The sequence below is a fragment of the Streptomyces odontomachi genome (genome assembly GCF_024435355.1).
Taxonomy (GTDB): Bacteria; Actinomycetota; Actinomycetes; order Streptomycetales; family Streptomycetaceae; genus Streptomyces; species Streptomyces odontomachi.
Genome location: NZ_JAMJWG010000024.1, coordinates 56,689 through 113,713, shown reverse-complemented (window position 1 = coordinate 113,713; position 57,025 = coordinate 56,689). Strand labels below are relative to the sequence as shown.

General features: G+C 71.0%; 50 protein-coding genes, 4 tRNA genes and 2 pseudogenes (2 of these 56 running past the window's edge). 34 read left to right on the top strand and 22 right to left on the bottom strand.

Features of this window, described 5'->3' with window-relative positions; translation table 11 throughout:
* On the top strand, nt 1–3,145 hold the 3' portion of the coding sequence (cobN, locus tag NQO67_RS35955; protein ID WP_255954646.1) for a cobaltochelatase subunit CobN. The gene continues 650 nt to the left of window position 1, outside the view; only the last 3,145 of its 3,795 coding nucleotides appear in the window; its start codon lies beyond the left edge, outside the window; the stop codon is at nt 3,143–3,145.
* 127 nt (nt 3,146–3,272) lie between these two features.
* The gene (locus NQO67_RS35950; RefSeq protein WP_255954645.1) at nt 3,273–3,794 is read left to right on the top strand and encodes a GNAT family N-acetyltransferase; all 522 of its coding nucleotides are present in this window, start codon (nt 3,273–3,275) and stop codon (nt 3,792–3,794) included.
* On the opposite strand, the gene NQO67_RS35945 is transcribed toward NQO67_RS35950, so the two are convergent.
* Both NQO67_RS35945 and NQO67_RS35940 read right to left on the bottom strand, forming a co-directional pair.
* Complete coding sequence (locus tag NQO67_RS35945; RefSeq protein WP_255954644.1) at nt 3,791–5,125, bottom strand: MFS transporter; 1,335 nt, start codon at nt 5,123–5,125, stop codon at nt 3,791–3,793. The two genes, NQO67_RS35950 and NQO67_RS35945, sit on opposite strands and share 4 nt — an antisense overlap.
* Nucleotides 5,126–5,317: 192 nt before the next feature.
* Nucleotides 5,318–6,022, bottom strand: a complete 705-nt coding sequence (locus NQO67_RS35940; RefSeq protein WP_255954643.1) for a 4a-hydroxytetrahydrobiopterin dehydratase family protein — start codon at nt 6,020–6,022, stop codon at nt 5,318–5,320.
* Between the two features lie 112 nt (nt 6,023–6,134).
* Here NQO67_RS35940 and NQO67_RS35935 point away from each other — a divergent pair, with 112 nt between their 5' ends.
* From NQO67_RS35935 to NQO67_RS35920, 4 genes are all read left to right on the top strand, one after another.
* Nucleotides 6,135–7,331: a helix-turn-helix domain-containing protein gene (locus NQO67_RS35935; RefSeq protein ID WP_255954642.1), complete on the top strand. Its 1,197-nt coding sequence runs from the start codon at nt 6,135–6,137 to the stop codon at nt 7,329–7,331.
* Between the two features lie 80 nt (nt 7,332–7,411).
* Nucleotides 7,412–7,753, top strand: a complete 342-nt coding sequence (locus NQO67_RS35930) for a DUF6415 family natural product biosynthesis protein (RefSeq protein WP_255954641.1) — start codon at nt 7,412–7,414, stop codon at nt 7,751–7,753.
* A gap of 31 nt (nt 7,754–7,784) precedes the next feature.
* Entirely contained in the window at nt 7,785–7,916 is a 132-nt protein-coding gene (locus tag NQO67_RS35925; protein ID WP_255954640.1) for a hypothetical protein, read from the top strand.
* Between the two features lie 387 nt (nt 7,917–8,303).
* Entirely contained in the window at nt 8,304–9,269 is a 966-nt protein-coding gene (locus NQO67_RS35920) for a substrate-binding periplasmic protein (RefSeq protein WP_255954639.1), read from the top strand.
* Between the two features lie 24 nt (nt 9,270–9,293).
* Here the strand turns inward: NQO67_RS35920 and NQO67_RS35915 are convergent, their stop codons facing one another.
* Nucleotides 9,294–9,731, bottom strand: a complete 438-nt coding sequence (locus NQO67_RS35915) for a hypothetical protein (RefSeq protein WP_255954638.1) — start codon at nt 9,729–9,731, stop codon at nt 9,294–9,296.
* 189 nt (nt 9,732–9,920) lie between these two features.
* On the opposite strand from NQO67_RS35915, the pseudogene NQO67_RS35910 reads away from it, so the two are divergent.
* From NQO67_RS35910 to NQO67_RS35810, 21 genes and pseudogenes are all read left to right on the top strand, one after another.
* Nucleotides 9,921–10,298: pseudogene (locus NQO67_RS35910) on the top strand (hypothetical protein); the annotation flags it as partial.
* The gene (locus tag NQO67_RS35905) at nt 10,296–10,907 is read left to right on the top strand and encodes an NUDIX domain-containing protein (RefSeq protein ID WP_308295729.1); all 612 of its coding nucleotides are present in this window, start codon (nt 10,296–10,298) and stop codon (nt 10,905–10,907) included. The pseudogene NQO67_RS35910 and the gene NQO67_RS35905, both read left to right, overlap by 3 nt.
* A 156-nt stretch (nt 10,908–11,063) precedes the next feature.
* The gene (locus tag NQO67_RS35900) at nt 11,064–12,092 is read left to right on the top strand and encodes a LuxR C-terminal-related transcriptional regulator (protein WP_255954637.1); all 1,029 of its coding nucleotides are present in this window, start codon (nt 11,064–11,066) and stop codon (nt 12,090–12,092) included.
* A 312-nt stretch (nt 12,093–12,404) separates the two neighbouring features.
* Complete coding sequence (locus NQO67_RS35895; protein ID WP_255954636.1) at nt 12,405–12,740, top strand: hypothetical protein; 336 nt, start codon at nt 12,405–12,407, stop codon at nt 12,738–12,740.
* A 398-nt stretch (nt 12,741–13,138) separates the two neighbouring features.
* Nucleotides 13,139–13,975 carry a MerR family transcriptional regulator gene (locus tag NQO67_RS35890; RefSeq protein WP_255954635.1) on the top strand — a complete coding sequence of 279 codons (837 nt, stop codon included), beginning with the start codon at nt 13,139–13,141 and terminating at the stop codon, nt 13,973–13,975.
* Between the two features lie 335 nt (nt 13,976–14,310).
* The gene (locus NQO67_RS35885; protein WP_255954634.1) at nt 14,311–15,555 is read left to right on the top strand and encodes an AMP-binding protein; all 1,245 of its coding nucleotides are present in this window, start codon (nt 14,311–14,313) and stop codon (nt 15,553–15,555) included.
* A 129-nt stretch (nt 15,556–15,684) separates the two neighbouring features.
* Complete coding sequence (locus NQO67_RS35880) at nt 15,685–16,707, top strand: pyridoxal phosphate-dependent aminotransferase (protein ID WP_255954633.1); 1,023 nt, start codon at nt 15,685–15,687, stop codon at nt 16,705–16,707.
* Nucleotides 16,704–18,686, top strand: a complete 1,983-nt coding sequence (locus tag NQO67_RS35875; protein WP_255954632.1) for an alpha/beta hydrolase family protein — start codon at nt 16,704–16,706, stop codon at nt 18,684–18,686. The genes NQO67_RS35880 and NQO67_RS35875 overlap by 4 nt, the downstream gene beginning before the upstream one ends.
* Nucleotides 18,661–19,923 (top strand): tetratricopeptide repeat protein, encoded by a 1,263-nt coding sequence (locus NQO67_RS35870; RefSeq protein WP_255954631.1) that lies wholly within the window; start codon nt 18,661–18,663, stop codon nt 19,921–19,923. The genes NQO67_RS35875 and NQO67_RS35870 overlap by 26 nt, the downstream gene beginning before the upstream one ends.
* A gap of 167 nt (nt 19,924–20,090) precedes the next feature.
* On the top strand, nt 20,091–20,966 hold the full coding sequence (locus NQO67_RS35865; RefSeq protein WP_255954630.1) for a TauD/TfdA family dioxygenase: 876 nt from the start codon (nt 20,091–20,093) through the stop codon (nt 20,964–20,966).
* A gap of 32 nt (nt 20,967–20,998) precedes the next feature.
* A complete protein-coding gene (locus NQO67_RS35860; RefSeq protein WP_255954629.1) occupies nt 20,999–21,247 on the top strand; it encodes a hypothetical protein in 249 nt (82 codons plus the stop codon).
* 129 nt (nt 21,248–21,376) lie between these two features.
* On the top strand, nt 21,377–22,432 hold the full coding sequence (pyrB, locus tag NQO67_RS35855; RefSeq protein ID WP_255954628.1) for an aspartate carbamoyltransferase: 1,056 nt from the start codon (nt 21,377–21,379) through the stop codon (nt 22,430–22,432).
* Nucleotides 22,433–22,576: 144 nt separating this feature from the next.
* Nucleotides 22,577–23,863, top strand: coding sequence for an MFS transporter (locus tag NQO67_RS35850; RefSeq protein WP_255954627.1), 1,287 nt, complete (start codon nt 22,577–22,579; stop codon nt 23,861–23,863).
* A complete protein-coding gene (locus tag NQO67_RS35845; RefSeq protein WP_255954626.1) occupies nt 23,829–25,091 on the top strand; it encodes an ATP-grasp domain-containing protein in 1,263 nt (420 codons plus the stop codon). The genes NQO67_RS35850 and NQO67_RS35845 overlap by 35 nt, the downstream gene beginning before the upstream one ends.
* A gap of 70 nt (nt 25,092–25,161) precedes the next feature.
* Nucleotides 25,162–26,508: a cation:proton antiporter gene (locus NQO67_RS35840; RefSeq protein ID WP_255954625.1), complete on the top strand. Its 1,347-nt coding sequence runs from the start codon at nt 25,162–25,164 to the stop codon at nt 26,506–26,508.
* A 208-nt stretch (nt 26,509–26,716) separates the two neighbouring features.
* Nucleotides 26,717–27,781 carry a P-loop NTPase family protein gene (locus tag NQO67_RS35835; protein WP_255954624.1) on the top strand — a complete coding sequence of 355 codons (1,065 nt, stop codon included), beginning with the start codon at nt 26,717–26,719 and terminating at the stop codon, nt 27,779–27,781.
* On the top strand, nt 27,778–29,100 hold the full coding sequence (locus tag NQO67_RS35830) for an ATP-grasp domain-containing protein (protein WP_255954623.1): 1,323 nt from the start codon (nt 27,778–27,780) through the stop codon (nt 29,098–29,100). Before NQO67_RS35835 ends, NQO67_RS35830 begins: the two co-directional genes overlap by 4 nt.
* Nucleotides 29,101–29,159: 59 nt before the next feature.
* Nucleotides 29,160–29,684, top strand: a complete 525-nt coding sequence (locus tag NQO67_RS35825) for a thiamine pyrophosphate-binding protein (RefSeq protein ID WP_255954622.1) — start codon at nt 29,160–29,162, stop codon at nt 29,682–29,684.
* Entirely contained in the window at nt 29,684–30,283 is a 600-nt protein-coding gene (locus NQO67_RS35820) for a thiamine pyrophosphate-dependent enzyme (RefSeq protein WP_255954621.1), read from the top strand. Before NQO67_RS35825 ends, NQO67_RS35820 begins: the two co-directional genes overlap by 1 nt.
* Nucleotides 30,284–30,443: 160 nt before the next feature.
* Complete coding sequence (locus tag NQO67_RS35815; RefSeq protein WP_255954620.1) at nt 30,444–31,337, top strand: isocitrate lyase/phosphoenolpyruvate mutase family protein; 894 nt, start codon at nt 30,444–30,446, stop codon at nt 31,335–31,337.
* A 47-nt stretch (nt 31,338–31,384) separates the two neighbouring features.
* Entirely contained in the window at nt 31,385–32,860 is a 1,476-nt protein-coding gene (locus NQO67_RS35810) for an aldehyde dehydrogenase family protein (RefSeq protein ID WP_255954619.1), read from the top strand.
* A 58-nt stretch (nt 32,861–32,918) separates the two neighbouring features.
* Here NQO67_RS35810 and NQO67_RS35805 read toward each other — a convergent pair whose 3' ends face one another.
* The 5 genes and pseudogenes from NQO67_RS35805 to NQO67_RS35785 all read right to left on the bottom strand — a co-directional run bounded on the left by NQO67_RS35805 (nt 32,919) and on the right by NQO67_RS35785 (nt 40,319).
* A complete protein-coding gene (locus tag NQO67_RS35805) occupies nt 32,919–33,563 on the bottom strand; it encodes a class I SAM-dependent methyltransferase (protein ID WP_255954618.1) in 645 nt (214 codons plus the stop codon).
* 72 nt (nt 33,564–33,635) lie between these two features.
* Nucleotides 33,636–33,708, bottom strand: a tRNA-Lys gene (locus NQO67_RS35800).
* A gap of 275 nt (nt 33,709–33,983) precedes the next feature.
* Nucleotides 33,984–35,537, bottom strand: a pseudogene (locus NQO67_RS35795) (amino acid permease); the annotation flags it as partial.
* A gap of 474 nt (nt 35,538–36,011) precedes the next feature.
* The gene (locus NQO67_RS35790) at nt 36,012–38,630 is read right to left on the bottom strand and encodes a DEAD/DEAH box helicase (RefSeq protein WP_255954616.1); all 2,619 of its coding nucleotides are present in this window, start codon (nt 38,628–38,630) and stop codon (nt 36,012–36,014) included.
* A gap of 1,338 nt (nt 38,631–39,968) precedes the next feature.
* Nucleotides 39,969–40,319 carry a metallopeptidase family protein gene (locus NQO67_RS35785; protein WP_255954615.1) on the bottom strand — a complete coding sequence of 117 codons (351 nt, stop codon included), beginning with the start codon at nt 40,317–40,319 and terminating at the stop codon, nt 39,969–39,971.
* Between the two features lie 182 nt (nt 40,320–40,501).
* Between NQO67_RS35785 and NQO67_RS35780 the strand changes: the two genes are divergently transcribed.
* The 4 genes from NQO67_RS35780 (at nt 40,502) to NQO67_RS35765 (ending at nt 42,934) form a co-directional block, all read left to right on the top strand.
* On the top strand, nt 40,502–42,301 hold the full coding sequence (locus NQO67_RS35780; protein ID WP_255954614.1) for a metallophosphoesterase family protein: 1,800 nt from the start codon (nt 40,502–40,504) through the stop codon (nt 42,299–42,301).
* Between the two features lie 337 nt (nt 42,302–42,638).
* Nucleotides 42,639–42,711, top strand: a tRNA-Glu gene (locus NQO67_RS35775).
* 48 nt (nt 42,712–42,759) lie between these two features.
* Nucleotides 42,760–42,834: transfer RNA gene (locus tag NQO67_RS35770), tRNA-Asp, on the top strand.
* Nucleotides 42,835–42,857: 23 nt separating this feature from the next.
* Nucleotides 42,858–42,934 (top strand) — tRNA-Phe (locus tag NQO67_RS35765).
* A gap of 105 nt (nt 42,935–43,039) precedes the next feature.
* On the opposite strand, the gene NQO67_RS35760 is transcribed toward NQO67_RS35765, so the two are convergent.
* The 13 genes from NQO67_RS35760 to NQO67_RS35700 form a co-directional block, all read right to left on the bottom strand.
* Entirely contained in the window at nt 43,040–44,242 is a 1,203-nt protein-coding gene (locus tag NQO67_RS35760) for a site-specific integrase (protein WP_508493694.1), read from the bottom strand.
* Nucleotides 44,242–44,427, bottom strand: a complete 186-nt coding sequence (locus NQO67_RS35755) for a helix-turn-helix domain-containing protein (RefSeq protein ID WP_255954681.1) — start codon at nt 44,425–44,427, stop codon at nt 44,242–44,244. The genes NQO67_RS35760 and NQO67_RS35755 overlap by 1 nt, the downstream gene beginning before the upstream one ends.
* Before the next feature lie 86 nt (nt 44,428–44,513).
* Complete coding sequence (locus NQO67_RS35750; protein ID WP_255954612.1) at nt 44,514–45,548, bottom strand: AAA family ATPase; 1,035 nt, start codon at nt 45,546–45,548, stop codon at nt 44,514–44,516.
* Entirely contained in the window at nt 45,545–45,874 is a 330-nt protein-coding gene (locus NQO67_RS35745) for a hypothetical protein (RefSeq protein ID WP_255954611.1), read from the bottom strand. The genes NQO67_RS35750 and NQO67_RS35745 overlap by 4 nt, the downstream gene beginning before the upstream one ends.
* Nucleotides 45,871–46,767 (bottom strand): bifunctional DNA primase/polymerase, encoded by an 897-nt coding sequence (locus NQO67_RS35740; protein ID WP_255954610.1) that lies wholly within the window; start codon nt 46,765–46,767, stop codon nt 45,871–45,873. Before NQO67_RS35740 ends, NQO67_RS35745 begins: the two co-directional genes overlap by 4 nt.
* 95 nt (nt 46,768–46,862) lie before the next feature.
* Complete coding sequence (locus NQO67_RS35735) at nt 46,863–47,543, bottom strand: hypothetical protein (protein WP_255954609.1); 681 nt, start codon at nt 47,541–47,543, stop codon at nt 46,863–46,865.
* Nucleotides 47,544–47,673: 130 nt separating this feature from the next.
* Nucleotides 47,674–47,928 carry a hypothetical protein gene (locus NQO67_RS35730; RefSeq protein WP_255954608.1) on the bottom strand — a complete coding sequence of 85 codons (255 nt, stop codon included), beginning with the start codon at nt 47,926–47,928 and terminating at the stop codon, nt 47,674–47,676.
* Nucleotides 47,929–47,979: 51 nt separating this feature from the next.
* Nucleotides 47,980–48,174, bottom strand: a complete 195-nt coding sequence (locus NQO67_RS35725) for a hypothetical protein (RefSeq protein WP_255954607.1) — start codon at nt 48,172–48,174, stop codon at nt 47,980–47,982.
* 30 nt (nt 48,175–48,204) lie between these two features.
* The gene (locus NQO67_RS35720) at nt 48,205–48,459 is read right to left on the bottom strand and encodes a hypothetical protein (protein ID WP_255954606.1); all 255 of its coding nucleotides are present in this window, start codon (nt 48,457–48,459) and stop codon (nt 48,205–48,207) included.
* A 152-nt stretch (nt 48,460–48,611) separates the two neighbouring features.
* Nucleotides 48,612–50,774, bottom strand: coding sequence for an ATP-binding protein (locus NQO67_RS35715; protein ID WP_305126682.1), 2,163 nt, complete (start codon nt 50,772–50,774; stop codon nt 48,612–48,614).
* A gap of 193 nt (nt 50,775–50,967) precedes the next feature.
* Nucleotides 50,968–52,254: a hypothetical protein gene (locus tag NQO67_RS35710; protein ID WP_255954604.1), complete on the bottom strand. Its 1,287-nt coding sequence runs from the start codon at nt 52,252–52,254 to the stop codon at nt 50,968–50,970.
* Nucleotides 52,254–52,580: a hypothetical protein gene (locus tag NQO67_RS35705; protein WP_255954603.1), complete on the bottom strand. Its 327-nt coding sequence runs from the start codon at nt 52,578–52,580 to the stop codon at nt 52,254–52,256. The genes NQO67_RS35710 and NQO67_RS35705 overlap by 1 nt, the downstream gene beginning before the upstream one ends.
* A gap of 146 nt (nt 52,581–52,726) precedes the next feature.
* Nucleotides 52,727–53,101, bottom strand: coding sequence for a hypothetical protein (locus tag NQO67_RS35700; RefSeq protein ID WP_255954602.1), 375 nt, complete (start codon nt 53,099–53,101; stop codon nt 52,727–52,729).
* A 530-nt stretch (nt 53,102–53,631) separates the two neighbouring features.
* Here NQO67_RS35700 and NQO67_RS35695 point away from each other — a divergent pair.
* From NQO67_RS35695 to NQO67_RS35685, 3 genes are all read left to right on the top strand, one after another.
* Nucleotides 53,632–54,420 (top strand): GntR family transcriptional regulator, encoded by a 789-nt coding sequence (locus NQO67_RS35695; RefSeq protein ID WP_255954601.1) that lies wholly within the window; start codon nt 53,632–53,634, stop codon nt 54,418–54,420.
* A gap of 5 nt (nt 54,421–54,425) precedes the next feature.
* Nucleotides 54,426–55,181 (top strand): glycosyltransferase family 2 protein, encoded by a 756-nt coding sequence (locus NQO67_RS35690; RefSeq protein WP_255954600.1) that lies wholly within the window; start codon nt 54,426–54,428, stop codon nt 55,179–55,181.
* Nucleotides 55,182–55,798: 617 nt separating this feature from the next.
* On the top strand, nt 55,799–56,809 hold the full coding sequence (locus NQO67_RS35685) for a DUF3800 domain-containing protein (RefSeq protein WP_255954599.1): 1,011 nt from the start codon (nt 55,799–55,801) through the stop codon (nt 56,807–56,809).
* A gap of 43 nt (nt 56,810–56,852) precedes the next feature.
* Here the strand turns inward: NQO67_RS35685 and NQO67_RS35680 are convergent, their stop codons facing one another.
* Nucleotides 56,853–57,025: the final stretch of a hypothetical protein gene (locus NQO67_RS35680; protein ID WP_255954598.1), read on the bottom strand. 187 nt of this gene lie beyond the right edge of the window; the window shows 173 of its 360 coding nt (coding positions 188–360); its start codon lies beyond the right edge, outside the window; its stop codon occupies nt 56,853–56,855.

Sequence of the window (57,025 nt, the reverse complement as noted above, 5' to 3'; positions counted from 1 at the left end):
GGAGGCCGAGCTGATCGACGCCCTGCGCCCGGCCGACGCCATCGTGACCACGGTGCTCGCCGCGGGCGGCAGCCGGCCCGCGGACGCGTCCGCCGGTGGGGAGGAGGACGCGTGGGACGCGGGTGCGCTCGCCGGGCTTGACGTGCCCATCCTCCAGGCGCTCTGCCTGACGAGCCCGCGCACCGCCTGGGAGGAGAACGACGAAGGGGTGTCCCCGCTGGACGCGGCGAGCCAGATAGCGGTGCCCGAGTTCGACGGGCGGCTGATCACGGTGCCGTTCTCGTTCAAGGAGATCGACGAGGACGGGCTGCCGAGTTACGTCGCCGACCCCGAGCGTGCCGCCCGGGTCGCCGGGATCGCCGTGCGGCACGCGCGGCTGCGGCACGTCCCGGCCGCGGACAAGCGCCTCGCGCTGGTCCTGTCCGCGTACCCGACCAAGCACTCCCGGATCGGCAACGCGGTCGGCCTGGACACCCCCGCCTCCGCCATCGCGCTGCTGCGCCGGCTGCACGCGGAGGGCTACGACCTGGGGCCCGCCGCCTCCGAAGCCGATCCCGCGGCCGATCCCGCGGCCGACGAATCGGCCGGGCTGCCGGCCGTGCCCGGCTTCGTCTCCGGCGACGGGGACGAGCTGATCCGCGCGCTCATCGACGCCGGCGGCCACGACCAGGACTGGCTGACCGAGGAGCAACTGGCGCGCAACCCGGTGCGCATCCCGGCGGGCACCTACCGGCGCTGGTACGCGACCCTGCCCGAGGAACTGCGGACCGCCGTGGAGGAGCACTGGGGTCCGCCGCCGGGTGAGATGTTCGTCGACCGCAGCCGTACTCCCGAGCGGGGCGGTGCGGCCGGCGGTCAGGACGAGGACGGCGACATCGTCCTGGCCGCCCTCCGGTTCGGCAACGTCCTGATCCTCATCCAGCCGCCACGCGGCTTCGGCGAGAACCCCATCGCCATCTACCACGACCCGGACCTGCCCCCGTCCCACCACTACCTGGCCGCGTACCGCTGGCTCGCCGCGGCCCAGGAGGACGGCGGTTACGGCGCCCACGCCATCGTCCACCTGGGCAAACACGGCAACCTGGAGTGGCTGCCCGGCAAGAACGCGGGGCTGTCGGCGGCCTGCGCCCCGGACGCCGCGCTGGGCGACGTGCCGCTGGTGTACCCGTTCCTGATCAACGACCCGGGCGAGGGCACCCAGGCCAAGCGGCGCGCGCACGCCACCCTCGTCGGCCACCTCGTACCGCCGATGGCACGCGCCGACTCCTACGGCGACATCGCGCGCCTGGAGCAACTCCTCGACGAGCACGCCCAGATCGCCGCCATGGACCCGGCGAAGCTGCCGGCGATCCGCGCCCAGATCTGGACGCTGCTCCAGGCCGCCCGGCTCGACCACGACCTCGGACTCACCGGCAGCGGGCAGCCGGAGGACGACAGGTTCGACGATCTGATCCTGCACGTCGACGGCTGGCTCTGCGAGATCAAGGACGCCCAGATCCGCGACGGCCTGCACGTCCTGGGCACCGCGCCGACCGGCCCCGAACGCGTCAACCTCGTCCTGGCGATGCTGCGTGCCCGGCAGATCTGGGGCGGCGCACAGGCGCTGCCCGGACTGCGCGAGGCCCTCGGCCTGGACGAGTCGGCGGCGACCCGCAGCACGGCGGACGCCGCGGAGGAGACCGCACGCGGCCTCGTCCAGGCGATGGAGGACGCCGGCTGGGACCCGGAAGCGGTCCCGGAGGTGACCGCGGGCCACCCGCAGCCGGTCGCGGACGTCCTCGCCTTCGCGGCCCGCGAGGTGGTCCCCCGTCTCGCCGGCACCACCGCCGAACTCGACCGCACCGTGCACGCCCTGAACGGCGGCTTCGTCCCCGCGGGCCCTTCCGGCTCCCCGCTGCGCGGCCTGGTCAACGTCCTGCCGACCGGCCGCAACTTCTACTCGGTCGACCCGAAGGCGATCCCGTCCCGGCTCGCGTGGGAGACCGGCCAGGCGCTCGCCGACTCCCTCCTGGAGCGCTACCGCGCCGACCACGACGGCACCTGGCCGACCTCCGTGGGCCTGTCCCTGTGGGGGACCAGCGCGATGCGCACCGCGGGCGACGACATCGCCGAGGCGCTGGCCCTGCTCGGCGTGCGCCCCGTCTGGGACGACGCGTCCCGGCGCGTCACCGGCCTCGAGCCGATCCTGCTCGCCGACCTCGGCCGCCCGCGTATCGACGTCACCCTGCGCATCTCCGGCTTCTTCCGCGACGCCTTCCCGCACACCGTCGGGCTCCTGGACGACGCCGTCCGTCTCGCCGCCGGCCTTGCGGAGCCGGCCGAGCAGAACTTCGTGCGCGCCCACACCCAGGCCGACCTCGCCGCAGGCGCCGACGAACGCACCGCCACCACCCGCATCTTCGGCTCCCGCCCCGGCACCTACGGCGCCGGCCTGCTCCAGCTCATCGACTCGCGCGACTGGCGCACCGACGCCGACCTCGCCGAGGTCTACACGGTCTGGGGCGGCTACGCGTACGGCCGCGGGCTCGACGGGCGCCCGGCGCGCGCCGAGATGGAGTCGGCCTACCGGCGCATCGCCGTCGCCGCCAAGAACACCGACACCCGCGAGCACGACATCGCCGACTCGGACGACTACTTCCAGTACCACGGCGGCATGGTCGCCGCGGTCCGCTCCCTCACCGGCACCGCGCCCGAGGCGTACATCGGCGACTCCACCCGCCCCGAGACCATCCGCACCCGCACCCTCACCGAGGAGACCTCCCGGGTCTTCCGCGCCCGCGTCGTCAACCCCAAGTGGATCGAGGCGATGCGCCGGCACGGCTACAAGGGCGCGTTCGAACTGGCCGCCACGGTCGACTACCTCTTCGGCTACGACGCGACGACCGGCGTGGTCGCCGACTGGATGTACGACAAGCTGACCGAGACGTACGTCCTGGACCCGGTCAACCGCGCCTTCCTCCAGGACGCCAACCCCTGGGCCCTGCACGGCATCACCGAACGCCTCCTGGAGGCCGAGTCCCGCGGCATGTGGGAGAAGCCGGACCCGCAGGTCCTCGCGGCCCTGCGGGAGGCGTTCCTGGAGGTGGAAGGGGCGATCGAGGGGGACGGGGACGAGTCGGACGGGGCAGACGGGTCGGACGGGTGAGCGGAAGGAGAGCCGCGCGACCAGGCGGTGCTTGCGGTGGGTGGCGCCTGTAGGCGGTGCCTGTCCGACCCCGCCGTCGGGGCGGTGTCCGTCCGCCCTTGGGGACACCGGTACCCTTCCCCCTACTATGGGCGATCTTGTGACAGAGCGGCTCGTGCTACATCCGTTGACCGTCGACGAGTCGGAGCGCGTGGCGGCGGGGGACTCGGGCGGTGGCAGCGGATGGGCGCGCGGATACCCCACGCCTGGCGACGTGTCCGCCGCCAGGCGTTTCCTGATGGTCTGCGCGAGCACGGATGATCCCCAGCCGTTCGGCAACTACGAGATCCGTCGCCGCGAGGACGGCCAGGCGATCGGCGGCATAGGCTTCCACGGGCCCGCGGACGAGAACGGCAGCGTCACGATCGGCTACGGCCTCGTCTGGTCGGCGCAGGGCAGGGGATACGCCTCCGAAGCCCTCCGCGGCCTGCTGTCGTTCGCGCGGGCCAGCGGCGTCACCTCCGTGAAAGGCGACGCCGACCACGGCAACCTCGCGTCCCACCACGTCATGCTGGCCGCCGGCATGCAGCCGGTCGGCGAGGACGAACGCGTCAGGTACTTCGAGATCGCCTGGACCGACACACCGGCGCATACGGACCCACGCGCCTAGGCGGGCTGCGCCCAGCGCACCACCCCCGGCACCACCAGTCCCACGACGAGGAACACCCCGCCCATCACGGACCAGCCGACCGTGCCCCCGTCGAGGCAGAGCCATGCCAGGACGGAGGGCGCGGCGACGCTCGACAGGCCGCTGCCGAAGCGGAAGACACCCGAGTACTGGCCCTGCGCGTGCGCCGGCGCAAGGAGGTAGCGCAGCTCGAACGAGCCGGCGGCATGCAGGAGCTCGCCGAAGGTGTGCACCCCCACGCCGGCCAGGATCAGCAGGACCGCACCCCAGGCGGGCAGCCCGGCGGCGAGCCCGATCAGCGACAACCCGGCCAGGAAGGCCCAGCCGGCGCGCCGCCAGGCCCGTGCGGCGGAGTCGGCGGAGTCGATGCCACGGCTCGCCCTGACCTGAAGGAAGACCACCATGAGGGTGTTGACCAGGACACTCGTACCGACGAACCAGCGGGGCGCGTGGGTGTGTCCGATGATCCACAGCGGCAGCGCGAAGACCAGGACGGCGCCGTGCATCGACATGACGCCGTCGAGCGCCGTGACCACCATGTACCGGTAGTCCTTCAACGCCGACCAGCGCCCGTCACCCGGCGGAGACGGAACGGGCGGCAGGGACGGAAGCCGGCTCACGACGGCGGCCGTGGCCAGGAAGCTCACCGCGTTGCCCAGCACGAGACACAGATACGCCGCATGCGTGTCCAGCTGGACGACCAGCGCGGCGACCAGGGCACCGATGCTGGTCGCCAGATTGACCGCGGCGCGCATATAGGCCCGGAACCGGGCGGGTCGCTCGCCCGCGAGCCCCCGCACGATGGGCCCGCGGGCCGCCTGGCTCGCCGAACCGGCCAGCTGGGTCAGGCAGATCACCGTTGTGAACAGCCAGAACGAGTGCACGAGAACCAGCATCGCCATCGCAACGGCCTGCGCGGTCAGGGTCAGCAGATACACCTCGCGCGGACCGCGCCGGTCGGCGATCCGGCCGACCGGGATCCCCGACAGCAGCCCGACCAGGGCGCCCCCGCCCATACCAAGGCCGACCTGCGCCACGGGCAGCCCGACGGAGCGGGTGAAGAAGACGGCGGCGCTGAGCGTGAACACCCCGCTGCCGAGCATGTTGATGAAACTGGCGGTCGCCAGGATGCGCCGCGGGCCGGGCTCGAGCAGGATGCCGTGCGCGACGAGCCAGGATTCCTTCGCCCCTTCCGGGCATTCGACAGCCGGTTGTTTTTCCGGCACATGATCGGACGCATGGTTGGACACGTGATCGGACACGGGATCGGAGTTCTGGTCGGGTACCTGACCGGGCACGTCTGACGTCACCATTCCCCCTGCATTGTGGTCACTGCGCTGCTGACCTGGGAGTATGAGGGTGGTGAGGGCTACCGAAAAGGCATTCGGGCAGCGGTAAAGGTCACACGGAAATCGGGAACGATTCGTGTGCGTAATAGCGTTGGAACAGACGTAAGAACGGTGGGCGGGACCCGAAAAGAGCCACCCAAGGAGTCACTCAGGGAGTCACTCAAAGTCCTCCCCGGGTGGCCCGGCCACGCCCACACACGCCTCGTTGCCCTCGGGATCCGCCAGCACCCAGTTCGACGGCGCGTCGGCGTCGTTCACCAACCGCCCCCCGGCCGCGAGCGCCGCGGCAATCCGCTCCTTGGCCTGGTCATACGGCACCCAGACGTCGACGTGGACCCGATTGCGCTGCGGGCGCGGCGCGGCCATCCGCTGGAAGTAGAACGGCGCCCCGCGACGCCGCGGATCGATCAGGTCCTCGTCACTGCCCGCCCGATTCTCATATCCCAGCAGCGCACGCCAGAACGGCACCACGTCGGCCCCGACGAGAGCGTCGACGGTGACCTGCACGGTCTGCACACGGGACGGATCGGCCACGACGCCCAGCAAGCGCGCCAGCGCGGAAATCTCCCGGGCCACCTCGACATGCCGCTCGGTCAGCCCGTAGTAGTCGCCCGTGACCGTGATCAACCGCACCGTCACGCCGTCGCGCCGCAGGTCGACGTCCGGCGGAGCGTCGTCCCCCGGGCCCGGCACGCCCGGCAACGCCCCGATCCCCTGCACGAGCCGGGCGCCGACCCCGAACGACGGCACCCGGAAGAACGCACACGCCCCCTCGCCCACCACACGCCAGTCCTCCAGACCGGCGGTCCCATGGAACTGCTGTGGCCGAATACGCTCGATCGTGCGTTCTGCTTCGCTCATGCGTTCAACGTAGCGGGCGGGTGCGACAACGATCCCTTGCGAGGGGGCGAGGGTACGGTGGACGGACCACCTTCTGGCGGGGGCAGCCGTGAACGCTTCGTTGGATTCGGGCATGGGCGACCGCATCGCCGCACTCAGGTACCGGCGCGGTCTCACCCAGGAACAACTCGCCGAGCGAGCCCAGGTCTCCGTGGACGTCGTGCGCAAGCTCGAGCAGGGCCGGCGGAAGACGGCACGCCTCGTCACCGTCAACGCGCTCGCCCACGCCCTCGACACCGAGCCCAGCCACCTGGTGGGGCAGCCCACCACCTTCGAGGTGCGCAACGCGAACACGGAGGAGTCGCCGTCGGTCCTCGCGCTGCGCGGCGCCATCTCGCCGGTGGGCGATCTGCTCGACGGCGAACCGGACCCCGAGGACCCGCCGGACATCCACCAGTTGCGGGAATCGCTGCGTTCGACGGAGACGATCCGCCGAGACGGCCGGATGGCCGAGGTGGGCGTCCTGCTGCCGCCCCTGATCCGTGACGCGCGTGCCGTCGTGCACGCCTCCACGGGCAGCGAACGTGCCGCCGCCAACTCCGTCCTCGCGGTGGCCTACCAGGTCGCTGCGGTCACGCTGACGGGGCTCGGCAAGGAAGACGCGGCGTTCACCGCCATGGAGCGCTCACTGTCCGCGGTCCGGGACGGCGACGACCCCGACCTCGAAGCCATGGCCGCCTCCACGCTCTCCTACGTCCTCGCCAAACAGGGGCGTCTCGCCGACGCCGAGCGCGTCGCCCTCGAACACGCCGAACGCGTCGAACCGGGCTTCCGCGGCACCTCGAAGGACCTGGGCCTGTGGGGCATCCTGCTGCTGCGCGCGGCCACCGCGGCCGTCCGGCGCCGCAAGCACGACCAGGTACTCAGCCTCCTCCGCCTGGCCAAGGGTGCGGCGGAGACGATGGACAAGGACCTGCTGCTGTACGCGACCCCCTTCGGGCCCACCAACGCCGCAGTGGCCCGAGTCAACTTCCTCGTGGAGATGGAGCACGCGGACGAGGCCGTGCGCGCGGCGCGCACCATCCCCGACCTCGGCTCCCTGCCGCCGACCTGGCGGGCCCGCCTCCACGTCGACCGGGCCCTGGCCCACAGCGACATGAACAAGGACCAGGCGGCCGTCAACGCCCTGCTGGTGGCCGAGCGGGACGCCCCGGAATGGATGCGCCACCACTCCACATCCCGACGTCTGGTGGACGAACTGCGGGGGCGTGCCCGCCGTCCGGACGCTCCGGTCCACGGCCTCGCGGACCGCTTGGGTCTGCTGGGGTAGGGCACGTTGTCCTACCCGGTTCGCAGACTGGGACGGCTCGTCACTGTGATGTAGTCACTCCGCTCCGTAGCGTGATCGACGTGACCATCACCACGCGGGACATCGCGCGCATGCGCATCGCCGCGAACGAGTTGCTGACCGCCGACGGGCCCCTCCCACGCTTCGACGACCTCGCCGAGGCGGCCAGTGGCCTGCGGACGCACCTCCACGACCTGATCCCCGCCCTGGAGGCCGCGGCTCGGGCGCAGCCCGACGCGTCCGCACTGGTCGCCGTCCAGAACGCCCGCGCATGTCTGGCCGCAGGGCCGGGCCCCGGTCTCGTCTCGGCCACCCGACACGCCCGGAGTCTCGCCCGCGAGCTGCGGGCGCTGTGCGGGCACTACGAGACGTTGACCGCCGCCCGCGTCCAGAAGCCGGTGTGACCCCTCCGCGGCACCGAACGGTGCCGGAATCGTGCTGCCGTCCCTCGCGGTGGACCCCCTCACCTACGCGGAATCCCACCCGCGTCCCCTGCTCGACCTGGGCCGCTGCAACCTCACGACGGCACGCAGGCTCACCGAGGCACTCGAGCCCGGGCGGGCGTGACGCTCGCTCCGGCGGCGCGCACCGCACCCACGAGTCGCACCGCGGCCGGCGTCTTTTCCCGAGGCGGAAACCTGCTGGCGTGCCGTGCGGACCCGTCTGCATGCTGCTCCGGTCCGTGCCGCCCTCGCCTGCGTGAGCACAGCGGGACGCGACACGCTTCCATCGAGTTCTGCCGGTCGTGTCTGGTTCCACGTGTACCTCGCCGGCTATGCAGCCGGCGTCCCCCGCCGCACCGTGGCCTGCGGTTTTTCGCGTGCGGGAAACCCGCTGGCGCCCGGTGGGGGCTCATCGTGCACGCTGACCCGGTCCGTGCCGCCGTTGCGCGCATGAGCGCGGCGGGACCGCGGCACGCGTCAATCGAGAGCGAGAGGGCGGGGGATGAGCCCGATGACCGGGAACCGGAAGATCGTGGGCGGCGGCCTGGCAGCGCTGGCCCTGCTGCTGACGGCGGCGTGCGGAAGCGGCTCCGACGGCGGGGGGAGCGATCAGTCGAACGACGGGGGGAAAGGCGGAACAGCCGCATCCGGGTCCCCGTCGGCCTCGCCGACCCACGCGCCGGCCAAGCCGATGGCGAAGATGCCGGCCGGCACGGACGCGGGGCTGAAGATCAAGGGCAGGCTCACGGTCTGCCAGGGCCCGGCGGGAGCGCCCTTCTTCGAGGGGACCGACAGCACCGGGTCGGCCGCGGGCGGAACCACCCACGAGAAGGGGTTCGACGTCGACCTGCTCACCCTGGTGGGCGAACGGATCGGCGCGGTGCCCGTCATCAGCGGCTACAACGACGAGATGCACATGATCGACGGCACGGCGCTGAAGCAGGGCGTGTGCGACATCGTCGGCGGTGTGGCACCCGACAGCCCCGCCTCGTTCCCCGAGATGTCCTTCAGCGTGTCGTACTTCACCAAGGACCAGGCCATCCTCTCGAAGCAGGGCGCTCACTACACCTCGCTCGACGCGCTCGCCGGCAAGCGGGTGGGCGCCTCGGAGAACGACACCGGTCAGCCGGACGCCCTCGACACGTACAACAGCACGCACAGCAAGAAGATCAAGGTCACCCGGAGCCGCATGCCGGAGGAGTTCTACGGGCAGTTGCGCATGAACCAGATGGACGCCGTGGTCACCAGCAACGCCCGGGCCATGAACATCGTCGCCGAGCACCCCGACTGGGGCATGACGGCCAGCGGCGAGTTCGGCGACCGCTTCCAGGCCCGCTTCGCCGTGCGCAAGGACAACACCGCCCTGCTCAAGCAGATCGACGCGGCGCTGGCGGACGCGGGCGGCAACGGGCAGTACGCGAAGGCGTACCGCACCTGGTTCGGCGGCGAGCCGGCGTCGGTGCCGAAGGGCGAGTGACGTCCGCTCGCCGTCCCCCCGACGTCAGCCCGCCGCGGCGCCCAGCACGATCACGCCGAGTGCGATGAGCGCCGCGACCTTGGCGACCTCCAGCGCGATGTAGTACAGGTGCGCCCGGGAGCGCGGTAGCTCCTCGCCGGCCAGGACGCGGTCGGAGCGCCGGTTGAGGCCGGGGCGGACCACGCCCAGTTGGGCGGCGAGCAGGGCGGCGGACAGTGCGGTGAGCACGACGACGGCCGTGCTCGGGCCGCCGGCCGCGACGAGCCCGAGCACGGCGACGGCGAAGGCGGCCTCACAGATGTTGAGCGCGCGGAAGACGAGCCGGCCGATGCCCAGCCCGACGGGGACGGTGACGCCCGGTGCGCGGAACTTCAGCGGTGCCTCCAGGAAGGAGATCGCCAGCACCATCCCCAGCCATACGAAGATCACCGCACCGGCTACGGCTGCCGTGGTCCCGTTCATCGTCCGTATTCACCCTCTTCTGTCCCGTCTGCGTTCGGTACGTGTTGATCGTTGCCGTTGTGACGCTACTTGACTGTTTCTGGTCGTCCCTGACCGCCTCTCCCGTCATAATGGCCCTTGGTCTGAACCGGCCGTAAAGGAGGGGCGATGACCGAAGGAGCCGGAGCCGGGGGCCTCGTGCCCGGCGGTGTGCGGAAGGACGGCGGGCCGGGGGGCGGTGGGCCGGAGGATGCGGTCCCGCGGGTGCTGGCGGACGTACGGGAGCTGGTCGAGAGCACCGACGAAGGATCCGCCGGCGCCCTGTGGAAGCTGGCCGAGTCCGGGCGGCAGCTCGATGCCAACGTCGTCCACCTGCCCCCTGGTCGGGGCGTGGACCCGCACGCCGAACCCCTCCTCGACGTCATGCTGCTGGTCCTCGGTGGCGACGGCACCCTCGCCACCGTCGACGGTCCCCAGCGCCTCACCGAGGGCACCCTGCTGTGGCTTCCGCACGGTGCGCGACGCGCGCTGACCGCGGGCGAACGGGGGCTGTACTACCTGACCGTGCACCGGCGCCGGCCCGGCATGTTCCCCCACCGCCTGAAGGGCGTGGGTGGGGGCACCTCCCACGCCCGTGGAGAGCAGTGGGGGAGTACCCCCAGCCGTCGTGCGGCCGAGCCGGCCGCGGCGACCCTCGACCCGGCCGTTTCGGAAGCGCTTCCCCGGGCGGGTGAGCGGCCGACGGCCCTGGTCAAGGCCCGGATGCTCTTCACCGACAGCCGTGGCCGGGTGCTGCTGGTGCGGCTCCAGCCGGTGGGGGAGCGCCCCTGGGGGCTGCCCGGCGGCACCGTCGAGACCGGGTCGGAGAGCCCGCGTGCGGCGGCCGTCCGGGAGACGGCGGAGGAGCTCGGGCTGGACTGCACGCCGGGGCGGCTGCTGAGCGTGGACTGGGTGACGCGCCCGGACGACCGGCCGCGTGTGGTGCACGTCTTCGACGGCGGACGGCTGGCGGACCACCGGCTGGCGCGCATCCGGCTGGACGAGGACGAGCTGGCCGAGTGGCGGATGTGTCCGCCGGGAGAGGCCGAGGAACTGCTCACCGACGCGGGGTGGGGCCAGCTGAAGGAGTCCCTGGCGGCGCTGACGTCGGGGACCGGTCCGGTGGAGTTGGTGGACGGGGTGCCGCCGGGCGCTTGACCGCCTCGCGGCGGCCTCCGATGCCACCGATCACCTGCCGCCGATCACCGCTCATCACGCCTTTTGGCCGGAACATTACATTCCTTGTCTACCATCCGATGAGGAGCTGCGTGATCTTGATCTTCACCGGTTGGACCGGCGAGAGGGCTGGGGGCTATGGGCGCGGCGCACGGCGACATGGGTGGACAGGAGCCGGGTCTGCTGGCGGCTCTGCTGGGGCAGCGGGGCCGTCTGCTGGACATCTATCGCACGGTGGTGACCCGCCCCGGCTGGGGCACCGCCGAGATCGCGCACCAACTGCACATGACCGAATCCGATGTGCACGACTGTCTGGACGAGTTGGCGGAGCTGTCCATGCTCTTCTATCCGTCCGACTACACGGCGACGCCCGTCGCGCTCAGCCCGGAGGTCGGTCTGACCGCGCTGCTGAACCAGCGTGAGAGGGAGATCTGCACCCAGCAGGCCCAGCTCGCGGGGGCTCGCGCGGAGGCCGCCGAACTCGTGGCGGCCTACTCCGCGCACCGCGGGCAGTGGGGCAACCTCGGCCTGGAGCAACTCGACGACCTCGCCTCGGTACGGGCCCGGCTGTCCGAACTGGCCGTGCAGGCACGCGAGGAACTGCTGTCGTTCGCACCGGGCGGCGCGCAGAGCCAGGAGGCCATGGAGGCCAGCCGGCCGCTGGACGAGAAGAGCCTGGCGTCGGGCGTCCGCATCCGGACGCTCTACCTCGACAGCGTCCGCAACGACCGGGCCAGCACCGAGTACGCCCGCTGGTTAGCCGGCCTCGGAGGCGAGATACGCACCATCCCCTCGCTTCCGGTGCGCATGCTCGTCGTGGACCGTTCGGTGGCGGTGCTGCCCGCCGACCCCAAGGACAGTCGCGCCGGCGCCGTCGTGCTGCACGCCCCCGGCGTACTGGCCGCCCTGGTGCACCTCTTCGAGATGACCTGGCAGCGGGGCCACCCCCTGGACGGGGCGCGGCCGTCGGCCCCCGACGAGCCGACGGCGCAAGAGCTGGAACTGCTGAGGCTGCTGGAGCTGGGCAGCACGGACGAGGTCGCCGCCCGGCGGCTCGGCGTCTCGCTGCGCACGGTGCGGCGGATGATGGCCGAACTCATGGGACGGCTGGGCGCCCGCAGCCGCTTCGAGGCCGGGGTGCTCGCGGCACGGGCCGGCTGGATGTAACGGCGCCGAAGGCGCCGGTTGAGGGGCGCGGGGCTGTGTCGATATGCGGCTCCGCCGCGCGGGCGCGAGCAACCATCCACCGGCATGGGGGTACCTCCCGCTCGAGCGAAGCCGAGAGTGGGGGAGGTCCGGTCACGACAGGAACAGCCCCTTCGGGCAGGTGACGACCCGCAGGGTCGCGTCGTGGCTGGACGCGCAGTTCCCCGCACCCCTACGGGCGCCCCGCGCCTGCCGTGGCCGTCTGGTGCCATGGCAGTTAGCGGCCTTGGGACGGCCGACGTACCGGATCTCGCCGTGCCACCATGTGCTGCCATGTACGCGATCCACATCCGGCTTGCCGTCCCCGAGCGGGACCCGCTGGACATCCACGACATCGCGCGAGAGCTGTCCGGCACCCCGGACTGTCTGTTGCAGCATGTCTACGCGCCTGGATCCCGGGGCAACGGGCATCGTGGCGTGCTCTACGTCGCAGGTTCGTCCGTGGTGGCCGCGGGCGAGGGGGTGCTGGCGGCGGTGCGCAGAGCGATCGGGGGACGCCGGATGCAGGCCGATCTGGTGACGTCCACCGATCCGCGGACCGTCGGGCTCTGCGATGCCACGGTCCGGGTGACGCATCTGCCGGTGACCGCGAAGGCCGACCAGGCCTGAATGGCACCTTGATGCCGGGGCACCTTGAGGCCAGCGGAACGGGTGGAGATGGCGCCAGACGGTGTGTCACCGTAGAGATGCGGCGTGCGGGTGGATTTCAGGTAACGAGAAATCATACGGAGCCCCCTGCCTCCGTGAGTCCTGAATCACGGTTCCAGGAACACCAGCCATACTCATGAAGAGGATCTCCATGTCTATGCGCTTCCCGATTCCGTTCGTCGGTCCCACGGCGGAGATCGAGACGCTGCTGATCACCACTGTGACGGAACGGTCGGATCCGTTTGGGCTCGGTATGGCGGAGCCACACCGCCGGGCCACTTCCTTCAGCTGGGGTTGGGATTAATCGCAGCACCGCTTTCCCGCTTCCCCCGACCACCGACTCCGCGCCTGAGGAAACCATGTCCCACGCTTTAGGCGACAGTTCTTGCCCTGCGCCGAAGTGCACCACCGGTCCCCAACGCGCCACACCGACGACGTGGCACACCCGCTCCCCGAAACTGTGCCGGAGGTGTCGCGCCGACCTTGCCGCGACCCTCACGGAACTGCCCCGGCTGCACCGCGAGATCGGCTACCTGCTGGAGCCGGCGACCACCCCGCGCGGGGAACGCGTCAGCGGCACCCGGCGGCTCGGGCCCGTGTTCGACGAGGAGGCCTCCGCGGTCCGTGCGCTGATGACCGGGGTGCTCGCCTCCTGGGCGGGGACGCTCACCCGGCTGCTGCCGGGCCCGGCGCCGGAGCGCGCGGTCGGGCCGCTGGCCATGTTCCTCCTCCGCCACCTGGACCTGCTGGTCGTCCATCCGGCGGCGGCCGAACTGGCGGAGGAGATGCGCGCCCTGATCACCCGGGCCCGGCGCGTCGTCCAGCGGCACCCCGCAGGCCACGTCACGCTCGGACCCTGTCCGCGCACCGGCTGCGGGAGCACCGTGGAGGCCTCGGTGGCGGACGCGGACGTGGGCGCCGGCACGGACGGTGCACCGACCGGTGACGTGCGCTGCGGCGCCGGCCACACCTGGCCGGCCCGGCAGTGGCTGGCGCTGCGCCACACCCTCACCCGCGACGCACCGGAGACCGCTCCAGCCCGCCGGACCCTGCCCACCAGACTGGCGGCCCAGGCCGTGGGCGTCTCCGAGGCGACCGTCCGCAAATGGGCGAGCCGCGGCAAGCTGACCCGGTACGGAAGCCATTCCCGTGCCGAGTACGACGTCGAGGAGCTGGCTGCCCTGGCGACCGGATAACCCGTTTTCGGTAAGGCAAGAGAAGACTCCCCCAAGGCTTTGTTCAGCGATTTCAATGCGCTGGGCAAGGCCCTTTGGGCGTTTCTCGGAATTGCTGAGGGTCGCCGAGGGTCGAAATCGTCTGCTTTCCCTGATGTTTGACACCGCGACATGAAGATGTCACGCTCTTGCCGACGGAAGAAGTGCGCCCAATACGCGGCCTGCGGCTCCTCTCCTCGATGTGCGCGGTCCATCGAGACGTCCCGGTCGTCGCCTTTCCGCCCCGGCCGCCCATTCGCCTTTCACGCCACGTGCCGCATGCAGCCACCTGTCAGCCCCTCAAGAAGGCAGGGTTCATGGTCATTGACTCGGACGATGTCATCGCGAACTCGATAGAGGAAGTCCGCCGTGTGCAGCAGGCCTGGGAGGAGAGCCGCCGCAGCGTCTCCCCTTCCGGCGCACACGCGGAATTCGTGGCACACATACGTCGCACCGTCGCCTTCTACCGCGCCCTGGACCCGGCAGCCGAGCTGCCGCTCGTGAGCCGTGCCGACCACCAGGCGGACGGTGACCGGTTCCGGTCGCGTGACACCTCCGGTCCCGTCCACCGGCTGTCCTCCAGCGGCACCACGGGGCAGCCGCTCGAGGTCACCCTGGACGCGGCCGCCTGGTACGCCGTCAACTACCACTTCTTCGCGCAGATCCGGGACCTGGCGGGGCTGCCCGACGACGCCTTCCGGCGCGGCCGGCCCGCCGTCCTCTTCGTCAGCAACAAACCGGGCCGGCCCAGCTTCGTCCGCCCTCTGCCCTCCTTGAACGACGGGCTCTACCTGCGCCTGCAACTCCCCGAGTCACCGCAGGCCACCCTCGCGCTCCTGCACAAGTTCCGGGCACCCGTCCTGTACGGCAAGCCGACGTACCTGCTCGACCTGCGGGCGGCGCTCCTCAGCCAGGGAGCGGACCAGGCGCCCTGGCGACCGCGGCTGCTCCTGGTCAGCGGGGAGCCGCTGCACCCCGACGACCGCAACCGGCTCACCGGCTACTTCGGCGCACCCGTGGTGGACGCACTCGCCTCGACCGAAGGCGGCCTGATCGCGGCGACCGCCCCCGACGAGACGACGTACCGCGTCCTGGCCGAGAACGTGCGGCTCGAAGTGCTTGACGACGCCGGCCGGACCGGACCGTCAGGGCGGGGCGAGCTGGTGCTCACCAACCTGGTGAACCGCAGCACCGTCTTCGCCCGGTACCGCACCGGCGACCTCGCGGAGCTGGCGACCGCGGCGGACGGCTCGCAGCGGCTGCTGCGGCTGCGCGGCCGGGAACCGGAGACGGTCTGCTTCCGCACCGGAAAGCTGCCCGCCGACGACGTGCTGCGGGCCATCGGCCACCTCCCCGGACTCGCCGACTTCCAGTTCGTCCTGAACGACCGGCGGCGCACCCTGCTGCGCTGGTCGGCGGAGGCGTCCTGCGCCGAGCCCGCGGCCCTGGCGAGCACGCTGCGCCGGCGGATGTCCGACCTGCTGCCCGGCGAGGAGATCGAGCTCCAGGAGTGTGCGCGCATCACCCCGCCGGGCGGGAAGAAGCGGCGGTTCCAGCTCTGAGCCGACCCGCCGCGGTGCCGGCTGCGGGCCCGACCCGTGGCGGTGCCGGTTCCGAGCCGACCCGTGGCGGCGCCGGCTGCGGGCCCACCATCCAGCCCCTCCACCCCCGTACCTAGGCGGAAGACTCTGATGACTCTGAATCTGACGTGGACCGGCAACCACTTCCTGGACGCCCGTGAGCAGGCCGACCTGATGAGAGCGGCCACCGCGGCCACGGACATCACCACCAGGGCCGACGTCTGGAGCCGCGACGTCGCCGCCGCCGTGTCCGCGTACTTCGACGTGCCCGCGGAGTTCGTGCGCGTCGGCGCAGGAGCCACCCAGCTCATCGACATCCTGCTGCGCTGCGCCTACCAGGGCCTGGTCGTCGACGTCACCCCCAACTTCCACCTCACCGCGACCGTCTCCCGGCAACAGGGCTGGAACTACCAGGAGGTGCCGGTACGCGAACCCGGCGAGCTGCTCACCGCGCTCGACCCGTACCTGGACCGGCCCGAGGCGATCATCGTGCTGTGCTCGCCGCGCAATCCGCTCGGCTACCAGTTCGACGTGCGGGACATCGCCGCGCTCCTGGAGCGTGCCCGTGGCCTGGTGGTGCTCGACGAGGTGTACGCCGACTTCGCGCCCGACACGGCGCTGCGCCTGGCGTCCACGTTCCCGAACCTCGTGGTGATGCGGACGTTCTCCAAGGCCTGGGGGCTGGCGAACCTGCGTATCGGGTTCGCCGTCTCCCAGGCGTTCGCCCGGGAGGACTTCCCGTTCTTCCTGATGCCGAACAGCGTCGCCGGCGTGGCCCAGCAGACCGCGCTACGGCTGCTGGCCGGCCCCGACGCCGTGCGCGACAGCATCGACCGGACGATCACATGCCGGCAGAACCTGGTGGCGGGCCTGGAGAAGATCGACGGGCTGCGGGTCTGGCCCTCGGACGCCAACTACCTCTGCCTGGAGAGCCCGCACGCGGCCGAGATCGTCGCTGAGCTGCACGAGGCCGGCTACCGCACCCGGCTCGTGCACGACCTCAGGAACTACCCCGCCGACTGGCCGCAGGGCGTACGGATCAGCGTGCCGCCCGAGCCCGACGTCGACACCATCGTGGCCTGCGTCGCCCGGGTCCACGCGGCGGCCGGCGGCCGGCCCCTGGCACAACCGTGACAGCGCCGCAGGAGGTCAACGGGCCGCCGACGCTCAGCGCCGACGGCCGGTTCGCCAGCTGGCTGAGCAGCGGTGCGGCGGCCCCCCGGCTCGTGCTGTACGACCTGGCCCAGCGGCGCGAGGTGCGTCGTGCGCACGTCGACGCGGCCCGATGTCGCGCCTTCACCTGGACCCACCTGCCCGGCCTCGGTCTGGCCGAGGCGGACGCCGACGGGACCGAGAGCCGGGCCCTCTTCCTGGTCCGGGTCGCCTCCGGCGAATGGCTCCGGCTCGGCGACGCCTCGACGACCCGGATGCGCATCGTCCAACTCTCCGACCGGCGGCCCGACGACGTCGTGGTCGGCGTCGCCGGCCAGGACCCGGCCCACCGCGACTACTTGCGGATCTCGCTGCACACCGGCGAGGCGACCGCGGTGCTGCGGGACTCCGCACACGCGGCCGTGTACTTCGACCGCGCCCTGCACCCCAGGCTGACCGAGACCGTGCGGGAGGACGGCTCGCGTGAGCTGCGGCACGTCCCGCCGCCAGGCCGGCAGACCGGCGACCGCTACCTGGACATCCCGCACGGGCAGGCGCTCACCACGCGGTTCCTGCGCTTCGGCGCCGACCCGGCCACGCTGTACATGGTGCTGTCGGCCGGCCCGGACGGCGTCCAGCTCGCCGAGCTCGACTGCCGTGCGGGGGAGCCGGCGGGCGCGCCACGACCGCTGCACCTGATCGAGGGCGGCGGGGACTACGCGGACATCCTGTTCGACGAGGCCACCGGCGCCCCCGACCTCCTGCACGTCGAGCGGGCCCGGCTGAGCTGCGTCCCGCTGAACGAGCAGGGCGCGGACGCGGTCGACCGGCTGCGCCGGGCGCTCGGCACCGAACCCGCGGTGCTGGAGCGCCGGGCCGGCAGCTGGCTGGTCGCCGCGCACCGCCCGGAGCGCGACGTGCACTACGCGGTCCACGACGCGGAGCGCGGCGAGACCTGGCCGCTCAGCCGGGCGCGCCCCGGACAGCGACCGCTGCCCGTGGAGTGCCGGCCGGCCCGGGTGCCGCTCCGGGACGGCGGCCACGCCGTCACCTACGTCACCCGGGGAACCCGGGCGTGGCGCGCGGGCGGGGCGGGCCCGGCCGTGCTGCTGGTGCACGGCGGGCCCTGGCGGCGCAGCCGCTGGCAGTACGCCGAGCGGCGGGCCTGGCTGGCGGCGCACGGCCACACCGTGATCGAGCCCAACTTCCGAGGCTCCACCGGCTTCGGCTCCGCCTGGATCAACGCAGCGGACCGGCAGTGGGGCGCCGCCATGCAGGACGACCTGGAGGACGCCCTGGACTGGGCGGTGGCCGAAGGCCACGCCGACCCGGACCGGATCGCCCTGCTGGGCGGCAGCTACGGCGGGTACGCGGTGCTCCAGATGGCCGCGACCACCCGGCGCAAGCTGGCCTGCGTCGTGGCGACGTCGCCGCTGACCGATCTCGTGCGGTTCCTCCAGGAGCCGCCGGCCTTCTGGCGGACGGCGACCCCGATGCTGCACCGCAGGGTCGGCAACCCCGCCGTGCCCGAGGAGCGGGCGGCCCTCGCGGCGGCCTCGCCGGTGAACCACCCGGAGGGCTTCCGGTGCCCCGTGCTGCTCGCGCACGGCGCCCATGACAGCCGGGTGCCGGCCGAGATGGCGACCCGGATGTTCATGGCCCTGGCCCAGGCCGACCGCGACGCCACCCTCGCCCTCTTCCCCGACGAGGGCCACGAGGTGGTGAGCACCGGCAACCGCGCCGCACTGGACGCGCTGCTGGCCGGCTACCTGGACCGCTGGCTGGGGCAGACCGCTGAGCCGCCGACTCCGGCGACTCCGGCGGTGCCGGGCGAGCATGCGCAGGCCACACCACCGGACACCACGATGAAGCTTTTCGACTCACCACGCGCCGCCCGTCGCAAGGCGGTCGATACGCCGAATTCTGGAGCGCACCATGGCACTTCACCTGACCGGCAGTAACGCCCTTCTGCTGCTGACCCCCAAGACGGGCAGCACCTGGATCCGCCGCAAGGTCAAGGAACTCGGCCTCGCCTTCACGGAGGTGGGGGACCCGGCGATGCGCGAGCACGACCTGCTCGCCGACTTCGACCGTTCCCGGTACGGCGTGATCGGCGCCTTCGTACGCGACCCGCTGGAGTGGTACCGCTCGTACTGGTCCTACCGGATGGAGAAGGGCTGGCGACCGCAGTACCCGTTGGACGAGCACTGCGAGAGCGACGACTTCGAGACCTTCGTGCGCCGCGCGGTGACCACGCTCCCGGGTGCCCTGGGCAACATCTACACCTCGTACGTGGGCGCCCCGGACGAGGAGGTCGACTTCGTCGGCAGGCAGGAGAACCTCCAGGAGGACTTCGCCCGCTTCCTGGAACTCGCCGGTGAGAAGTTCGACCGGTCGGTGCTCGCCGAGGGGAGCCGGATCAACGCGACCACGATCCGGCCGGACTACTCGGAGGAGCTCAAGGAGCTGATCACCCTCTCCGAGTGGGACACGATGCGGCGCTTCGGCTACCTCGCCGGACGGCCCGACCCGATCGCCCTGGCCGAGATCCAGGAACGCTACCCGCAGGACGCCAACGACCTGCGGCTGCTCTCGCTGTGGACCGAGAAGATCCACTGGGCGCCGGACGACAAGAAGAGGGCGGCGGGCCGCCCCGTCCCCGCCGACACCCGGTACGCCCGGGTGCACAGCAACTTCGCCCTGTTCGCCGAGCACAAGAAGCAGGACCCGGAGTACGCCGGCGGGCGTTTCCGGGAGGCCCTGCGCCTGGACCCCGCGCACCCGCGCACCCTGTGCAACTACGCGCTCCACGTATGGCAGCACGAGAACGACACCGACCGGACCCGCCAGCTGATGCTGCGCGCGCTGGCCGTCCGCCCCAACCACCCCTACACGCTCGGCAAGCTCGCCCGGCTGACCGCCCAGCGGAACGGCGACCCGGAGCTGGCGGAGGTCTTCTACCGGCAGAGCCTGGCGGCCAACGAAGGCCAACTCGATGTGCGGATCGAGTTCGCCAACTTCCTTGCCGGGCGGGGGCGGACGGCGGAGGCGCTGGTGCTTCTTCGGCCGCAGGCCGAAAGGGCGGGGGCGGATCGGTTGACACTCCTTACGCATGCGTCGTTGCTGGCGCGGGCGGGGCGGCTTGAGGAGGCGCGGGACTTCCAGCGGCGGGCGGCGGGGGCGGCTGCCGCCGCCTAACGCGACTGCGGGGGTCTGGCCGGTGACGAGCTGACGGTTCGTCGTGGCTGGTCGCGCCCGCGCGGCGGAGCCGCAAATCGACACAGCTCCGCGCCCCTTGATGGCGCCTTCGGCGCCCCCCAACCGCGCCCCAACACACTCACCCTCACACGCCAAGGAGGCGACGGATGATGCACGTGGACAGCCAACTGGGCCGGGTCATCCAGGACGAACACATCGACGCCGGCGGCAAGCCGGTCGAACAAGTCGCGGCCGAGGCGCGCGTGACCATGGAGAAGAACCGGATCTGCCTGGTACGCGGCTTCCCGCTCGACCCGGACCGGTATCTCGCCTTCCTCGGTCGGTTCGGGGAGCCGCTGACGAACTACTCCTCGCTGAGCGCCCTGGAGAAGACCGACCCGCACCCGCAGATCAACCGGGTCAAGTACAAGAAGAAGGTCACCGGCGCGCAGTCGGTGCACTACGTCGCCGGGGGGCTGCGGCCGCACACGGCGCGCTCCTGGCGCGCCCCGCGCCCCGAGTGCTTCGCGATGCTGATGGTCGAGCCGGGCTGGCGGGACGCGCCGGCCGGTGAGCGCGGCGAGTCCGTGGTGCTCAGCTGGAACGACCTCTTCACCCGGCTCGCCGAGCGGGACGGCCAGGTGTTCCAGGACCACTTCGCCAGGCTGTCGGGCACGCCGATCACGTTCCAGGCGAACAACGTCCGCGAGGAGCTCAGCAGCCAGCCGCTGCTCTACCCGCTGGACGACGCCACGGGACCGTACGACGTCGGCGTCCGGCTCAAGCAGGACCTGCGCGACAAGATCGAGGGGATCAGGGACCAGATCCCGGAGTTCGACGCGTACCGGACGTCCCTGCACTACCTGCTGGACAACAGCGACGACGACCGGTTCTTCGCCTGCTTCCCGATGGAGAGCGGCGATCTGCTGCTGCTCGACAACCACCGCTTCGCGCACGGCCGACGCAAGATCGTCGGCGAGTACGTCGTCGACGGCGAGGCCCGCACGAACAACCGTGAGCTGTGGAGCGTCACGGTCCAGTAAGAGCCACCCCCATCAGGAAGGAGACCGACCACATGAGCAGTACCGAGGACACCTCCCCCGACACGTCCACCGACACCGCGGCGGCACCGTCGGGTGCCGGCGACGAGCAGGCCGACCTGGCCGCCGTCTGCGCCGAGCTCCAGGGCGAGCTGGACAGCCTGATCAGCGGTTCCCAGGACAACGCGGCAGCCCAGTCCCTGGACACCGCCGTGGCCTCGCTCAAGGAGGTCGAGCAACGCAACGTCTCGTCGGTCCAGTTGGTCGCGCTGGCCGCCGGCTGACCCGCCCGTGCCACATCCGCCCCGTGCGTTGCCGACGGCGGGGCGGAACCGGCGGGTGTCGCACCCGGACCGCTTACACTGGCGGCGCTTTTGCCCGCATCCCGGTACCCGAAGGAAGTCGATTCCGCCATGTCACTCACCGGAAGGCACGTCCTCTCCAGCGACCTCTTCGGCAGGGACGAGCTGGAGCGGCTCTTCACACTGGCGGACCTGCTGACGCCGGTGTCACGCGGCCGCAAGGTGACCCGGGTGCTGGAGGGCGCCGTCATGGCCAGCCTCTTCTTCGAGGCCAGCACCCGTACCAGGCTCAGCTGCGAGTCCGCGTTCCTGCGGCTGGGCGGCGGCGTGATCAGCAGCACCGGCGTGGAGATCATGTCCATCGCCAAGGGCGAGTCGCTCGCCGACACCAGCCGGGTGGTCAGCGGGTACTGCGACCTCATCGTGATGCGGCACCCCCTGGAGAGTGCCGTGCACGAGTTCGCAGCGGCCACCAACGTCCCCGTGATCAACGGCGGCAACGGCGCCGGAGAGCACCCGACCCAGGCGCTCCTCGACATGTTCACCCTGCACCGGGAGTTCAGCAGGACCGGGCGCACCCTGGACGGCCGCCGGATCGCCCTGGTCGGCGACCTGCGGCACGGGCGCACGGTGCACTCGCTGATGAAACTGGTCACCCGCTACGAGAACCTGACCATCGTCTGCGTCGCGCCCGAGCCGCTGGGGATGCCCGTCGGACTGCTGGAGCTGGCCGAGAGCCGGGGGCACCGGGTGCAGGTGAGCGAGCAGCCGGAGACCGGCCTGAAGGACGCCGACCTGGTGTACGCCACCCGGCTCCAGACGGAGCGCTTCGCGGACCAGCCGTTGCCGTACAGCGATGCCTTCCGCATCGACAAGGCGCTGGTCAGCCGGGTGTGCCGGGAGGACGCGGTGATCATGCACCCGCTGCCACGGGACAGCCGAGCCGCTTCCAACGACCTGTCGACGGACCTCGACGAGGACCCCCGGCTGGCGATCTTCCGGCAGACCGACGCCGGTATCCCGATGCGGATGGCGCTGTTCGCCTCGGTGCTCGGCGTCGCCGACACGATCGCCGACTCGCTGCGCCCGGCGGCCTGGTACCGCCCGGACTACACGGGCCCGCACGACGCCCCGTTCTACCGGAACGTCGGAACGAACAATCGCTGAACAACACGACACGCGGCAGTCGGAGAGCGTCGAAGCGGGCCGGTGGTCACCGGCCCAGCTCGGCGCTCTCGGTCTGCGGCGCCCTTTCGCAGCGCCGGGATCGACAGCGCCGGGGCTCGTGGCGCCGGGGTGGAGAGGAAGTTCATGAACGGTGCACCACAGGGCCAGACCCAGCCGCAGACGCAGCCGCGCGGTGGAGACTTCGTCGTGTACCGGAACCCGCTCGTTTCGGTCACCATGGCCGGCACCTTCTTCCTGAAGCTGGTGGCCTTCCTCTGCGTACCGTTCATGACGATCTACCTGAGCAAGAACGTCGACGCCCCGGCGTACGTCATCGGCATCATCGTCGGGCTCAACCAGATCGGGTCGCTCAGCGCGGGCTTCTTCAGCGGTGTCCTCGCGGACCGGGTGGGCAAGCGCCGGGTGCTGCTCGTGGGCCTGTTCGGCAGCTCCGCGGTCTTCCTGCTCTACTACCTGGTGTCGGGGCTCCTCCAGGGGTCACCGGCGCTGCCCGTGCTGTTCGGCGTGCTGAACACCTGCTACGGCGTGATGTCGGCGTTCTTCTGGCCGATCACCCAGGTGCTGATGGCCGACAGCCTGCCCAAGGAGCGCCGCCCGGTGGTGTTCCGGCACCGCTACATGCTGACCAACCTCGCCATCGGCGTCGGGCCGCCGGTGGGCGCGTTCCTCGGGATCGCGTCCGCCCGTGCCGCGTTCGTCATATCGGGCAGCTGCTTCCTGGTCTTCGCGGTCTCGTTCTGGTGGCTCACCCGGGGGACCAGCTTCGGGCGGTCCGACGAGCCGGCCACCCGGCGCAGCTTTCTCGGGGCGATCAAGGTGCTCGGCGCCGACCGGATGTTCCGCGGGCTGACGCTCTCGATGATCCTGTTCACCCTGGCGTACTGCCAGATCGAGTCGAACCTGTCCGTGATCGTCAGCCGCGGGTTCACCGACGGGGTGCGGTTCTTCTCCGTGCTGCTCACGGTGAACGCGGTCTCGGTCATCGTCCTGCAACCCGTCGCGTCGTTCATCGCCAAGCGCGTGGGGGAGCGCAGGGCGCTGCTGCTGGGCGACGCCCTGTTCACGCTGGTGTGCCTGCTCTTCTTCTTCGTCGGGTTCGGCAAGGCGGCGCTGGTCACGCTCATCGTGCTGATCAGCATGGCCGAGGTGCTGGTGGTGCCCACGGCCAGCGTGGTGGTCGACGAGCTGGCGCCCGACACCATGCGCGCCACCTACTTCGGTGCCGCCACGCTGCGCAACCTCGGTTTCGGTACCGGACCGGCCGTGGGCGGCCTGGTGCTGGCCCTCTTCCCCAGCACGGTGCTCTTCGTCTTCATGGGCCTGTGCGGCGTGGCTGCCTGGACCGTCGTCCACTTCACTCTCAAGGAGAAATCCGGTGCGGATACTGGTCCTTCACCAGAACCTGTTTGACCGGCTCGGCTACGAGAAGGTCATCGATCACTCGGTGCACGAGGTCACCTACGCCGGCGCACCCGAATACCTCGCCAACATCCCCGAGCACATCCGGTGCGAGACGTATCCGTGGGACCCGGCGCAGCCGGTCGTCGCACAGCTGCGGCCCCTGCTCGCCGCCCGGCCGCCCTACGACCGGGTCATCGCCCGGCACGAGGAGCTGATCACCCCGGCGGCCGAGCTGCGGGCCGAGTTCGGCATCCCCGGCATGCAGCCGGAGGTGGCGTGCAACTTCCGCGACAAGGTCGCGATGAAGCACACGCTGGACGCCGCCGGGTTCCGGGTGCCGAAGTACCTGTCGCTGGACTCCCTCGACCACCTCGACGCGGGCCGGGTGCCCTGGCGGGGCAGGACGATCGTCAAACCGCGTGACGGGCGCGGCAGCCAGGGCGTGGTGCTGCTGGACTCGGTCGAGGCGGCGGTGGACTTCGTGCGGGCCCAGGAGGCCGCGGCGGGCGCCGCGTTCCGCGACCGCCACGAACTGGAGGAGTACGTCGAGGGCCCGATCCTGCACATCGACGGCTTCCTCTTCGAGGGCGAGGTGGCCGTCGTCCAGGCCTCCGAGTACGTCGGGACCACGTTCCACTTCAACCACGGCGAGCCGCTGGGCTCCTTCCAGGTCGACGAACCCGACCTGGCCGACTGGGCCGTCGGGTGCGTCCGTGCGCTGGGCGGCGAGACGCTCACGTTCCACCTGGAGGCGATCAGGTCGGCGGAAGGACCCGTGTTCCTGGAGGTCGCCGCGCGCTGCGGGGGCGGCAACATCGTGCGCTGCACCGAGCTGCGCACCGGCGCCTACCTGCACACCCTCGACATGGCGTCGGACATCGAGGGGGCCCTGGCCACCCGGTTCATCGGCCCGGCGCGCACCGACCTGTGCCACGGCTGGTTCCTCTTCCCCGGCCATGTGTACGACGGTGCCCGGGTCACCGTGCAGGTGCCCGACGGTGTCCTGGACGAGCCGATCGTCGTCAGCCACCGGCTGCGGGACCCGAACGCCGCGACGCCGCTCAGCCACTCGTTCCGCCCGGAGCACCTGCCGCTGTCCGGCGTGGTCGCGGCCGTCGACCCGGCGGAGGTCGAGGGCTGGATCCGCCGGCTGTTCGCGATCACCACCGTCAGCACCCGCCCGGTCGGCGCCGACGCACTCGGCGGAACGGACCGTGCGCCGGCACCCTCCCGCTGAGCCAGCAGTGGGACGGCACCACCCGTAACCCCGGGCCCGGCCGGCCCCGTCACCCAGCACTGGAGGAGCGATGTCCGACCTCGACCTGTTCAAACTCCTGACCGGGATCGTGGCGCTCCTGGTGTCCGCGCACCTCTTAGGTCGGGTGTTCGCCCGCTGCCGCATGCCCCCGGTGATCGGTGAGATCGCCGGGGGTCTGCTTTTCGGGCCCTCGCTCTTCGGGGTGCTCGCGCCGCGCGCGCAGGCCTGGCTCTTCCCGGCGACCGGGCCGGCCGCTTCAGGACTCGTGCTGATCTACCAACTCGGCACGCTGCTGCTGATGTTCCTCGCCGGAACCCAGATGCGCGCGGTCTTCTCCCGGCGGGACGGGCGCACCGTGGGCCTGGTCGCCGTCGTCGGCATGGCGGTCCCGTTCGCCGCCGGGCTGTTGCTCGCGCCGGTCATCGACCTGTCGGAGCTGATGGGCCGGGCCGGCGACCGGGGCGCGCTGACGCTGGTGCTGGCCTGCGCCGTGGCGATCACCAGCATCCCGGTGATCTCCCGGATCATGCTCGACCTGGGCATCCTCGGCACCGACTTCGCCCGTGTCGTCCTCTCCGTGGCCGTCCTGGAGGACATCGCCCTCAATGTCGTCATCGCGATCGCCCTCGGCATGGCGGGCGGCGCGGGACACGACGCGTTCGGGGCGGCGGCCCTGCTCGGGATCGGCTCCGGGAACGCCCGCGTCGTCTACCACGCGGCGGTCTCGCTCGGCTTCTTCGGCCTGCTGGCGGCGGCCGGCCTGCTGGCCCGGCGCCTCCTCGCCGCACGCGGGCGAACCGCCGCCGACCTGCGGTCAGGCCCCGTCGCCGTGCAGCTCTCCCTGGTCCTCGCCGCGGCGGCGCTCTGCATCTTCCTCGGCGTCACGCCGATGTACGGGGCCTTCGTGGTCGGCCTGGTCATGGGCTGGGGCCGGGACGCGATGGGCGTCGGGAGCGAGCCGTCGCAGGCGGTCAACACCTTCGCGACCCACTTCTTCATCCCGGTGTACTTCGCCGTGGTCGGCCTGCGTCTCGACCTCGTCCACTCCTTCGCCCCGCTGCTCACCGTGGCGTTCATCGCCTTCGCCTGCGTGGTCAAGGCGGGCAGCGTGTACGCGGGCGCGCGCTGGGCGGGCTGCGCGCCCGTGAAGTCCCTCAACCTCGCCGTGGCCATGAACGCCCGGGGCGGCCCCGGCATCGTGCTCGCCACGCTGTCGTACGACGCCGGCATCGTCAACGCGACCCTGTTCACCACCTTGGTGCTGACCGCCGTCATCACGTCGCTGATGGCGGGCAACTGGCTGGAGACGGCGATCAGACGGGGGTTGCTGGAGCGGACGCCGTTGCTTACCGCAACGGGGTCCGGCTCGCCTGCGGTCGAGCCGGACGCGGCCTGAGCCCCTTTGGGCCGAGCCCTTTTGAGCCGGTGGCACCCTGACGGACCGTCGTGGCCGGTCGCGCCCGCGCGGCGGAGCCGCAAATCGACACAGTCCTGCGCCCCTTCTTGCGCGGCTTCGCCGCGATCCGCCAACCCCCGTAGTCCGAATCGCCGGGACCCCGGCAACCGTCCCAACCTCTCCGTAACCCTCCCACCTGGAACGAGGCATGAGCACACTTACTGCGAGTTGTACGCGTGGAGCGCGGGAGCTGCCCGCGCGGCTGACGCCCGTCGACGGCACCGGGCACGCCGGTGATCTGGTCATCGCCCGTGTCGTGCGGGTGGGGGCCTATCCGCGGGTCGAGAACACCCATGGCCGGGACGTTCGGATCCGGGTCGGTGACGAGGTCGTCGGGGTGCTGGGCGACCGGCACTCCACCACGTCCATCTACGGTGGACTGCCCGAGGGCGGGCTGCCCGTCGAGGCCGGGAAGGCGGCGGACCTCCTGGCGGTCGGCGGCATCGTCGGCATCGCGGCGTCCTCTCCGGAGTCGCTCGGCACGGCGACCGCCCTGGAACTCGTCGGCCTGGCCGCCGGCGAGGACGGCCAGGTGGTGCGCCTGCAACGGCAGGCCGCGCCGGCCGTCGCCGCCACCCCCGTGGTGCTGGTGGGCGGCACCGCGGCCGAGGTCGGCAAGACCACGTTCGCATCGGCGCTGGTCCACCATCTGGCAGGGCGGCACCACCTTCGGGTGGGCGTCACCAAGCTGGCCGGCACCGGCCGGCTGCGCGACCTGCTGACCCTGGCGGACGCGGGCGCCCACTGCGCCGCCGACTTCGTGGACGCCGGTCTGGGCACCACCTACGGCCACTCCACCGACGCCGTGGTCGGCGCCGCCCGGCACCTCATGAACCGGCTGACGGACGACGGCGCCGAGATCATCGTCGCGGAACTCGGCGGCGACCTGTGGGGAGCCGGCATCCCGGACATCCTCCGTGACCCGGGCCTGGTGGCCGCGGCCCGCGCCCTGGTGCTGGTGCCCTCGGACACCATGGCCTCGCTCGGCGCCGCCACCTGGCTGGAGCAGACCGGCATCAGCATCCCGCCGGTGCACGGGGTGCCGCACCGCAACGTGCTGGCGGCCCGGGAACGGGTGGGCAAGGGCATGGGTGTCCGGCTGGTCGACCCGCACAACGAGCAGGACATGGAGCAGCTGGTCACCGAAGTGCTGCTGCCCGCGCCGCCGGCCGGCCCGGCGGCACCCGTGGCGGCGCCGGCGGGTGCCCGGTGAGCGCCGCGGGAACCCATCTGGTGCTGCTGCTGGGCGCCGGCGGGGTCTCCCCGGCCTCCGCCCTGGCGGCGGCACGGAAGGTGACGTCCGAGGTCAGCGTGGTCTGGTACGACGGCGGCACGCCGGCCACCGCGGTGGCGCAGCTGCGGGCCGACTGGGGCGAGACGTTCGACGGCGAGTGGCTCACGACGGACCGGCACCTGGACATCCCCGACCTGCTGGCGGACCTCCACCGGCGCAGGCCCGTGCACGGTGTCGCCACCTTCGGCGAGCCGCTGATCGTCGTCCAGGCCGAGGCGCAGGCGCGGTTGGGCCTGCCCGGCAATCCACCGGAGGCGGTCCGCACGGCCCAGTCGAAGCTGGCGCAGCGGCGCCGGCTCCGGGAGGCCGGCATCGAACGGATCCCGTTCCGGGAGATCACCGGCCCGGCGGACGTGCCGGCGGCCGCCGCCGAGGTCGGATTCCCCGCGGTGCTCAAGCCGGTGCACGGCGCGGCCAGCTTCCTGGTGACGAAGGTGCACAGCGCGGACGAGCTGCTCGAGAAGCTGCACGAGGCGCTCGCCGCGTACCGCACGTCGCCGCTGTTCGACCCGGAGCCGTCGTTCGTCGTGGAGCGGCTGCTGGTGGGCGACGAGTGGTACGAGGAGGACGGGTTCGGCAACTACGTCAGCGTCGAATCGCTCGTCGAGGACGGCCGCATCACCCATGTGGCGGTCACCGACAAGCTTCCGCTGGACGCGTTCGTGGAGATCGGCCACGTCATGCCCACCTCGCTCCCGGCCGACCGGCACCGGCAGGTCCTGGACCAGGCGGGACGGATTATCGAGGCCCTGGGCATCCGCTGGGGCGCCACCCACGTCGAACTCAAGCTCACCCCGGACGGGCCGGCCTGCATCGAGTTGAACGCCCGGCTCGGCGGCCCGATCGGCCATCTGCTGCGGGCCACCACCGGCTGCGACATCGAGGCGGACATCATGCGCCTGGCGCTCGGCCGCGCCGCCGAGGGCGACTACCAGGCCACCCGGTTCGCGCTGTACCGCGCGGTGCCGCCGCCCAGCCAGGCCGTCACCCTGGTCCGCCAGACCGCGCGCGAGCAACTGCTCGCCGACTTCCCCGAGCTGGCGTTCTGCAAGACCCGCTTCACCCCCGGCACCGAGCTGCACCCGGACCGCCCCTACAGCCTCCTGACGTTCATGGTGACCGGCGACGACGTGAAGTCCTGCCTGGCCACCGCGGAACGGGTGGTGGACGCGTACGAGGCCGAGCTCGTGTCCTCCGCCGACGGCAGCGTCGTGAAGTTCACGCCCTCGGCGCCCTGACACCCGCCGCCGACATGTGCGGCATTCATGAAGTCGGCAATAACTGACGGAAGGTCATCATGCACGCTTCCACCACGGGCCCGAGCACGGCCCGCGATCTGCTGTACAGCCTGGTGGACCACGGCTACACCCTCGCCACGGGTGTCCCGTGCAGCTTGCTGAACGGTGCGTTCCGGCTGCTGGAGGAGGCCGGCGGCGATCCGCGGCTGGCGGGGCTGACCTACGTGCCGGCGCCCCGCGAGGACAGCGCCGTCGGCGTCGCCTCGGGGGCGGTGGTCGCGGGCGAACGCGCCGTGGTCCTCATGCAGAACTCCGGGCTCGGCTACTGCCTGAACGTCCTCACCTCGTTCAACCTCATCTACGACGTGCCGGTCCTGCTCATCGTCAGCTGGCGCGGCCACGACGGCAACGACGCCGTCGAGCACGACGTGATCGGCGCCGAACTCCTCCGCTTGCTGGACCTGTTCCGGCTGCCGCACGCCGTCCTGGACCCCGCCGACCCGGCCGGGTCCGTCTCCCATGTGATCGACCTGATGGACAAGGAGCAGCGCTGCGCGGTGCTCGTCGTCCGGGAAGGCATCTGATGCCCACACAGCTGCCCGCCCCCGCCGCCGCCCCCGCTGCTGCCGCCGCGGCTCCGACGCTGAGCCTCACCGAGGTGGTCACGGAGCTGTTCACCCGCCACCCGGCCGCGATCACCGTCTCCACCTGCGGGTTCACCAGCCGAGAGCTGTTCAACGCGGCCGACCGGCCGGAGAACTTCTACCTCGTCGGCTCGATGGGCATGGCCGCGCCCGTCGCCCTCGGCATCGCTCTCGCCCGGCCCGGGCGCACCGTGATCGCCCTCGACGGCGACGGCTCGCTCCTGATGAACCTCGGCGTGCTCCCGCTGGTGGCCGCGTCCGGCACCGAGCTGATCCACGTGGTCGTCGACAACGGCATGCACGAGAGCACCGGCGGTCAGACCACCGTGCAGCGCAGCGACTTCGTCGCGCTGGCTCGCGCGGCCGGCTACCGCGACGCCGTGCGCGTGGAGAACTCCGCCGAGCTGCGTGCCGCCCGGCTGCCCGCAGGCCCCGTCCTGCTGCACGCCCTCACCGGGCCCCGGACGGACGGTCCCGGCCGCCGCGTGACGTACACGCCGCAGGAGATCGTCGAGCGGGTCCACGGCGCACTCAACTGACCGGCGGCACGACCACCCGCCGACCATCCGCCATCCACCCGCCGCTCTCGCACCCTCACCTCGCGAACCCGCTCCCCGCCCATCTCGATCCCGCTTCCCGCACATCCCGAACCTCCCGAACCTCCCGAACCTCCCCCGCCCACCCCGAAGGAGCTTTCCCATGTCCAAGACCCGTGTCCTGCGCGAGGCGCTCCAGTCCGCCGTGCTCACCCGCCTCATGGGCGCCCACAGCGCACTGAGCGCCAAGCTGGGCGAAGAGGCCGGATTCGAGGCCGTCTGGGCCAGCGGCCTGGAGATATCCGCCGCACGCGCACTTCCGGACGCGAACATCCTGTCCATGACGGAGTGCCTGGCCGCCGCCGCGGACATCGCCGGCGCGGTCAGCGTCCCGGTCCTGGCCGACTGCGACTCCGGCTTCGGCGGCGTGGGCAACGTGGCCCACATGGTCCGCTCGTACGAGTCCCGCGGCCTGGCCGGCGTCTGCATCGAGGACAAGCAGTTCCCCAAGCTGAACAGCTTCGTCGAGGGCAACCAGGACCTCGCGCCGATCGGTGACTTCGCCGCGAAGATCACGGCGGCCAAGGAGGCCCGCACCGACCAGGACTTCGTCGTGGTGGCGCGCACCGAGGCGTTCATCGCCGGGGCGGGCCTGGCCGAGGCGCTGCGCCGCACCTCGGTCTACGAGGCGGCCGGCGCCGACGCGCTGCTCGTGCACTCCAAGCGCAGCACTCCGGAAGAGGTCTTCGCGTTCCGCGACGCCTACCAGGGCAAGCTGCCGATCATCGTCGTCCCCACCACCTACCCGGAGGTGACCGCGGCCGAGCTGTCCGAGCGCGGCTTCGGCGGGGTCATCTACGCCAACCACGGCCTGCGGGCCTCGATCACCGCCATGCGCGACGTGCTCGCCCGGATCGGCGGCGACGGCTCGACCTACGGGGTGGAGGGGAGCATCGCCTCCCTGAAGGACGTCTTCGCCCTCCAGAAGGTGGACGAGCTGCTCATCCGGCAGAAGCGCCACGACGAGCTGACCGAGACCTACTCGGCCCTCGGCTGACCCGACCGCCCCGCCCCACAACCCGCCTCCCCACGGAAGGGATCACGATGGAGCCTCGCCGAGCCGACGGCGGCCCGCTCATCGCCCAGGTCCGCAACCACATCGCGGACCGCTGGTGCGACGCCGACTCGGGCCGCACCCAGGAGAACCGCAACCCGGCCGATCTCACGGAGGTGGTCAGCCACAGCGCCGAGTCCGGCGCCACCGACGTGCAGGCGGCCGTCGAGGCCGCACGGTCCGGGTCGGCGGCCTGGCAGGCGCTCGGCCCGGTACGGCGTGGCGAGATCGTGATGCGTGCGGCCCGGCTGGTGGGCGAGCGCCGTCAGGAGTTCGCCGAGACGATCACCCGGGAGCAGGGCAAGCTGCTGCGGGAGGCCCTCGGAGAGGTGGACCGCACCGTCGCCCTCCTCGAGTACACGGCAGGGGAGGGCCGCCGGCTGGGCGGCGCCACCCTCCCCGCGGACGACCCGCGCACCGTGGCGCTGACCCGACGCGACCCGATCGGGGTCGTAGGTCTGATCACGCCGTGGAACTTCCCGCTGGCGATCCCGGCGTGGAAGGTCGCCCCGGCCCTCCTGTCGGGCTGCCCCGCCATCCTCAAGCCCTCCCCGCTGACCCCGCAGACCGCGGCGCTGCTGGTGGAGTGCTTCGTGGCGGCCGGTGCCGTGGGCGGTGTCCTCAACCTGGTGCACGGCGGGCGCGAGGTGGGGGAGGCCCTGGTCAAGGACCCCGCCGTGGCCGGCATCTCGTTCACCGGCTCGGTGGAGGTGGGCCGCGCCATCCACACCGCGGGCGCCCCGCGCTTCCTGCGCACCCAGCTGGAGATGGGCGGCAAGAACGCCGCCCTGGTACTCGCGGACGCCGACCTCGACCAGGCCGCCGACGCGATCGTGTCCGGCGCCTTCGGTCAGGCGGGCCAACGTTGCTCGGCGACCAGCCGGGTCGTGGTGGACCGTACCGTGCACGACGCGCTGGTCAGCCGGCTGACCGAGCGCGCCGCGGCCCTGCGGGTGGGCGGCGGCATGGATCCCGAAGCCCGGCTGGGCCCGGTGGTCAGCGCCGAACGGCTCCAGGCGTGCCTCGCCGGGGTCCGGCAGGCGACCGCGGAGGGCGCCGTCGTCGCCACCGGCGGGCAGCGCCTGACCGACGGCCTCCCGGAGGGCTACTTCATGGCCCCGACCGTCCTGGACGGGGTGCGCTCGGACAGCCATATCGCCCAGGAGGAGATCTTCGGCCCGGTGCTCTCGGTGATCGAGTGCGACGGCCTCGACGACGGGCTGCGCATCGTCAACTCCGTGCGTTACGGCATGGCGGCGGCCATCTTCACCCGGGACACCTCGCTCGCCCTGGCGGCCCTGGACCGCGTCGAGGCGGGCATGCTCCACGTCAACCGTCCGGGCGTGGGCGCCTACCCCCACATGCCGCACGTCGGCGTGAAGGAGTCCCAGTACGGTCCGGCCGAATGCTCGCTCCAGGTCTGGGACTTCTACACCCAGTGGCGCACCGCCTGCATCTCCTACTGACGCCCGCCGGCCCCCGGCGCCCTCACCGCCACCAGCGCCCTCACCGCCCTCAGCGCCCTCACCGCAGGGTGCAGGTGGCCAGCCAGAAGTACGGCAACTGCGTCCACTGCGGGTCGACGGCGCTGGCGGCGACGTCGGACGTGAACTGGTCCTCGGTGGGGAAGTTCTTCAGGACCTCGTAGCTGCGCCCGTCGTTCAGCGTGCGGCGCTGGTAGGTGTCTCCGGCGTCGGTGGTGCGCGAGACGGGCGTGCTGCTGCCGGGCACGTACCGGTTGTCGAGGACGATCACCCGGGCGCCGGAGCCGAGACGATCGTGCAGCCCCGCCAGGAAACGCGGGACGTCGGCCCGCAGGACGTGCGACCAGAAGAACCCGATGAACGCGGTGTCGAAGTCCCCCGGGACCTGATCGAGCCCGAAGGCGTCGGCGGTCCGAAAGGTGACGGGGGCCGGCCCGTACGCACGTGCGCGGGCCACGTCGAGCGTCTCGGGGACCAGGTCGGTGGCGGTGACGGCAGCGGCGGACGTGGCCATCGTGTGCGTCCAGTACCCGGTGCCCGCGGCAACCTCGAGAACCCGCTGACCTGCGACGAGCCCCCGCAGCATGCCGTGCAGCCGCGCCAGGTCGTCCTGCCGCTCGGGCTTGGCGTAGACGGCGTCGTACTCGGCGGCACGATCGCGGTAGTAGTCGGCGAGTCGGGTCACGGTGATCTTCCTCCCACCCTCCCGGAAAGCCGAAACCCCCGGCCAGACCAAGTCTGACCAGGGGTTCAGCGGTAGGCCGTGTGGGACTCGAACCCACAACCAATGGATTAAAAGTCCACTGCTCTGCCTATTGAGCTAACGGCCCGCAACCCGCAGCATAGCGGGCTGCACACGGCATGCTGTGCCCGTCCCCGGCGGGAACTGGGCAAACACCCGGGAGAGCGAGACGGCCGCGTGACGAGTGCGACCCACGGTCACCGGACCCGTGCGCGCTGCCATCCTGACATCCGCGGCCGACCCGCGCTTCCGACTTTCCTCATCCCCTCACGCGGATGCCCGAGGCGGCGTAGTCGCGCCCGTTTCCCCCGTCTCCCCCGTCTCTCGGGTCTTCCCCGTCTCCCCCGTCTTCCCCGTCTTCCCCGCCCGTCCCGCTTCCCGGGCGAGCGTCCGGCTGTGCTTCGGATTGAGGAACCAGTGCCGGGCCGACGCCAGCCACCACGTCCACGCGAAACCGAGGACGACCAGCACGGCCACCGGCGCGTAGTTGAACGTCTCCCAGGTCACCGGCGACACCTGCGGCAGCATGAACAGCACCGTGATGATGCCCACCCAGACCACCGCGACCACCCCGACCGCCCGCGACCAGCGGCCCAGGTGCCACGGCCCGCGCTCGAACGCGTCGCCCTTGCGCAGCCGCAGCAGCGTCGGGATGACATAGGCGATGTACAGCCCGATGACCGCGATCGACGTCACCGCCGCATACGCCGTGACGTTGATCAGGTAGGGCAGCCCGAGGACCAGCGCGCCCAGGGACGCCAGCCACACGGCCGCCACGGGCGTCCGGCTGCGTGGGCTGACCGTGTGCCACAGCTCCGAGAAGGGCAGCGCACCGTCCCGCGAAAAGGCGTAGATCATACGACTGTTGGCCGTGACGGAAGCCATCCCGCAGAACAACTGCGCGCCGACCACCACCAGCAGCAACAGCTTCCCGGCCGTCGCACCCAACGCGTCCAGCAGGATCTGCGCCGGCGGCGCCCCGGTCGCCGAACCCAGCTCGGCGTCGTACGACTGGATCGCGAAGGTGAACCCGAGCAGCAGCACCAGACCGGCCACCCACGAGGTCCAGATGGACCGCACGATCCCCTTCGGGCCGGCCGTCGACGCGTCGTGCGTCTCCTCGGTCATGTGCGCGGACGCGTCGTAGCCGGTGAACGTGTACTGGGCCATCAGCAGCCCGATCAGGACCACATACAGACCACTGCTCCAGCCGGTGTTGTTCACGAAGTGCGCGAAGACGAACGACGCCGACTGGTGCCGTTCCGGCGTGATGGCGAGCGCGGCGACGATCACCGCGACGCCCAGCACGTGCCACCACACGCTGACGCTGTTCAGCAGCCCGACGATCCGCACCCCGAAGGTGTTCAGCAGCCCGTGCAGCACCAGGATCGCCGCGAAGAGCAGGATGGTACGCCCGGGTGTCACCGCGAACCCGAACTGCAAGTTCAGATACGCGCCGAGGAACGAGGCCGCCCCGAAGTCGATCCCGGCGGTCACCGCCACCTGCCCGAGCACGTTGAACCAGCCGGTGAACCAGGCCCAGGCCGCCGCCGTACGCGCCGGCGCCAACCGGTGCGCCCAGAAGTAGAGCCCCGCCGAGGTCGGATAGGCGGAGCAGATCTCCGCCATCGCAAGCCCCACGAAGAGCGTCATCAGCCCCACGCCGACCCAGCCCCAGGTGATCAGAGCGGGCCCGCCGGTGTTCATCCCGAAGAGATAGAGCGTCAGGCACCCGGACAGCACCGAGATGATCGTGAACGACACCGCGTAGTTGGCGAACGCCGACATCCGACGCGCCAACACCTGCGTATATCCAAGCTGCGCGAGCCGTTCCTCATCAGAAGCACGGGCCTCCCCGCCCCGCCCCTCAGAGTCCGCACCGGAAGAGCCACCCGAGGCATGCGCATCGTGAGTCATGCCACCGCGATTCCCCACGGCACACAGACTGCACCGCGATCCACACCGCCTTTACCGACTCGTTGCGTAAGGCCCACGGCGCCCCATGAGCATGCACGGGATGCATGGGATGCACGGGGATGCACGGGGACGTTGAGACCGCCCCCCACCCCAAAGGGACGCGGGGCCCTGCTTAGGGACGCGGGGCCCTGCTTAGGGGCGCGGGGAACTGCGCAAAAACCGACCACCGGCCGATGCTTCCGATCGGACCGCACCCACCTGTTCAGGGGCGCGGGGAACTGCGCAAAAACCGACCACCGGCAGGTGGTCCGGAAGAAACCGAACCGCCCCGTCCGGGCGGTACCGGCCACCGGCCCGCGCGCATCCCGCGTTACCTACGCCCCCTGCGCCCCAGGCCACCAAAGCCCGGAACCCGCAGGCCCCGCCCGGCCGGGGTCACCCTCGACGCGGGGCGCCGGCCGCGCAGGCCGAACATCAACCCTTCCGCTTCCAACGCGGCTTGTCCTCCCGCCGCCGAAACCCCCCGGCGGCACCCCCAGCCGCAGGGGATCCGGAGCCACCACGCCGATCGTCCCGCCGCCCGTACGGCCGATCCGGCGCACCGCCCGACCGGTGCCCGCCAGAGGGCCCCCCGGACGGCCGATCGTGCCGCTCATCGCGCCGATCACGGTGATCACGCTGGTAGGGCCGGTCGTGCCGGAAAGGACGGTCCTTGTGGTGCGGGCGCTCGCCGTCCCACGGCCGACCGCCGTCGCGGCGCCCGTCGCGGTCGTCACGCCGGAAACCGTCGCGCGCACCGCGATCACGGGAGGCGGCAGGCCGGTCGTTCCGGTCCCGGTCGCGTGAGAAGCCACGGTCGCGGTCGTTGAAGCGCGCGGCGCCACCACGGTCGTCACGCCGCTCGAAGCTGCGGCCACCGCGGTCACCGCGGTCACCGTCGCGGCGGTCGAAGGACCGGCCACCGCGGTCACCGTCGCGGCGGAAGCCGTCCCGGTCCCGACGCTCGAAGGAGCGTGCACCGCGGTCCCGGTCACCGTCGCGCCGGTCGTACGGGCGACCGCCACGGTCACCGCGGTCGCGGCTGAAGCCACGGTTGCCGTCCTGGTCCCGGTCGCGGCCGAAGCGACGGTCGCCGTCCCGGTCCCCGCCCCGGCCGAACCCGCGGTCCCGGTCGTACCCGCCGCGGTCGCGGTCGCGGTCGCGGTCGAACCGACGGTCACGGAAGCGGTCCCGGTCCCCGCGGTTCCGGTCCCCGTCACGGTCACGGCGCTCGTACGAGGAGCGGTCGTCACGGGCCGAGGAACGGTCGTACCGGTCATATCGATCGGTGTCACGAGGACCCGACTGACGGGGCACGGTCACCGACGGCGCCCCGGCGCCCGTGCCGGACACGCTGTCCGTCGTGCTGTTCACGCCGGCCGCGTCGGACCCGGTGGCGGAATCCGCCACGGCCGACCTCTCCCCAGACGCCCCAGAGACCTCAGCCACCACAGCAGCATCGGCACCCGCATCAGCATCCGCAGCCGCACTCGCAGCCGTAACCGCCGATGTCCCGGCCCCCGCCGACGTCGAAGCCGAAACCGAAACCGAAGCCGCCTCGACCACCACGGCAGGGTCCTCACCGCGCTCCCGGGCGGCCCGTGCCAGCAGGCGGTCCGCCTCCTCGCGCAGCTCGGTGGCGCGACGCTGGGCACGCTCGAGTTCCCTGGTCAGGCTCTTGACCTCGCGCTCGGCCTGGTGGGCGGCGCGACCCGTCGACTCGGCCTGCACCTCGGTCATGGACCGTGCGCCGGTGATCTCGGCGACCTCGGCGTCGAACACCCCGCCGCCACCCACGACGTGCCGCCCCGCGCTCACGCCCGCGTCCTCCATGAGGCGGAACGTCTGGCGCCGCTGGTGCGGCAGCGCGAGCGAGACGACGGTGCCGGACTGACCGGCCCGCGCCGTGCGGCCGGCACGGTGCAGGTAGTCCTTGTGGTCGCCGGCCGGGTCGACGTTCAGCACCAGGTCGATGCCGTCGACGTGGATGCCGCGGGCCGCGACGTCGGTGGCGACGAGCACGTTGACCCTGCCGTCCTTGAAGTCGGCGAGGGTGCGGGTGCGGGCGCCCTGGGTCATGCCGCCGTGCAGTGCGTCGGCGCGCACGCCGGCGTCCCGCAACTGCTCCGAGATGCGGTCGGCGCCCATCTGGGTGCGGACGAAGATGATCGTGCGCCCCTTTCGCGCCGCGATCGCCGCGGTCACCGGTGCCTTGTCGCGCGGCTTCACGATCAGGATGTGGTGGCTCATCGTGGTGACCGCACCGGCCGACGGGTCCACCTCGTGGGTGACCGGGTCGTGCAGGTAACGCTTGATGAGGGTGTCGATGTCGTTGTCGAGCGTGGCCGAGAACAGCATCCGCTGGCCGCCCTCGGGCACCTGGTCGAGCAGCTCCGTGACCTCGGGCAGGAAGCCCAGGTCGGCCATCTGGTCGGCCTCGTCGAGCACGGCGATCTGCACGCTGTCGAGCGAGCAGGCACCCCGGCCGATGATGTCCCGCAGCCGGCCCGGGGTGGCGACGAGGATGTCGACGCCGCGCTCCAGGGCGTAGATCTGGTTGCCCATCGACGTGCCGCCGCAGACCACCTTGATCTTCAGGCCGAGCACGTCACCGTAGGGCTGGAGGGCGTCCGCGACCTGCATCGCGAGCTCGCGGGTCGGGGTGAGGACGACACCGCGCGGGTGCTTCTTCGCGGTGTGGCCACCGGCCAGGAGGGCGAGCAGCGGCAGCCCGAAGGAGAGCGTCTTGCCGGAGCCGGTTCGGCCGCGGCCCAGGATGTCCCGGCCGGCCAGCGCGTCCGGGATGGTGGCGGCCTGGATCGGGAACGGGGTGGTCACACCGTTCTGGCCGAGCTTGCGGACGACGCCGTCGGGCAGCCCGAGGTCGGCGAACGTGATCTCGCGGGGAGCGGCGGGCGCCTCGGTGACCGGTGCTTCGGTGGCGGGCGCCTCGGAGACCGCTGCCTCGGAGACCGGCGCCTCGGTGACGGAGGCCGCCACGGGCTCCGCGCCGTCTTCGGGCACGACGACGTGGTCAGGACTGGATACAGACATGCGAAACGAAACCTTCCGGAGTTCTCGGCACGCGCCCAAACTCCGTGAGGTCATAGACGACCGCCTCTATGCGGTCCTGCCACGGCAAGGGAGAGTACGCGCCACACAATCGGCGCGTCGATGTCCTCGTTCGGTTGAGGAATGCGCCGGGCAACTGGCAACTGGCAACTGGGATCAAACGATCTACCACCATACGCACCCTCCGCCCGGAACGCCAAACCGTGTCTTACACCCCTGCCCAAGGCGGCGCGCCTACGGATCTATGGGCTTATGGCCGCGGCGGGCACGTTCCCGAAGCCTTTTCCCAGGTGTGCGCCTTGTCCACCGCCGACCCGGACGACACGGGGGAGACGTGGGCGGCAGGGCGGTCGGTGGACCCGGGTGACGCAGACGACACCGAGTACGTGCTCGGCGTGAACGAGGCGGGGGACGCCGACGTCCCCGTGGACGGTACCGATGTCCCCGTCGGCGAGTGGGCCGGACCCGGCTGGGACGGCCCCGTGCCGCCGCCCGAGGGACTCGCGGACGAGCCGGGCGACTGCGGGCTGCCGGAGTCGGAGGGCCGGCCTGGGGTCGGCTCGCCGCCGGACCCGGGGTGCGAGCCGGACCCCGCCCCGCCGCCGCCCCCGTGCCCCGCCCCCGAGCCGGAGCCGGAGCCGGACCCAGACCCGGAGCTGTCTCCGTCTCCCCCTGTGCCATCCCCCGTCTCCCCTCTCCCCTTACCTCTCTCTCCCTTACCTTTCTCTCCCCTGCCGTCCCCGTGGCCGTCGCCGACGCCCTTCCGCGCGGCCCTCCGGTGCGCCTTGCCGTGCTCTCCGTCGTCCCCGGCCGCGTCCAGTCCGCTCCGCGTCGCCGGGTCGCCCTGCGCCGTGGGGCCGCCGGCCGTGCTGACCCCGCCCGGATGCACGCCGGACGGCGACGGCGGCACCGAAGCGGCCGGCCCCGTCCCGTCGCCGAAGTTCATGCACCCCGCGCCCGCCGCGACGACCGCCACGGCAGCAGCGACGCGCACGAGACGTACGAGACGGCCGAGGCGCACCAGCCGCATGAGACACACGACGAGACGTCCGAGAAGTGCGAGACGCTTGAGGTGCATAAGCCGCACGAACACGAACACGAACACGAACGCGAACACGAGCACGGAAGCGCGGAGCGGCGGGCGATCGAACGCGCGGAGCGGCGGGCGATCGGAAACGCGGAGCGGTGGGCGATCGGACACGTACGAAGGGCGCACAGGCAGCCACCTCCGGGACGCGGGGGTACGGATCCACCTGCCCAACTCCCACTACCGGCGCGAGGACACGCGCCCCCGCCCGTACGGCGGCGGTGCCTTGCGGCTCACCCGTAACCCAGCGCGTGGAGCCGGACGTCGTCGATGCCGAAGTGGTGGGCGATCTCGTGGACCACGGTCACCTCGGTCTCCTTGACGACCTCCTCGCGCGAGGAGCACATGCGCAGCGCCGGACCGCGGTAGATGGTGATGCGGTCCGGCAGGGCACCGGCGTACCACTCACCGCGCTCGGTGAGCGGTGTCCCTTCGTAGAGCCCGAGCAGCTCGGGCTCCGACGGGTCGGGCTCGTCCTCGACGAACACCGCCACGTTGTCCAGCAGCCGCATCAGCTCCGGCGGGATCCGGTCCAGCGCCTCGGAGACCAGTTCCTCGAAGTCCTCGCGCGTCATCTCCAGCACACCGCCATTGTCGACCACGACGGCGCATACGGACGCAGCCGTGTGCTTCCCACCCCGACCCGGCATGACCCGCCGCGTATGGCCCACCGCGTAGGACACGCCGCGTATGACACCCCGCGTACGCCCCGCCGCGTATCTCGGCCACCGGCATATCTGCCACCGCACTTGGGCATACGGGGTGAATGGCCCGCGCACGCGATGTCGTCTCCGCCCACGCCCTCGTTGCCGCCGCCCGATCCGCCGCCCGAGCGGCAGCCGCGGTCAGGACCGCGGTCAAGGCCGCCTCCGCCCGCCTCCGGCCGGCCGCCCGCCGCTCCTCGCCGCGCCTTTCCGGCCTCGTCCGCGGTCGACGCACCCCCCGTCCGGCGGGCCGCCGCGCCGACGGCCGTCGCCCGGGCGGCAGTGCCCGGTCCGGGTCCCGGTCCGGGTCGACCCGCGTCGAGATCTCGCTCCCCGGACCGGGCGACAGCGGACCGGCGAACCCGTTCCTCCGATGGCTGATCCTCGTCTGTGTGGTGCTGCTCGGCGCCTGGCTGGGGCTGCTGACCGTCGGCAGCGTGCACACGCCGGTCGGGCCCATGGACACCCAGATGGCGCTGCGGCCGTCCCTGACCGGCGGCACGAAGATCGACGTCGCCCCGCTCGGCGCGCTGCAACTGGACTCGCACGTCGCACCGCTCCGGCTCGACGTGGACGTCGACCGGCTCGACCCGGTGCGTTCGGAGGCCCTGGTCAAGCACCCGGAGCGGATCTCGGGACTCCAGACGGAGGTCGCGTCGGACGTCGTGCACGGCACCGTCGACCTGGCCGTGCGCTCCAGCGCGGCGGTCGCCGTAGGTGCCACCGCCCTGGGCCTGATCGTCTACCGTCGCCCGCGCCGTGCCCTCGCCGCCGGTGGCCTCTCGCTCGCCCTGCTCGCCGCGTCCGGCGCGACGGCCTGGGCCACCTGGAACCCGAAGTCGGTCCTGGAACCGAAGTTCTCCGGCCTGCTCTCCGGCGCCCCCTCGGTGGTCGGCAGCGCCCGCAGCATCGTCAGCGAGTTCGACGTCTACCAGCGCGAACTGGCCCGCCTGGTGACCAACGTGACCAAACTCTACGACGTCACGTCCACGCTGCCCGCCTACAGCCCGGACCCGTCCACCATCCGGGTGCTGCACGTCTCCGACATCCACCTCAACCCGGCCAGCTGGCACATCGTGCAATCGCTCGTGGAGCAGTACGACATCTCCGTGGTCGTCGACTCGGGCGACACGATGGACCACGGCAGCGCCGCCGAGAACGGCTTCCTGGACCCGATCAAGGACCTCGGCGCGCCGTACGTGTGGGTACGCGGCAACCACGACTCGAAGACCACCCAGAAGTACCTGGAGCACATGAAGAACGTGCACGTGCTCGACGACGGCCGGGCCGTGACCGTCGCCGGCCTCCGGTTCGCCGGAATCGGCGACCCGCAGTACACCCCGGACCGCTCCATCAAGGCCGCCGGCGACCCGGCCGAGGTACTGGCCGGCGCCCGGCTCGCCGCCGCCGTACGCGACCAGAAGGCCGCGGGCACCCCCGTGAACATCGCGATCGCCCATGAACCGGTCGCGGCGCGCGAGACCGACGGCACCGTGCCACTGGTCCTCGCGGGCCACATCCACCACGAGCAGATGGAGCTCATGAAGTTCGGCACCCGGCTGCGGGTGGAGGGCTCGACGGGCGGCAGCGGCCTGCGCGCGGTGGAGGGCCAGTACCCCGACCCGATCGAGGCATCCGTCCTCTACCTGGACCGGGACACCAAACGCCTCCAGGCCTGGGACGAGATCAAGCTGGGCGGCCTGGGCCTGTCGACGGCCGAGGTCAGCCGCCACCTCCCGGAGGAGAACCAGCCAGGCGCCACCCCGAACCCCGCCGCCAGCCCCCGCTCCAGCTCCAAGCCGACCCCCCACACCTCCACAAGCCCCGGCCAGAGCAGCCCCCCTCCCAGCCCGGCCCCGTAACCGTCACGACCGTGCGACCCGACGGACCCCATTCGGGTGACGGACCGGATGACGGCCCGGGCGACGGACGCTTCATTCGACTGGGCGATGGGCGGGTCGGATGGACGGGGCGACGGACTGGGTGACGGACCGGGTGACGGACGGGTCATTCGACTGGGCGACGGGCGGGTCGATGGACGGGGCGACGGCCACGTCCGCGGGCACGGACGACCCCCGCAGCCCTCCCCTCCCAACCAGCAGCCCCTACCACTCCATAAACCGTTTTGGCGATCCCTCCCACCATCCCATATGCTTCTCACGTCCCCGACGCGCTGAGAAGCGCCCAGGCGGGCCGATAGCCCTCATCGTCTAGCGGCCTAGGACGCCGCCCTTTCAAGGCGGTAGCACGGGTTCGAATCCCGTTGGGGGCACGCACCATGGTGTGCGAGACTAAGTCCCGCACCGATGAAGTTAAGCTTGGTCCTGTGGAGCAGTTTGGAGTGCTCGCCACCCTGTCAAGGTGGAGGCCGCGGGTTCAAATCCCGTCAGGACCGCTGCGATCCCTCGTGTGTCGCACGGCTGGGTAGCTCAGTTGGTACGAGCGTCCGCCTGAAAAGCGGAAGGTCGCCGGTTCGACCCCGGCCCCAGCCACCAGCAAAAAGACCCCCGCCGAAGTCTTCGGCGGGGGTCTTTTACGCCAACGCATACGCCATCAGCTCTCAGCTCTGACGGGCACGCCAGCAGGTTCCAAGGCCAGGCTCAGGACAGGGCGTCCCCGAGCTTTCCGAGCGCCTTCCGCTGCTCGTCCAGCGACGCGTGCGCGTAGATCTTCATCGTGACGCCGATGTCGCTGTGCCCCACGATCTGCCGGACGATGTGCGGCGGCACCCCGAGGTCGAGCAGCAGCGAGACGGCCGAGTGCCGCAGGTCGTGGAACCGGAGATCCAGCCCCAGCCGCTTCCGGAGCGGGTACCAGCTCCGCCGCAGGTTGTCCGGCTCCAGCGGAGTCCCCACGCGCGACGTGAAGACCAGCCCGTGCTCCTTCCAGTCCATGCCGGCCGAGGCCCGTTCCTGCGCCTGCCGCTCGCGGTGCTCCGTGAGCGCCTTCACCACGAGCGGGGGGAGCGGGACGGTGCGGATCGAGGACGCCGTCTTGGGCATGACCAGCTTCAGCTCCCCGCTCACCCGCTGAAGCGCCCGTTCCACGGTCAACGTCTCGCGCTCCAGGTCCACGGCATCCCAGCGCAGACCGAGCAACTCGCCCCGGCGCAGGCCCATGACCAGAGCGAGCACGTAGAGCGCGTGGAAGCGGTCCGTCGAGGACTCCCGGAGGAGGAGCCGAGCCTCCGCGACACGGAGACCCTTACCCGTGTCGTATGCGGGTGTGGGGACCTGTACGAGCTGGGCGACGTTGCGCACGATCAGCTCCTCCCGAACGGCGTTCTGGAGAGCGTTGCGCAGTACGGCGTGGATGGACTGCACCATGCGGCGGGACAGCAGCGTTTTGCAGCAGTCTCCCGCCGCGCAGCACTCGGGCTCGCGGCGCTCCTTGTCCCAGCCGTGTTTGCAGCACTGGCACTCGGATGCGACTCCGGCGAGCCACGTACGGACCTCCGCGGCACGGAGGGTCCGGATCTTCTTCCGCCCGAGTCCGGGCACGATGTGCACCCGGACCACGCTCTCGTACCCCTGGTACGTCTTGGGCCGCCGATGGACCTTGACCACCGTGGCCAGCCAGTAGACCAGGTATTCCTCCAGCCGCATGTTCGTGTCCGGAACCGGGATCCCCTGGTTCTCCTGCGACTGGAGTTCCGTGATCTTCTGGCGCACCTCCTCCCGCGTCTTGCCGTAGACGGAGACCCGCTTGCGGATGCCGCTGGTGGTCGTCACGAAGACGCGACCGTGGTAAGTCCCGTCCTTGCGCCGGGTGATGCTTCCTTCGCCATTGGCGCGCTTGGCCACTATGCCGCCTCCTCGATCTGGTGCTGCATGAAGGCGTGAACGGCATCGGCCGGGATGCGGCGGGCCCTTCCGATACGGAAGCTGGGCAGTTCGCCCGAGCGGATGAGGTCATAGACCTTGAAGCGGCTGAGACGCAGGGCGGCCATGACCTCGGGGACCGTGAGGGCTGTGTGGGTGGTGGGCAGTTTCGTGCGGGTCGGCCCGCTGGGACGACGAGGGCCAGGGCTGCGCTGAGAGTTGGTGGCGGTGACACTGTGACGGCTGTGACTGGTCATTCCTGTCCCCCGTTCTCACGGGCGGCCGTGTAGCCGCCGTCCTTGCGGATGAGCTGGACGTCGTTGGCCATGCGGGCGCAGGTCTGGCGGACCAGGTCCGAGGCCAGGCCGGTGTCGTCGGCGATCTGCTTCGGCTTGGCGCCCGGGTGGGCGCGGACGTAGCGGAGGATCGTTGCGCGGGTGTCGTTGAGGGTGTGGTCGGTTGCCGGGCCTTCGAGGAGTTGCCAGGCGCCGGCCTCGGCGTAGAAGCGCAGGGCGTATTCGGCTTCGTCGACGTCTCGGCCGGTGACGTGTAGGACGCCGTCGGCCTGGCCTCGGGAACGCTTCAGGACGAGGGTGGCGTCCGCGGCGCCGGCCAGGCCGTTGGTGCCGGAGACCTCGGTGAGGAAGTCGTCCGAGCCGGCCTTGCGGACGTGGTGGACCAGGACCATGGCGATGCCGTAGTGGTCCGCGATGCGCTTTGCGTGGCCTACGGCGGCGTAGTCGGCGTCGTAGGCGGACGCGCCGGGCGCGGATGTGCCGCGCATCTTCGCGAAGACGTCGATGACGACCATGCGCGCGTCCGGGTTGCGGTCGATCCATTGGGCGATGGCCTCGTTGCCGCCCTGGGGGAGGGGCGGGCAGGACGTCGCCAGAGTCAGCCCTCGTGGGGCATGGCCGCCGGCTCCGAGGATCTTGCGCATGCGGGTCTGGAGGCGGCGGGGGGTGTCCTCCAGGGCGAGGTAGAGCACTGGGCCGCCGTCCACGGGGACGCTGTCCATGGCCCGGTCGCCGGCTGCGACGGCCAGGGCCAGGCCCAGGGAGAGCCAGGACTTGCCGACTTTCGGCGGGCCGGCGAGCAGGTTCACACCCTCGGAAATGATCCCGGGCACCGCCCACTTCGGCTCGGGGAACTCCGTGGCCATCAGCTCGTCCGCCGTCCAAGCGGTGCGGATGCGCTGTTGGGCGGGCTGGAGCGGGCGCGGTTCCGGAGCGGACTGCGACGGGGCCACGGAGTACAGGTGCGGCGGGTCGTATGGGTCGGTCGTCATGCCGCACTCCCCGAGTTTTCGGACGCGGAGGTGAAGGCGGCGTAGGCCTTGAGCATGACGCCGTTGATCTGCGCCTTGAACCGCAGGTAGTAGCGGTCGGACTCGGTGCAGAACCGTACGTGCTCGGGCGCCACGTCGAGGGCGACTCGCCATGCCTCCAGCTCACTCGGGCCGTGCAGTTGTACGTCTACCTCGTCGGGGAAACCCGTAGTGATCACCGTGTAGGCGGCGGGTAGGGCGGGGTGCTGCTCGGCCAGGGTGAGCATCGTGCGCAGGGCCGCGGCCTGGTCGGAGGTCGTGACGGGGGCTTCGGAAGCGGTGGTCATGCTGCGGTCCTCCGTTCGATGCTGCGGGGCTTCTTGGCTCCTGCGCGCAGGCCCGAGGCGATGGTGCGGTGGGTGTCGCGTTCGGGGAGGCCGGCGTGCAGGGCCGCGGGTGTGAGGCTGTTGGTCACCTCGGTCTTGGTGAGTTCTCCACCGGCGACGAGTTGGCCGAGGGCGACTGCAGCGATGTAAAGGGCGTTGTTGCGCTGGCCGGGGTGGGCGGTGCGGACGCGGCGGATCTCGGCGCGTACGGCGGCGTTGAGGTAGCGGCCGTGGCGGTCCTCGGCCAGGAGCGGAACGGTCAGCGGGGCCTGGGGTGGCAGGGGCTTCGGGGTGAGGAGCGTGACGAGCCACTGCGGCAGTGGAGCCGGGGGTGCGTCATGTACGACGTTGTACGGCCGGCCGTTGATGGTGCTGCCGGCGGCGACGACGTAGCCGCCGTGGGCGCGGGTGTCGATCTTCCAGCCGAGGGTGGCGGCTGTGTTGCGCAGCTCCACGTCGGCGGGAGCCGTGAAGTAGAGGTGGGTGCCGCCGGTGGGCGTGTGGACGGTATAGGTGTCGGTCGGGTAGGGCGCGGCGTACGCCTCGGCGAGGACGGCAAGGGCGTCAGCGCCGTCGGTCACCGACGCCGGAGTGCCGGCGGGCGGAACGTCGGCGCGGTGCTTGGGCACGTCCAAGTCGACGACGATCAGGCAGGACGGGCCGGTGGCGATGCCGATGTTGTAGGGCGCCATCGTCCAACAGCGCCTGACGCGACGGGGGCTGGTGGTCGCTCGGGACTCCCAGCTTCGGATGGCCGGTTGCTTGGCACCGGGGAGGAGCGGGAAGACGTGCCAGCCGCGTTCTGCTGCGGCGAGTGCCGCGTTGAGCAGCGGGCGGGGTGCATGGTGGTGCATTCTTGTGGTGCCTCCTGGTTCCTTGGATGGGATGGGAGGAACCGGGGCAGCGGGCGTCTTTGACCCGTCGGCCGCTGTCCCGGGCATCGGTCGGTTCACGCGGCGCCTTCGCCGGGCCCGTCCGCCTCGTCGAGCTGGTCGCTCCGGGCCGTCATGAGCGTGTGGTGAAGGGCGCTCTCCGCGGTCTCGCCGTAGGCGAAGGCGGTGTCCGCCAGGCCGGCAGCGAGGTTGGTGGCCGCGGTGAGGTCGGGGTCCTGGCAGTCGGCGAGGTCGGCGTAGAAGGACCAGTCCTGTACGACCGCGGCGGCGCGTTCTCGTTCGATGACGTCCTGGCGGAGGGCGATCAGGCGGTGGACGTCGGGCCAGTCGCGCAGTTCCGTGCTGAGGTCGGGCAGGCACGGGGCGGGGCGCACGTAGAGGCCGTCGCGGCGGCTGAGGGCGATGTGCGACGGGCGTTCGCCCAGGAGAACGGCCTGGAGGACTGAGGCGGTGCCGTAGGCGTAGGCCGGGGCCGTGTTCTCGTACAGCTTCCTGGTGTGGGTCTCCAGGCTGCGGTAGGCGTCGGTGAGTTTGGTGACGGCGTCGTCGTGGGGGCTGACGTAGTGGCGTTCGGGCACGTTGACCAAGCCGTCGAGGGGCAGGAGCCGCGCCGGTTCCAGGTTCCAGGCGGCGACCGTGGCGGCCTGGTGGGCGGTGCGGTACTCCCGGGCCGCGATGTCGAGTGCGTGGACGCTTTCGGTGAGGCTGTGGAACCAAGGGGCCGTACGGGTGAGCATGGGCGGTTCCTCCGTGAGGAGTCGGCGTGCGGATGGGTGCGGGCCGGGCTGTCCGATCCCTCCGCGCGGTCCCACCGGCTCGTCGGATGTCTCGTCGACGGGCACACGGTGAGGCCGCACGGAGAGGCCGTCAGCTGGCGGTCGCGTGCACCGCTGCGTCGGTGCCAGCGCTGCGGACGGCGACGAGAAGCGCGCGGAGGTCGTTGCCGACCATCGCGGTCAGGCGCTTCTCGATGCCCTGCCAGGAGGCGGGATCGATGGCCATCAGGGCGGCTACGGCGGCTGGGGTCTTGCCTTCCTCGATGGCGGTGAGCGCGTCGCGGAGTTCGCCGCAGGCCATCAGGGAGATGCGCAGTGGGGTCGTGGTGTTGGGCAGGGTGTTCATGGGCTGGTCTCCTCGGGTGCGGTGAGGGTGGTACGGCGGGCGTGACGGGCGTCAGTTGCCGATGTCGCGGACGGCGTCCGCGACGGCGGTCATGACTTGGTCGATGGGCTCGGCGGCGCCGCTGCGGGCGAGGTAGAAGCCGAAGAGGAGGGTGACGATGGCGGCGCCGACGCCGACCGCCTTGAAGCGGACGAGCAGGACGACGAAGAGGCCGAACAGGAGGAGGGCGGAAATGGAAAGGACCATGACGGGGCCTCTTTTTCAGTTCGTTAAGTTTCAGCGGGTGCCGTCGCGGCGGAGGCGGGTGACGGCGTTGTAGAGGCGGCGGCCGATGCGCAGGCGGTAGCCGTATCCGCGGCAGCGGCGGCAGGCACGGCCGCGCTTGAGGCGGCCGGTGAAGCGCGAGGTGTAGATCTTGGAGCCCCAGCCCTGGCACTTGCGGCAGACGCCGTAGGGGCGTTTCGCGCACAGTGCGGCGTAGCAGAGGGTGAGGAGTATGAGGCCGGGGATGGAGTCGAGGCCGAAGGGCATGGAAGTCCCCTGTCAGGCGGGAAATGGGGGCTGCGCAGGGTGGGCCGCTAGGGGCTAGTGCGCAGCTCAGAGGCGTGATGTGTCGCTAGCGGGGGTGCTAGACCTAGCGGGCGTGCCGCTAGGTCTAGCGATGGCGTTCGGCGTGGTGTGGGCTATGCGGCGTCGGACATTCCGTTACGGTCCGCGATTGCCTTGAGGACGTCAGCGCGCTTGATGCCGCGTCGGTTGGCGCCCTTGCCGTCCTCGGTGGTGCCCCAGACCTGGCCGGTGCGGATGCCGTACGGCTTGAGTGCCGCGGTGAGCTGTTCCGGTGTCCAGGTGTCGTAGACGTCGGGCCGTAGTTCGGCGATGCGGGCGAGGACGGTCTCCGACCAGACCTTTGCCTCGTCGACCGTCATGACTGCGAAGACGTCGGCCAAGAGGTCGTACGAGGCTGCTGTGCCGGTGTCCGGTTGCTCGCCGAGGGCGTATCCGGCGAGGGTGCCGGCGCGCTCCCGAAGGTGACGGGCGCGCAGGGCGATGACGTCGGCCATCACGCCGTCGATCTCCGGCGCACGGACGATCCGGGCGTCCGCGCCCTCGCCGAGGAAGTAGCAGATGCCCTTGTCGAGCCAGGCGAAGAGCGTGGCGCGCACGCCGCGCTTGTAGGCGCCGGTGCCCAACACCATGTCGTTCTCGGTCTGGCCCATGACCTTCAGGCACCAGCGGGCCGAGGCGTTCGCGCTGATGGCGGTCGGGATGCTGTCCTTGTCCGGGCGCTGGGTGGCCAGGAGCAACACGATGCCGGTGGCCGGTCCGCGCTTGACCAGGTCCGTGCAGATGGCCTTGAACTCCGCCCCGTACTTGGGGTGTTCGAACCATTTCTGACACTCGTCGACGCCGATGATGATCGGGTGGAGGCCGAGCGATCGCTTGGAGGCGAGTTCGCTTGTGACCTTGGACTCCGGGCAGAGGTCGCGCGGCAAGGAGCGGATCACCTTCGCCCGGCGGCGCAACTCTTCCTGGACCTCGCGGAGGTCCTTGATCGCGTACTCGATCTCTGCCGTTTCCTCGCCGACGGCATGGCGGTAGGAGACGTGTTCGCCGACCGGGTCGAGGTCGCCGGTGCCCTTGAGGTCATACGTGTGCAGCTCGGCGCGTGGGTCGAGGGCGGCTATGAGGAGCAGGAGGCGCAAGAGGTAGGTCTTGCCCATCCTCGGGATCGCGCCGATCAGGCCGGCGATGTACATGAGCGTGACGTCCACCCACCGACCACGCTGGTCGGTACCCCAGGGGGCCGGCTTGAACAGGTCGACCGTGCTGGCCTTGGTCAACGGCCAGGCTTCCTGCGGAGCCTTCGAGAGATCCTGGTCACCGACCCACAGGCGGAGCCGCCCGGTGTGCTCGTCGGGTACGGCATCGGGCCAGACGCAGCCCAGCGGGCGGCGCAGGCCGGATGCTAGGCGGTCGCGGCGCTCGATCACGTCGGTGACGGTGACGCCGTACGGGAGATCGCCCTCGGCGAGCCAGCCGGGCCCGTCGCGGGTGATGGGCGCCGAGAACACGAAACCGTCCTCGCCGCGGGCCTGCGCCTGGTTGATCGCCTTGATACCGAGGCCACCGAGGGCGCGCAGCACGACGTCGCTGGTGAGTTTCGTGGCCCGTGGGATCTCCACAGCCCTGTGGATGACCGGGGCGTCGGCCGGCTGGCCGAGCCATCCCAGCCCCAGCGTCGCCACGGCGGAGCCGAGGGCGAGGAGCCAGGTCGGGGCCAGCACGTACATCGCGATGGCTGTCGCGGTGCCGGTGAGCGATGCGGCGATCGTGACGAGGGTGCGCCAGCGGACTCGGCGGTCACGCTGGCGGGACAGCTTCAGGTAGCCGTCGATGTCGTCGGCGGTGGCGGCGAGTTGGCGCAGGTGCTCGCCTTCGGCGTCCCTCGCCCAGCGCAGCGTGTTGCCGACGAAAGTGGCGGTGCCGCGGGGCGCCTGGAGGGTGAGGCGGGCGGCGTACCAGGGGGTGCGTACGGCGTGGTACGCGGTGACATGCCAGCCGTACTCGGCGACTCCCTTGCCGGCCGCCTTGAACTCTCGGACGGACTTCGCCCAGGCCGGGACCACGGGGCGGCGGCGTGCGCCGCGTACGCGGTCCATGAGGGTGGGGCCCGAGGGCCCACCCGGGCAGTCGACCATCGTGGCCTTGTCCGGGTCGTCTTGATCGGCGGTGCTGGGGCGGGGGTGCGCGGACGTCGTGTGTTTGTCCCTGCTGCCCCGGTGGTGGGCCGTGTCGGCTTCTACGTCTTCGTCGGGTTCGTCGTCGGAGTCGTCGGCCTGCATTTCCTGCTCCAGGCGTGCGAACAGGTCGCGCTCGTCGTCGTTGTCCCCGTGCTTCACTGGTGCTTCCTTCCTTCAGTGGAGGAACGCCGGGCCCGGCCCTACCGGCCAAAGCAGCGGCCGGGCCACGGCGTGGGTGGTGGGTGTGTGCGGTGCGAAGTGGTGCGTGTGCGGGTGGACGCCGGAGGGCCGCCGGTCAGGGCGTTGCCACGGCGGAAGGTTCGGGAATCGCCGGCTCGGCTGCCTCGGCGTCCGGCTCGTCGGCGTCGTCGCCCATCTCGGGTTGATCGGAAGCCGGCCGCGGACCGCGTTCCTCCTCAAGCCGCACGAAGACGCCGTGTACGTAGCTCGGTGCGCGGGTGGCTCGCTTGGCGGTCTCCCGGATCGTGAGGCCCTGGGTCCAGCCGTCCTCGATGGCGGCGTGGGCCTTGGCCGTATCCAGCTTCTCGGCCGCTGGGCCCTCGGCCGCCGACGAGCCGACGGGCGTCCGGTGTTCAGGTGAACAGCCGCCACCGTTCACCCCGTACGCAGGAACAACGTCGGCGAAGAGCAACCGAGACGGGGCGCCATGGCGCCGGATCGTGTCCGTTGCGTGCCGCATCTGCTCGCGCGTGTTCGCGGCGAGCGCCGAGGCCGCCGGATCCGTGGTGAACTCCTCCCACGGCGACGGCAGGTCGACCGTCGCGAGGGCGGCGGCGTGTCGGCGCGCGGCGAGCTGGTCAAGCAGCGTTCGACGTTGTTCGCGGTCGGTGCCCACGGACGCTCGGGCCACCGCCACGGCCAGGCGGCGCGCGGCGCGTCGACCACTTCGCCGGCCTCGCTGCTCCGGGGTCTTCTCGGCGAGCTGGGCGGCCAGGGCGACGGCCCGGACTGTGGCCCGGTCCCGGGTGATCTGGGCGGCGTCGCGGTTACTTGCGGCGATCCCGAGGCAGGAGAGCATCCGTTCGCGCAGCTCGCGACCCACGACGGCCGCCACGCCGCGCGAGGCGGCGTCCGGCTTGCGGTGCCGTAGCTCGATGCCCATGGCCAGGTGCCACAGCATCGCGGCCATCACGGGCCCGACGAAGGCCCGGACCGTGCCGCCGACAGCACCGGACTCGGCATACGCGGGGATGATCTGAACGCCGGTGATCAGCCAGACGAGAACACCCGGAGCGCCGGGCGCCCGCGCAGGCCCGTTAAGGTTCTGCCTGGCCATGAGCGCGGTGGCGAAGAGGGCCAGTTCCGCGGCACCGAACATCCCCGCACGCTCCGCCGTGCCGCTCATGTCCAGGTAATCAGCGGCGAACCGCCACGACGTGTCCGCGCTGTAGGCCGTACAGCCTGCCGCGGCGACGGACGCAGCCCATACAGCCGGCGTACCGCGCTTCCCGCCGCCGCCCAGCCGGCGCAGAGCACGCCAGGCCGACCATGCGACGAGCAGAACGGCGACGGCCGCTACCAGCGACGCGACGGCACCGTGCACAGGAAGATCGGGCAGCATTACGCAGCCGCCTCCACCCTGGCCACGTCCCGAACCGGTTCGTGGTACGAGTACCGTCGCAGGGAAGCCGCGCAGAGGAGCCATGCCGCGTATGCGGCATCCAGGCGAGCGATCTCGTCGTCCACGCCTTCGTCCATCAGCTCGGCGAACACCTCGCGGGCAACCTCCGCCCGCGCATCCGCCTCCTCGGCCGTTTCGCCCGGCTTACCGACAAACAGCGTTCGGAAGTCCTCCGCCCCGAAGCCCGAATTCTCGGCCTCGCCGAAGGCGGACTCATCGGGCGTAACCATGTTCGCGGCCACCAGGTGGCCGACATATGTACGCATGCGATCTCTCCAAGATCCTCAAGTGGATGGGATGGGAGAGCCGGCCCGGTGGGCGTCCTTGACCCGTCGGTCCACCGCGACCGGCTGTGGTGATGTCGTGCAGGGGCGTGCTGCGGTCGTCCCAAGGTCGTGAGGTCGTGGCGCGCTCAGACGCGGAAGCGCCGGGGCCCCGTGAGGCGGAGCGCCCACTCGTACGCGGTCGTGACCGCCGTGTAGCCACCCAGTCCGGACATGACGACCAGGGGCCAGCTGGCCCCCAACTCACTGGCACAGTCCGAGCCGACATAGGCCCCGACGAAGCCGAGGAGTATGACGCCGAGGGCAATCACGCCCTGCCGGGTCGTCACCGGCCTCGCGTACCGAGCGACCACATCGAGATCACTCGGTGGACAGAGCCGTACGGCATCACCGGGCAGGCACACCGCGACGAGGCTGCCGCCGGGGTGGTTCGCGACACCGGCGACGGTGCCTAAGGCCAGGTCGGTCCGGTCGCGGACAACATCGCCGAGGGCGAGCTGCATGGAGGGGACTCCCTTCGAGAACAGAGGCAACCGACCGAGCAGGCGAGACGAGTGGACCCGCCACGCCACGGCCGGGGGATCAGGGAGACCACCCGCCAATCAAGAAACGATCAACGAGCGGCCATCACCTCCGGCCCGCCCACCCCGCCCTCACCACCACACATGGCGATACATGGCGCTGACCAGGGCGGACGGACCGAAGATCAAAATCACTCGTTCGTCCAGGCACTCTGTGGAGTTCTCAAGCAACGAGCACTGCCGCCGTACGCACCCCGCAGATGTCCGCAGGGCTCTCCAACGGGCGCAGCAACTCATCAGGAGCTAAGGTCTTGCACTCCTCAACTCTTCTTTAGGAGTTGCTTTGACTATGACGTACGTCTCGCCAGTCGTCAAGACCTCTTTAGGAGTCGTAAGCTAGGGTCCGACTTGCTAAGCCAACCGAGCCGCTTGCTCCCTGGCTTGCTAAAGCAAGTGAGCAAGCCAGGGAGGCGCTCACCTCGCCGGAGGTCACGAAGGGACGGTGGACCCGCATGGCAGTGGCGTACGAACGGATCGCGGACCAGATCCGCGCATCCATCCGCGCAGGTCAGCTGCGACCAGGTGACCGCCTGCCCGCGGAGACGAAGCTCGCCGAGCAGTACAAGCGGAGCGTGCCGACCATCCGGGACGCGCTACGGCTTCTGCGGGACGAAGGACTCATCGAGAAGCAACACGGCCGCGGCAACTTCGTCCGCCGCGCGCGCACACCGGCGATCCGCACGAACCTGCGCCATCAGTGGGAGAAGAACCGCGCCCGCCAGTCCGAGGAAGAGCGCCGCAAGACCGGTTCCACGGAACACGACACCGGCCTAGAACTCGATGACCTGGTCTTTCACGCCTCGTACCGCGAGATCAAGGCAAACGAGGAGTTGGCCGACGTCTTCGGCGTCCCCGAGGGCACAGCCATCATCGAACGCTCCTACCGCACCCGCTATGCCGCCGAGAGCGCCCCGTTCACCCTGGTCACCTCACACCTCGTCCGCGACATGGTGGCCGACAACCCCGCCCTCCTGGACGCGGCGAACGAACCCTGGCCCGGCGGCACCCAGAACCAGCTCCACACGGTCGGCATCGAGTTCGACCGCATAGAAGAACACGTCACCGCCCGCCCCCCGACGCCGGAAGAGGCCGAGGAATTGGACCTACCCCCCGGGACCGCGGTCCTGTTCCTCCGCAAGAAGTCGTATGACACCAACGACCGCGTCGTGGAGTACTCCCACGTGACGCTCCCCGGAGACCGCACAGAAATGGTCTTCGTGACTCCCCTGGAACGGTGGTGACCGCCATGGGCATCATCACCGTCGTCACGGCCGTCCACCCGCCGTCCGCTCCGTACCTGCCCGAGGCGTACAAGTCCCTCCAGGCCCAGGAACTCCCGGACGGCTGGGACTGGCAGTGGCTCATTCAGGAAGACGGCAAGAGCGACGAGGTCGCCCCCTACATACCCGACAACGAACGGGTGACGTTCCGGCAGGGCCGTCCGGGTGGCCCCGGCGTTGCGCGCACGATGGCCCTTGCTCACGCGGAGGGCGAGTACGTCAAGATTCTGGACGCCGACGACCAATTCACCCCAGGCGTACTCGCCCGCGACCTGGCGGCGCTTGAGGCCGACGAGACGATCGGCTGGGCAACCTCCCGCGTCTTGGACCTGATGCCCGACGGCTCCACGGTGGGCTTCCCGGGTGACCCCGCCGAAGGGCCGATCCGACGTGGCGCAGTCCTGGACTACTGGAAGGCCAACGACTACCGCGCTCAGGTCCACCCCGCCACGCTCTTCATGCGCCGAGACCTTCTCATGGCCCTCGGCGGCTGGATGGCCCTGCCGGCCTCGGAGGACACGGGCCTCCTCCTAGCACTGAACGCGGTTACCCGCGGCTGGTTTTCCTCGGAGGTCGGTCTCTTGTACCGCAAGTGGCCAGGGCAGGCGACGGGGCAGAGCGCGCACACGGACGCGGGCGAACGTGATGCACGCATGGCTGTGGTGGAGGCCCGTGCTCGCGGACTGGCGTACTTGCGGTGGGAGTACCCCTTCGGCCACTAGTCGCGCAACTGCCGCATTGGTATAGCGCCACTTCCCGTAGCGAGGTGCCGGAGCAAAAGTGTGCCACCGGTAACGGGAGGAGAGGCTGTTACGCAACTCGTGGACCCTCTGGATAGTGGCCTTACGAGGAGGCGGCCACCGGTGTGTTGCGTGGTTGCGTGGCGGTCACCATGACTCACAGCACGCAACTGATGTTGCCTACATTGCTCCTGGAGGCAGCAACCTGGGCCATCGTCAATCCCCGAGCCGTTGATACCTGACTGGGGAGACCATCCGAGAGCGCTGGGTACCGGCGACAATAGGAAAGCCCCCAGTAGAGCGGCCTCTGAGTCGGACATGCCCGGCCTCATGTAATTCCGTCGCATAGCGGCACCGAAGGTCGATACCCTTACTCTCTCGTCTCCCAGCGGAGTCACTGTCCAGGGGATCTCTTCGTGCTGCAGACCCCAGCGGCCTGTTTCCGGGCACTGATACCGACTGCCACTCCAAGGGTCGCCAGAAATCGCACAGTTTAGCCCTGCACGCCAGGCATGTGCGGGAGATCTGCCGTTCCTTCGTTCTTGTCCGAAACTCGAAACCGGTGGCTGTCTCACCCGTCTGTCCGGCATGCTCCGGAAATGAACACTCCCTCTGACTCGCTCCCTGTTGTCTACGCGGACGAGTCCTCGAACTCAGGACAGAACCTGCTAGACCCGGACCAGCCGGTATTCACGGTGGCCGGGGTCCATCTGGCCGACGAGTTGGCCGCGTCCATCGTGGACGAGGTCCGGGCCCAGCTTCCCCCCACCCAGGGAGAGCCTAAGTACGGCTCCCTGGCTCGGTCCTCCCGAGGGCGGAAAGCGTTGCTGCGGGCCTTCGAGCAACTACCTGAGGGGAGCACCCGCAGCTATCTGATGCACAAGCGGTTCATGGTGACGACGAAACTGGTCGACGTTCTGGTTGAGCCGCTGGCGTATGCGGACGGCTTCAACCTGTACGAGGACAAGCAGGCGCTGGCTCTGGCCGAACTGCTGCACATGTGCGGGCCGGTCTTCGGGGACGCTGCAGCCTACCGTCAACTACTTCAAGCCTTCGTGAACTGGGTGCGGCAGCGGGTCTCAACTGACGAATTGTTCGCAGCCGTGACCGCATACAAGGCGTCGGTGTCGGTGGACTACGGCGACTTCGCCGAGTGGATTGGTCTGCTGGAGTACTGCCGGGGCGTGGCCGATGAGACCGCCGCCGACCTCGCGGCCGGCGAACAGCGGGACATACTCGACCCGGCAGTGCCCTCGCTGTACTGCTTGTGCACCAGCTTTGGCGAATCCCTTGGCCAATTCCGTCTCGTTCACGACGCGTCCAAGGTGATCGACCGCAACGCGGTGCTGTTGCGTATGGCGCACCTGTTTCCGGATCTTGCCCACCCAGGGCAATTTAACGATCCGTTTCCGGCTACTCGGATCGACTTCGCAGACAGCAAAGCCCATCCACAGCTCCAGCTGGCGGACTGGGCGGCGGGCGCGGTACGGCAGTGGGCTGCCTACTTGGCCGTGGGCGGCGGCGACCAGTTCTCGGAGAAACTGGCGGACGTGGTCTGGCCCTGGGTGATCGACGCTGTCTGGCCGTCCGGCCCCCCGGGCATTGAGTAGTCCCTGTCCGGGCCGGAGTGACGGCCCGAGTCCGGGGCGGCGCTCAGGCTGCGGCTACGCCGGAGTCCCCGTCCTCATCGTTGTCATCTGCAGAGCCGCCCCGGTCGTAGCCCGCAACGGGAATAACCCGCCCATCAGCAAGGGTCCTCGTGTGCCCTACTACCGGGTGCTTGACGGGGGCTTTCCGTCGTTCGTTCACAGCCGCAGGGTCGGCGA

Coding starts and splice junctions, on each gene's coding strand:
- NQO67_RS35690 (WP_255954600.1), top strand. CDS start 54,426: ATGGGCATCATCACCGTCGTCACGGCCGTCCACCCGCCGTCCGCTCCG.
- NQO67_RS35860 (WP_255954629.1), top strand. CDS start 20,999: ATGAGCAGTACCGAGGACACCTCCCCCGACACGTCCACCGACACCGCG.
- NQO67_RS35835 (WP_255954624.1), top strand. CDS start 26,717: ATGAGCACACTTACTGCGAGTTGTACGCGTGGAGCGCGGGAGCTGCCC.
- NQO67_RS35735 (WP_255954609.1), bottom strand. CDS start 47,543: ATGCTCACCCGTACGGCCCCTTGGTTCCACAGCCTCACCGAAAGCGTC.
- NQO67_RS35825 (WP_255954622.1), top strand. CDS start 29,160: ATGCACGCTTCCACCACGGGCCCGAGCACGGCCCGCGATCTGCTGTAC.
- NQO67_RS35890 (WP_255954635.1), top strand. CDS start 13,139: ATGTCCCACGCTTTAGGCGACAGTTCTTGCCCTGCGCCGAAGTGCACC.
- NQO67_RS35840 (WP_255954625.1), top strand. CDS start 25,162: ATGTCCGACCTCGACCTGTTCAAACTCCTGACCGGGATCGTGGCGCTC.
- NQO67_RS35730 (WP_255954608.1), bottom strand. CDS start 47,928: ATGAACACCCTGCCCAACACCACGACCCCACTGCGCATCTCCCTGATG.
- NQO67_RS35820 (WP_255954621.1), top strand. CDS start 29,684: ATGCCCACACAGCTGCCCGCCCCCGCCGCCGCCCCCGCTGCTGCCGCC.
- NQO67_RS35790 (WP_255954616.1), bottom strand. CDS start 38,630: ATGTCTGTATCCAGTCCTGACCACGTCGTCGTGCCCGAAGACGGCGCG.
- NQO67_RS35705 (WP_255954603.1), bottom strand. CDS start 52,580: ATGCGTACATATGTCGGCCACCTGGTGGCCGCGAACATGGTTACGCCC.
- NQO67_RS35815 (WP_255954620.1), top strand. CDS start 30,444: ATGTCCAAGACCCGTGTCCTGCGCGAGGCGCTCCAGTCCGCCGTGCTC.
- NQO67_RS35915 (WP_255954638.1), bottom strand. CDS start 9,731: ATGAACGGGACCACGGCAGCCGTAGCCGGTGCGGTGATCTTCGTATGG.
- NQO67_RS35720 (WP_255954606.1), bottom strand. CDS start 48,459: ATGCCCTTCGGCCTCGACTCCATCCCCGGCCTCATACTCCTCACCCTC.
- NQO67_RS35895 (WP_255954636.1), top strand. CDS start 12,405: ATGTACGCGATCCACATCCGGCTTGCCGTCCCCGAGCGGGACCCGCTG.
- NQO67_RS35865 (WP_255954630.1), top strand. CDS start 20,091: ATGATGCACGTGGACAGCCAACTGGGCCGGGTCATCCAGGACGAACAC.
- NQO67_RS35885 (WP_255954634.1), top strand. CDS start 14,311: ATGGTCATTGACTCGGACGATGTCATCGCGAACTCGATAGAGGAAGTC.
- NQO67_RS35740 (WP_255954610.1), bottom strand. CDS start 46,767: ATGCACCACCATGCACCCCGCCCGCTGCTCAACGCGGCACTCGCCGCA.
- pyrB (WP_255954628.1), top strand. CDS start 21,377: ATGTCACTCACCGGAAGGCACGTCCTCTCCAGCGACCTCTTCGGCAGG.
- NQO67_RS35880 (WP_255954633.1), top strand. CDS start 15,685: ATGACTCTGAATCTGACGTGGACCGGCAACCACTTCCTGGACGCCCGT.
- NQO67_RS35700 (WP_255954602.1), bottom strand. CDS start 53,101: ATGCAGCTCGCCCTCGGCGATGTTGTCCGCGACCGGACCGACCTGGCC.
- NQO67_RS35950 (WP_255954645.1), top strand. CDS start 3,273: ATGGGCGATCTTGTGACAGAGCGGCTCGTGCTACATCCGTTGACCGTC.
- NQO67_RS35725 (WP_255954607.1), bottom strand. CDS start 48,174: ATGGTCCTTTCCATTTCCGCCCTCCTCCTGTTCGGCCTCTTCGTCGTC.
- NQO67_RS35940 (WP_255954643.1), bottom strand. CDS start 6,022: ATGAGCGAAGCAGAACGCACGATCGAGCGTATTCGGCCACAGCAGTTC.
- NQO67_RS35780 (WP_255954614.1), top strand. CDS start 40,502: ATGGCCCGCGCACGCGATGTCGTCTCCGCCCACGCCCTCGTTGCCGCC.
- NQO67_RS35900 (WP_255954637.1), top strand. CDS start 11,064: ATGGGCGCGGCGCACGGCGACATGGGTGGACAGGAGCCGGGTCTGCTG.
- NQO67_RS35745 (WP_255954611.1), bottom strand. CDS start 45,874: ATGACCACCGCTTCCGAAGCCCCCGTCACGACCTCCGACCAGGCCGCG.
- NQO67_RS35810 (WP_255954619.1), top strand. CDS start 31,385: ATGGAGCCTCGCCGAGCCGACGGCGGCCCGCTCATCGCCCAGGTCCGC.
- NQO67_RS35935 (WP_255954642.1), top strand. CDS start 6,135: ATGGGCGACCGCATCGCCGCACTCAGGTACCGGCGCGGTCTCACCCAG.
- NQO67_RS35685 (WP_255954599.1), top strand. CDS start 55,799: ATGAACACTCCCTCTGACTCGCTCCCTGTTGTCTACGCGGACGAGTCC.
- NQO67_RS35710 (WP_255954604.1), bottom strand. CDS start 52,254: ATGCTGCCCGATCTTCCTGTGCACGGTGCCGTCGCGTCGCTGGTAGCG.
- NQO67_RS35850 (WP_255954627.1), top strand. CDS start 22,577: ATGAACGGTGCACCACAGGGCCAGACCCAGCCGCAGACGCAGCCGCGC.
- NQO67_RS35750 (WP_255954612.1), bottom strand. CDS start 45,548: ATGACGACCGACCCATACGACCCGCCGCACCTGTACTCCGTGGCCCCG.
- NQO67_RS35715 (WP_305126682.1), bottom strand. CDS start 50,774: ATGCAGGCCGACGACTCCGACGACGAACCCGACGAAGACGTAGAAGCC.
- NQO67_RS35695 (WP_255954601.1), top strand. CDS start 53,632: ATGGCAGTGGCGTACGAACGGATCGCGGACCAGATCCGCGCATCCATC.
- NQO67_RS35920 (WP_255954639.1), top strand. CDS start 8,304: ATGACCGGGAACCGGAAGATCGTGGGCGGCGGCCTGGCAGCGCTGGCC.
- NQO67_RS35945 (WP_255954644.1), bottom strand. CDS start 5,125: ATGGTGACGTCAGACGTGCCCGGTCAGGTACCCGACCAGAACTCCGAT.
- NQO67_RS35905 (WP_308295729.1), top strand. CDS start 10,296: ATGTTCCCCCACCGCCTGAAGGGCGTGGGTGGGGGCACCTCCCACGCC.
- NQO67_RS35870 (WP_255954631.1), top strand. CDS start 18,661: ATGGCACTTCACCTGACCGGCAGTAACGCCCTTCTGCTGCTGACCCCC.